Annotated in this window: 50 protein-coding genes (2 of these 50 only partly in view); 9 read left to right on the top strand and 41 right to left on the bottom strand. The window is 65.8% G+C overall.

Annotated features, from left to right (window positions below; genetic code table 11):
* On the top strand, positions 1-1401 hold the 3' portion of the coding sequence (locus J2Y63_RS08720) for an acetyl/propionyl/methylcrotonyl-CoA carboxylase subunit alpha (protein WP_435265738.1). 321 nt of this gene lie to the left of the window's left edge; 1401 of the gene's 1722 nt are visible here — the last part of the coding sequence; its start codon lies off the left edge, out of view; it ends in the stop codon at positions 1399-1401.
* Positions 1402-1425: 24 nt separating this feature from the next.
* Here J2Y63_RS08720 and J2Y63_RS08715 read toward each other — a convergent pair whose 3' ends face one another.
* From J2Y63_RS08715 to J2Y63_RS08625, 19 genes are all read right to left on the bottom strand, one after another.
* Positions 1426-2271, bottom strand: coding sequence for a cupin domain-containing protein (locus tag J2Y63_RS08715; RefSeq protein WP_435265737.1), 846 nt, complete (start codon positions 2269-2271; stop codon positions 1426-1428).
* 16 nt (positions 2272-2287) lie between these two features.
* A complete protein-coding gene (locus J2Y63_RS08710) occupies positions 2288-2851 on the bottom strand; it encodes a TetR family transcriptional regulator (RefSeq protein WP_435265736.1) in 564 nt (187 codons plus the stop codon).
* Positions 2852-2881: 30 nt separating this feature from the next.
* Complete coding sequence (locus tag J2Y63_RS08705) at positions 2882-3967, bottom strand: Gfo/Idh/MocA family protein (RefSeq protein ID WP_435265735.1); 1086 nt, start codon at positions 3965-3967, stop codon at positions 2882-2884.
* A gap of 14 nt (positions 3968-3981) precedes the next feature.
* Entirely contained in the window at positions 3982-4821 is an 840-nt protein-coding gene (locus tag J2Y63_RS08700) for a carbohydrate ABC transporter permease (protein WP_435265734.1), read from the bottom strand.
* 1 nt (position 4822) lies between these two features.
* A complete protein-coding gene (locus J2Y63_RS08695) occupies positions 4823-5725 on the bottom strand; it encodes a carbohydrate ABC transporter permease (protein ID WP_319314358.1) in 903 nt (300 codons plus the stop codon).
* A 1-nt stretch (position 5726) separates the two neighbouring features.
* Positions 5727-6803 (bottom strand): ABC transporter ATP-binding protein, encoded by a 1077-nt coding sequence (locus J2Y63_RS08690; RefSeq protein WP_435266069.1) that lies wholly within the window; start codon positions 6801-6803, stop codon positions 5727-5729.
* Positions 6797-7720 carry an ROK family protein gene (locus tag J2Y63_RS08685; protein ID WP_435265733.1) on the bottom strand — a complete coding sequence of 308 codons (924 nt, stop codon included), beginning with the start codon at positions 7718-7720 and terminating at the stop codon, positions 6797-6799. Before J2Y63_RS08685 ends, J2Y63_RS08690 begins: the two co-directional genes overlap by 7 nt.
* On the bottom strand, positions 7717-8502 hold the full coding sequence (locus J2Y63_RS08680; RefSeq protein ID WP_435265732.1) for a 6-phosphogluconolactonase: 786 nt from the start codon (positions 8500-8502) through the stop codon (positions 7717-7719). The genes J2Y63_RS08685 and J2Y63_RS08680 overlap by 4 nt, the downstream gene beginning before the upstream one ends.
* Positions 8499-9374 (bottom strand): sugar phosphate isomerase/epimerase family protein, encoded by an 876-nt coding sequence (locus J2Y63_RS08675; protein WP_435265731.1) that lies wholly within the window; start codon positions 9372-9374, stop codon positions 8499-8501. Before J2Y63_RS08675 ends, J2Y63_RS08680 begins: the two co-directional genes overlap by 4 nt.
* Positions 9375-9402: 28 nt before the next feature.
* On the bottom strand, positions 9403-10671 hold the full coding sequence (locus J2Y63_RS08670) for an ABC transporter substrate-binding protein (protein ID WP_435265730.1): 1269 nt from the start codon (positions 10669-10671) through the stop codon (positions 9403-9405).
* Positions 10672-10785: 114 nt separating this feature from the next.
* Positions 10786-11961, bottom strand: a complete 1176-nt coding sequence (locus J2Y63_RS08665) for a glycerate kinase family protein (protein WP_435265729.1) — start codon at positions 11959-11961, stop codon at positions 10786-10788.
* Between the two features lie 145 nt (positions 11962-12106).
* Positions 12107-13507: an SLC13 family permease gene (locus tag J2Y63_RS08660; RefSeq protein ID WP_435265728.1), complete on the bottom strand. Its 1401-nt coding sequence runs from the start codon at positions 13505-13507 to the stop codon at positions 12107-12109.
* 111 nt (positions 13508-13618) lie between these two features.
* The gene (locus J2Y63_RS08655; protein ID WP_435265727.1) at positions 13619-13978 is read right to left on the bottom strand and encodes a hypothetical protein; all 360 of its coding nucleotides are present in this window, start codon (positions 13976-13978) and stop codon (positions 13619-13621) included.
* A gap of 178 nt (positions 13979-14156) precedes the next feature.
* The gene (locus J2Y63_RS08650) at positions 14157-14873 is read right to left on the bottom strand and encodes a DUF6065 family protein (RefSeq protein WP_435265726.1); all 717 of its coding nucleotides are present in this window, start codon (positions 14871-14873) and stop codon (positions 14157-14159) included.
* 85 nt (positions 14874-14958) lie between these two features.
* Positions 14959-15252, bottom strand: a complete 294-nt coding sequence (locus tag J2Y63_RS08645) for a DUF6958 family protein (protein WP_064329371.1) — start codon at positions 15250-15252, stop codon at positions 14959-14961.
* Entirely contained in the window at positions 15245-15781 is a 537-nt protein-coding gene (locus J2Y63_RS08640) for a GFA family protein (RefSeq protein WP_435265725.1), read from the bottom strand. Before J2Y63_RS08640 ends, J2Y63_RS08645 begins: the two co-directional genes overlap by 8 nt.
* Position 15782: 1 nt before the next feature.
* Positions 15783-16415 (bottom strand): TetR/AcrR family transcriptional regulator, encoded by a 633-nt coding sequence (locus J2Y63_RS08635; RefSeq protein ID WP_435265724.1) that lies wholly within the window; start codon positions 16413-16415, stop codon positions 15783-15785.
* Positions 16416-16556: 141 nt separating this feature from the next.
* The gene (locus tag J2Y63_RS08630) at positions 16557-17276 is read right to left on the bottom strand and encodes an anti-sigma factor family protein (RefSeq protein WP_435265723.1); all 720 of its coding nucleotides are present in this window, start codon (positions 17274-17276) and stop codon (positions 16557-16559) included.
* The gene (locus J2Y63_RS08625) at positions 17273-17815 is read right to left on the bottom strand and encodes an RNA polymerase sigma factor (protein ID WP_435265722.1); all 543 of its coding nucleotides are present in this window, start codon (positions 17813-17815) and stop codon (positions 17273-17275) included. Before J2Y63_RS08625 ends, J2Y63_RS08630 begins: the two co-directional genes overlap by 4 nt.
* Positions 17816-17914: 99 nt before the next feature.
* On the opposite strand from J2Y63_RS08625, the gene J2Y63_RS08620 reads away from it, so the two are divergent.
* A complete protein-coding gene (locus J2Y63_RS08620) occupies positions 17915-19303 on the top strand; it encodes a S8 family serine peptidase (RefSeq protein ID WP_435265721.1) in 1389 nt (462 codons plus the stop codon).
* 3 nt (positions 19304-19306) lie between these two features.
* Here the strand turns inward: J2Y63_RS08620 and J2Y63_RS08615 are convergent, their stop codons facing one another.
* The 6 genes from J2Y63_RS08615 to J2Y63_RS08590 form a co-directional block, all read right to left on the bottom strand.
* Positions 19307-20173: an ABC transporter permease gene (locus J2Y63_RS08615; protein ID WP_435265720.1), complete on the bottom strand. Its 867-nt coding sequence runs from the start codon at positions 20171-20173 to the stop codon at positions 19307-19309.
* A 2-nt stretch (positions 20174-20175) separates the two neighbouring features.
* Entirely contained in the window at positions 20176-21045 is an 870-nt protein-coding gene (locus J2Y63_RS08610) for an ABC transporter permease (protein ID WP_256116460.1), read from the bottom strand.
* Positions 21046-21050: 5 nt separating this feature from the next.
* Complete coding sequence (locus J2Y63_RS08605; protein ID WP_435265719.1) at positions 21051-22124, bottom strand: ABC transporter ATP-binding protein; 1074 nt, start codon at positions 22122-22124, stop codon at positions 21051-21053.
* Positions 22125-22220: 96 nt separating this feature from the next.
* Complete coding sequence (locus J2Y63_RS08600; RefSeq protein ID WP_256116462.1) at positions 22221-23297, bottom strand: extracellular solute-binding protein; 1077 nt, start codon at positions 23295-23297, stop codon at positions 22221-22223.
* Positions 23298-23479: 182 nt separating this feature from the next.
* Positions 23480-24967 (bottom strand): aldehyde dehydrogenase family protein, encoded by a 1488-nt coding sequence (locus J2Y63_RS08595; RefSeq protein ID WP_435265718.1) that lies wholly within the window; start codon positions 24965-24967, stop codon positions 23480-23482.
* A gap of 1 nt (position 24968) precedes the next feature.
* The gene (locus J2Y63_RS08590; RefSeq protein WP_435265717.1) at positions 24969-26072 is read right to left on the bottom strand and encodes a mandelate racemase/muconate lactonizing enzyme family protein; all 1104 of its coding nucleotides are present in this window, start codon (positions 26070-26072) and stop codon (positions 24969-24971) included.
* 172 nt (positions 26073-26244) lie between these two features.
* On the opposite strand from J2Y63_RS08590, the gene J2Y63_RS08585 reads away from it, so the two are divergent.
* Positions 26245-27762, top strand: coding sequence for a PLP-dependent aminotransferase family protein (locus tag J2Y63_RS08585; RefSeq protein WP_435265716.1), 1518 nt, complete (start codon positions 26245-26247; stop codon positions 27760-27762).
* Here J2Y63_RS08585 and J2Y63_RS08580 read toward each other — a convergent pair.
* Entirely contained in the window at positions 27759-29375 is a 1617-nt protein-coding gene (locus J2Y63_RS08580; RefSeq protein WP_435265715.1) for a GMC family oxidoreductase, read from the bottom strand. The genes J2Y63_RS08585 and J2Y63_RS08580 overlap by 4 nt on opposite strands.
* Positions 29376-29576: 201 nt before the next feature.
* Between J2Y63_RS08580 and J2Y63_RS08575 the strand changes: the two genes are divergently transcribed.
* On the top strand, positions 29577-32159 hold the full coding sequence (locus J2Y63_RS08575) for an AMP-binding protein (protein WP_435265714.1): 2583 nt from the start codon (positions 29577-29579) through the stop codon (positions 32157-32159).
* On the opposite strand, the gene nadE is transcribed toward J2Y63_RS08575, so the two are convergent.
* Genes nadE through J2Y63_RS08550 form a run of 5 tightly spaced genes read right to left on the bottom strand, consistent with a single transcriptional unit; the run spans position 32140 to position 37964 of the window.
* Entirely contained in the window at positions 32140-33114 is a 975-nt protein-coding gene (gene nadE, locus J2Y63_RS08570; protein WP_435265713.1) for an NAD(+) synthase, read from the bottom strand. The two genes, J2Y63_RS08575 and nadE, sit on opposite strands and share 20 nt — an antisense overlap.
* Positions 33111-34622, bottom strand: coding sequence for a class I adenylate-forming enzyme family protein (locus J2Y63_RS08565; RefSeq protein ID WP_435265712.1), 1512 nt, complete (start codon positions 34620-34622; stop codon positions 33111-33113). The genes nadE and J2Y63_RS08565 overlap by 4 nt, the downstream gene beginning before the upstream one ends.
* Before the next feature lie 14 nt (positions 34623-34636).
* The gene (locus J2Y63_RS08560) at positions 34637-34891 is read right to left on the bottom strand and encodes an acyl carrier protein (RefSeq protein ID WP_435265711.1); all 255 of its coding nucleotides are present in this window, start codon (positions 34889-34891) and stop codon (positions 34637-34639) included.
* 2 nt (positions 34892-34893) lie between these two features.
* Positions 34894-36849, bottom strand: coding sequence for an asparagine synthase (glutamine-hydrolyzing) (gene asnB / locus J2Y63_RS08555; RefSeq protein WP_435265710.1), 1956 nt, complete (start codon positions 36847-36849; stop codon positions 34894-34896).
* A gap of 5 nt (positions 36850-36854) precedes the next feature.
* On the bottom strand, positions 36855-37964 hold the full coding sequence (locus J2Y63_RS08550; protein ID WP_435265709.1) for a hypothetical protein: 1110 nt from the start codon (positions 37962-37964) through the stop codon (positions 36855-36857).
* Between the two features lie 284 nt (positions 37965-38248).
* Between J2Y63_RS08550 and J2Y63_RS08545 the strand changes: the two genes are divergently transcribed.
* The 4 genes from J2Y63_RS08545 to J2Y63_RS08530 are packed head-to-tail and all read left to right on the top strand — an operon-like array spanning position 38249 to position 43273.
* Entirely contained in the window at positions 38249-39784 is a 1536-nt protein-coding gene (locus J2Y63_RS08545; RefSeq protein WP_435265708.1) for an FGGY-family carbohydrate kinase, read from the top strand.
* On the top strand, positions 39781-40557 hold the full coding sequence (locus J2Y63_RS08540) for a DeoR/GlpR family DNA-binding transcription regulator (protein WP_435265707.1): 777 nt from the start codon (positions 39781-39783) through the stop codon (positions 40555-40557). Before J2Y63_RS08545 ends, J2Y63_RS08540 begins: the two co-directional genes overlap by 4 nt.
* Before the next feature lie 32 nt (positions 40558-40589).
* Entirely contained in the window at positions 40590-42278 is a 1689-nt protein-coding gene (locus J2Y63_RS08535) for an FAD-dependent oxidoreductase (protein ID WP_435266068.1), read from the top strand.
* Entirely contained in the window at positions 42275-43273 is a 999-nt protein-coding gene (locus tag J2Y63_RS08530) for a hypothetical protein (RefSeq protein WP_435265706.1), read from the top strand. The genes J2Y63_RS08535 and J2Y63_RS08530 overlap by 4 nt, the downstream gene beginning before the upstream one ends.
* On the opposite strand, the gene J2Y63_RS08525 is transcribed toward J2Y63_RS08530, so the two are convergent.
* The 9 genes from J2Y63_RS08525 to J2Y63_RS08485 all read right to left on the bottom strand — a co-directional run bounded on the left by J2Y63_RS08525 (position 43270) and on the right by J2Y63_RS08485 (position 51210).
* Positions 43270-43476: a hypothetical protein gene (locus tag J2Y63_RS08525; protein WP_435265705.1), complete on the bottom strand. Its 207-nt coding sequence runs from the start codon at positions 43474-43476 to the stop codon at positions 43270-43272. The genes J2Y63_RS08530 and J2Y63_RS08525 overlap by 4 nt on opposite strands.
* Before the next feature lie 92 nt (positions 43477-43568).
* Positions 43569-43832 (bottom strand): cell division topological specificity factor MinE, encoded by a 264-nt coding sequence (gene minE, locus J2Y63_RS08520; protein WP_256116479.1) that lies wholly within the window; start codon positions 43830-43832, stop codon positions 43569-43571.
* Positions 43829-44644, bottom strand: a complete 816-nt coding sequence (minD, locus tag J2Y63_RS08515; protein ID WP_256116480.1) for a septum site-determining protein MinD — start codon at positions 44642-44644, stop codon at positions 43829-43831. Before minD ends, minE begins: the two co-directional genes overlap by 4 nt.
* A gap of 33 nt (positions 44645-44677) precedes the next feature.
* A complete protein-coding gene (gene minC / locus J2Y63_RS08510; RefSeq protein WP_435265704.1) occupies positions 44678-45451 on the bottom strand; it encodes a septum site-determining protein MinC in 774 nt (257 codons plus the stop codon).
* A 316-nt stretch (positions 45452-45767) separates the two neighbouring features.
* On the bottom strand, positions 45768-46616 hold the full coding sequence (locus tag J2Y63_RS08505) for a sugar phosphate isomerase/epimerase family protein (protein ID WP_435265703.1): 849 nt from the start codon (positions 46614-46616) through the stop codon (positions 45768-45770).
* An 11-nt stretch (positions 46617-46627) separates the two neighbouring features.
* Positions 46628-47614 carry an ABC transporter permease gene (locus J2Y63_RS08500; protein WP_256116483.1) on the bottom strand — a complete coding sequence of 329 codons (987 nt, stop codon included), beginning with the start codon at positions 47612-47614 and terminating at the stop codon, positions 46628-46630.
* Positions 47611-48612, bottom strand: coding sequence for an ABC transporter permease (locus J2Y63_RS08495; protein WP_435265702.1), 1002 nt, complete (start codon positions 48610-48612; stop codon positions 47611-47613). Before J2Y63_RS08495 ends, J2Y63_RS08500 begins: the two co-directional genes overlap by 4 nt.
* Positions 48605-50119, bottom strand: a complete 1515-nt coding sequence (locus J2Y63_RS08490) for a sugar ABC transporter ATP-binding protein (RefSeq protein ID WP_435265701.1) — start codon at positions 50117-50119, stop codon at positions 48605-48607. The genes J2Y63_RS08495 and J2Y63_RS08490 overlap by 8 nt, the downstream gene beginning before the upstream one ends.
* A gap of 107 nt (positions 50120-50226) precedes the next feature.
* A complete protein-coding gene (locus J2Y63_RS08485) occupies positions 50227-51210 on the bottom strand; it encodes an autoinducer 2 ABC transporter substrate-binding protein (protein ID WP_435265700.1) in 984 nt (327 codons plus the stop codon).
* A gap of 244 nt (positions 51211-51454) precedes the next feature.
* Here J2Y63_RS08485 and J2Y63_RS08480 point away from each other — a divergent pair, with 244 nt between their 5' ends.
* Positions 51455-52513 (top strand): LacI family DNA-binding transcriptional regulator, encoded by a 1059-nt coding sequence (locus J2Y63_RS08480; RefSeq protein WP_256116488.1) that lies wholly within the window; start codon positions 51455-51457, stop codon positions 52511-52513.
* 40 nt (positions 52514-52553) lie between these two features.
* Here J2Y63_RS08480 and J2Y63_RS08475 read toward each other — a convergent pair whose 3' ends face one another.
* Positions 52554-56425: the 3' portion of a beta strand repeat-containing protein gene (locus J2Y63_RS08475; RefSeq protein WP_435265699.1), read on the bottom strand. The gene runs 2785 nt beyond the window's last position; only the last 3872 of its 6657 coding nucleotides appear in the window; the start codon falls outside the window, past its right edge — the gene reads right to left on this strand; its stop codon occupies positions 52554-52556.

Raw genomic sequence — 56425 nt, 5'->3', positions numbered from 1 at the left:
GTGATCGAGGCACTCGGCGACAAGGTCGAGGCGCGGCGCATCGCGCAAAATGTGGGTGCCCCGCTCGTTGCAGGCAGCGATGGTCCGGTTTCTTCCGCGGCGGAAGTCATCGCCTTTGCGGAAGAACACGGCCTGCCGGTCGCCATCAAGGCCGCCTATGGCGGCGGCGGGCGCGGCATCAAGGTCGCCTGGAAGATGGAGGAGGTCGCGGACCTCTACGAATCCGCCGTGCGAGAGGCGACCGCCGCCTTCGGCCGCGGCGAATGTTTCCTCGAGCGCTTCCTCGACCGGCCGCGCCATATCGAGGCGCAGGTCATCGCCGACAAACACGGCAATGTGCTGGTGCTCGGCACCCGCGACTGCTCGGCGCAGCGGCGCAACCAGAAACTCATCGAAGAGGCGCCCGCGCCCTTCCTGACACCGGAACAGCGCCAGAAGATCCACGATGCCGCCAAGGCGATCTGCGCCGCGGCCGGCTATTCCGGTGCCGGCACGGTCGAATTCCTGCTTGGCGTCGACGGCACGATCTCCTTCCTGGAGGTCAATACCCGCCTGCAGGTCGAGCACCCGGTGACGGAAGAAACCACCGGCATCGACCTCGTCATCGAGCAGTTCCGCATTGCCGAAGGGGAGCCGCTGCGCGTGCTGGAAACGCCGACCCCGCGCGGCCATTCCATCGAGTTCCGCATCAATGCCGAGGATCCGGGCCGCGGCTTCCTGCCGACGCCGGGCACGATCACCACCTTCGATCCGCCGTCGGGTCCGGGCGTGCGCGTGGATAGCGGCGTCGTCAGCGGTTCCAGCATCCCGGGCGTCTTCGATTCGCTGATGGCCAAGCTGATCGTCACCGGTGCAACGCGCGAAGAAGCACTGCGCCGCGCCGGCCGGGCGCTGAAGGAATTCCGCATCGAGGGTGTGGCGACGGTGCTGCCGTTCCATCGCGCGGCGATCGACACCGCGGATTTCATCGGCACCGACGGCTTCAAGGTGCATACCCGCTGGATCGAGACCGATTTTGCTGCCATGCCGGACGCCATGGCGCGGCCGGAGCCGGCAAGCGATCCGTCGCTCATCCGCACCCATCTGGAAATCGACGGAAAACGCGTCGCGCTGGCGCTGCCGAGCCTGCTGCTCGCAGGCTTCGGCACGGCAGGCCAGGGCGCGGCTCCCGCCGGCAGCAAGCCGGCCGAGGATGGCATCGCCGCCCCGGTCTCCGGCACGCTCCAGAGCTTCAAGATCGCCGATGGTGCGACTGTTGCCGAAGGCGAGCTGGTGGCGGTCATGGAGGCGATGAAGATGGAGACGCAGGTTCTCGCCCCGAAGGCCGGAAAACTGTGCCTCCGCGTCAAGGAAGGCGATTATCTGCAAGCCGGCGACACGCTGATGGTGTTCGAAGGCTGATGCCCCTGGACCTCCCGTCCCGGATCAATAATCTGGGGCGGTGCCGAAGACGAATTCGCAGGGCGTGTGCGCCATGTTGAAATACTGGTGGTCGAAACCGGCGGGAATGTAGAAGCCGTCGCGCGGGTTGAGCTCGAACCAGGCCTGGCCTTCGGCATCCGGAATGTGGATGTTGAGCACGCCGGAGACGACATAGAGGCATTCGTCGCCCTTGTGACGCTCGACGCGCGTGCGCTTGCCGCCGAGCACCGTCGTCTTGCCGACGGTCAGCTGGTCCGTCGCGCAGTAAAAGCCGGTATAGGCGCCCTGCGTTTCCGCATCGAGGCTCCAGAGCATGTCGGCATCGCGCTTCGGATGGATCGTGCGGGCCTCGCGCTGCGCCTCCGCCGCCATCGGCCAGCGGCCCAGAAACTCCTGCTGGATGTAGCGGTTTTCAGAAAGCAGCGGCTTGGTGCGGGCATAGGGGCCGGAGGTGCCCTTGGCCGGCGGCGGGGCGAAGAATTCCAGCACGCGCACCTGTTCCTCGCCAAGGTTGAAGCCGTGGTGCCAGGTGTCCTTGCGGAAGAACAGCGCCTCGCCCTGCTTGGCGATGCAGACTTCGCCCGTTTCCGGATTGGCAAGGCCGAGCGTGCCGCTGATCACGTAAAGCAGTTCGTCTGCGCCAAAAATCGTGCGGAAGGCGTCGGTGTGCTTGAAGCAGCCGCCGGGCTGCATGCCGAAGACGATCTGGTGGATGTTTTCCGTGGACGCATAGATCCAGTCGTCGACGAGGCCGGCATTCTCCTCGCCCCACAGATGGCGCGTCACGCCGGCATAGGGAATGTGGCTCGGCCGGTCGAAGACGGGACGGGGGGAAGGCTTGTAGCCCATGGAAAACTCCTTTGTTTCAAGGCGATGAAGCAGGACGGGTGCGGGCGATCAGCCGCTCGATGACGGCCTGCTTCATGGCGGGGTCGAGATGCATGACGTTAAAAACCTCCGCCATCCACATGCCTTCGATGGCAAGGCGGATGATGGTGGCTTCCACCGGGTCGAGGCCGTCCTTTTCGACGGCCGCCTGGCAGCGGATGTTCTGCTGGTGGACGATTTCGAGAAGATCGGGAAAGTTCGACAGTGCCGCGGTGATGCTGGCGCCGAGGCGGTCGTACTGGTCGCCGGTGCTGGCGGCGTCGCCCATCGTGGCGGCAACATAGGCGCGCGTATAGCGGCCATGCGGCTCGGCGTCCGTTCCCTCAAGGCCGGCAAGGCCGGTCTCGAAGCGGTAGACGAAGCGTTCGACCATGGCGCGCACCAGCGCATCCTTGCTGGCGAAGTGGTAGAGGATGCCGCCCTTGGAAAGCCCGGTCACCTCCGCCACCTTGTCGAAGGTCAGCGTCGAGACGCCGTCCTTGACGACGATTTCCTCGGCCGCAGTGAGGATGCGTTCGCGTGCGGTGCCACGTCTTGCCATGTCGATACCCATGCTGTTGCGATCTTCCCGCTATAGCTGCGAACTCTCGCGCAGGCGACCGACGATATCCGCCATCAGGGCGAGGTCCTGGCGGGAATCGTCGAGCGTCGTCTTCGGCGTCGTACCGTTCACCAGGTGATCGTGGAAGGCGCGCAGCTCGATGGCGAAGGGGTCGGTGTAGTTCGGCCCGAAGACCCGCGTTTCAGTCTCGCTGTCTGTTGAATCCGTCACTTCCAGCGAGGTCGGCAGGTTGCGGATGTAAGGCGTGTCGTAGCCGAAGCTGAGGCGGCGGCGGTCGGAGTACACCTCGATTCGGGCGTCGAAGCGCGCGACATTGTCGATCAGCGCCTCGTAGATCGCGGTGAAATGGCCGTAGTCGAAGAGCGCCACGATCTGCTCGCCATTCTGCTTGTGATGGGCGGCGATGACGCGCTGCGGCAGGCCGATCAGCTCGCGCATGGCCGAAAGGCTATGTGAGGAGAGGCCCGTCAGCACCTGGTATGCGCGCATCAGGCTGGGGGAGGCGTCCTTGCCGGCGACGTCGCGCAGCAATGCCTCGGTTTCCGATCGCGACTGGGCGAGGAAGCCGGCATCGAGATCGCGCGGGTAAAAAATGTTGCGGGTCTGGCGGATGAAGAAGGGGCCTTCGCAGATGAGGTCGCGCACGCGCACGTAACGCAGTTCCTCACGTTCCGGCATCATCTCCTTCGCCTTCAGGAAGCTCGGTGAATAGCGCCGCATGTAGGCGACGAAGACGAGGCGGCCGGACGTTTTCGCCAGCGGCGCCACGTCGTCGATCTCGCCGAGCGTCAGGCAGGCGGGCTTTTCGAGGAAGACATGTTTGCCGGCCTTCAGCGCCAGGTCGAGATAGTGACGGTGCGTCTGGTCGGGCGTCAGGATGAAGACGGCGTCGATATCCGGCGAAGCGACCAACGCCTCGGCGCTCTTATAGGCTCGGGCGGTCGAATAGCGCTCGGCGCAATGGGCCGTCAGGCTCGGCGAAACGTCGAAGACGCCTGCCACTTCGAACAGATGGCGGTGATCGGCGAGGATCGGCAGGTGCATCAACTGGCTCACCTCGCCAAGACCGATGAGACCGACACGGACGATACGCATGAAAAGAACCTTTCCTAACCCTTGACCGCCCCGGCCGTGAGGCCGGAGACGATGTATTTCTGGAAGATGAGCGCCAGCACGATCAGCGGCACCGTGACGATGGTCGACGCGGCCATGATCGCGCCATAGGGGAACTCGTAGCGGCTGGAGCCGGAGATGAGCGCGATTGCCACCGGAACCGTGCGGTTCTCGTCCGTCAGGATGAAGGTCAGCGCGAACATGAACTCGTTCCACGAGGCGATGAAGGCGAGCAGGCCCGTCGACATCAGCGCCGGCCCCATCATCGGCAGGAAGATGCAGCGCACGATCCTGAGCGGCGAGCAGCCGTCCATGATGGCGGCCTCCTCGATCTGGCGCGGCAGGCTGCGCATGAAGGTAGTCAGCACCCAGATGTTGAAGGGCAGCGTAAAGATCATGTAGGCGAAGATCAGCGAGCCCAGCGTGTTGTAGAGCCCGAGCCAGCGGATCATCTCGAAGAGGCCGGAGAGCAGTGCGATCTGCGGGAACATCGAAACCGCGAGGAACAGGAACATGATCGGCGAGCGGCCGCGGAAATCGATGCGGCCGAGCGCATAGGCGGCCGCGATCGCGAGCCCCAGCGACAGTGCCACGACGGAGGCGGCAACGATCAGCGAGTTCATCAGGCTGCGCAGGAACACGCCATCCGACAGGATCGCCTCGTAATTGTTGAACTTCAGGTCCGGCAGGAAGGTGACGTCGAAGATCGCCTGGCCGGATTTCAGCGAGGAGGCGATCATCCAGTAGAAGGGAAACAGCGTGTAGAGCGCGACCACCGTGAAGAGCGAGTAGATCGCGATGCGATGGAGGCGTCTGTTGGCTCTGCTGCGCACCATGTCACACCCCCAGGAGCCGGCGGTTGAGCCGGAAGACGGTCACGTAGATCGCGGTGACGATGGCGATCATCAGGAAGATCGCGGCACTTGCCGCGGAGCCGACGCCCATGTCCTGGAAATTGACCAGCACCTCGCGGGCATAGATCGACACGGTTTTCGTGTCGTCGCTGTTCGAGGAGAGCACGAAGCTCAGATCGAACATGCGCAGCGCATCGAGCAGGCGGAAGAGCACGGCGACGGCAATGCTGGGTGCCAGCAGCGGCAGGGTCAGCGCGGTGAACTGCCGCCATTCGGAGACGCCGTCGATCGAGGCGGCCTCGTAGATGCTTTTGGGCAGCATCTGCAGCCCGGCGAGGATGAGCAGCACCATGAAGGGCGTGGTGATCCAGACGTCGACGGCGATGATGACCGGCATGACGAGGTCCGGATTCGCCGTCCAGGCGATGCCGTTGTCGATGAGGCCCATCAGCTTCAGCACATGGTTGAGAATGCCGAACTGGTCATGCAGCATCCATTGCCACATGCGCGCGCTGACGACGACGGGAATGGACCACGGAATGAGGATGACGGCGCGCATCAGGCCACGGCCACCGATATGGGCGTTCAGCAGGAGCGCAATGGCAAGCCCCAGCACCGTCTCGATCGACACCGAGATGACGGTGAAAAACAGCGTGTTGCGAACGGACTGCCACCAGAGCGGATCCTCGAACAGGGTGAAATAGTTCTCGAATCCGATGTAGTCGTAGATGTCCGGCTCGGTGAGGTAGGCATCGGTGAAGGAGAACAGGAAGGTCCGCCCGAGCGGCCAGAGCGCCACCGCGAAGAGCACGACGAGGCTCGGTGCGAGAAACAGCCAGGCCGTTCGCGCCCGCATCGCATTGAGGCCGATGCGCATCGTCGCCATGTCAGGTCCTCCCCGGAAGAAGCGCGCGGTCGTCCTTGCCGAAGAGATGCGCGCGCTCGTGTTTCCAGCCGACAAGGGTCGTGGTGCCCGGCCGGATATCCGGCTTGCCCTGCGCCTTGACGACGATGGACCTGCCATCTCCCACATTGAGGTGGACGAGGGATTCCCCGCCGAGCGGCTCGACGAGCAGCACTTCGGCCTCCAGCGTCGCTTCGCCGCCGCCGAGCATCAGGTCTTCCGGTCGGATGCCGAGCGTGACGTCGCCGGCATAGTCATGGGGTGCAAGCCGGTGACGTCCGCCGGAAAGCGACAGCACGCTCTCCTCGCCTTCGCGCGCCAGCAGGCCCGGCAGAAAATTCATGCGCGGGGAGCCGATGAAGCTTGCGACGAAGCGGTTGGCCGGGCGCTCGTAGAGCTCCATCGGCGTGCCGATCTGGGCGATGAAACCATCCTTCAGCACGACGATGCGGTCGGCGAGCGTCATCGCCTCCATCTGGTCGTGCGTGACATAGACGGTGGTGGCCTTCACCTCGCGGTGGATGCGGGCGATCTCGACGCGCATCTCCATGCGCAGGTCGGCGTCGAGATTGGACAGCGGTTCGTCGAAGAGGAAGAGCTTTTGCTGGCGCACGAGGGCGCGGCCGATCGCGACGCGCTGCTGCTGGCCGCCGGAAAGCTGCGCCGGCCGGCGTTCCAGCAGATGATCGATCTTCAGGAATTTTGCGGCCTTCGTGACGCGCTCGCGGATTTCGGCGGCCGGCAGCCGGGCGGTCTCCAGCGCGAAGCCGAGATTGCGCTCGACATTCATGTGCGGATAGAGCGCGTAGGACTGGAAGACCATTGCGATGTTGCGCTTGGCCGGCGGCGTCTCGTTCATGCGGTTGCCGGCAATGCGCAGCTCGCCATCGGAGATTTCCTCCAGCCCGGCGATCATGCGCAAAAGCGTGGACTTGCCGCAGCCGGAAGGCCCGACGAAGACGACGAACTCGCCCTCGGCGATCGCGAGGTTCAGCTTGTCGATGATGGTCAGCGCGCCGAAACGTTTGACGACATTGATGAGATCTATACCGCTCATGATCGTTCCATCTTGAATGTCCTGTGGGCCAGCGCCGCCACGCCGATGGCGCAGGCGGTGTCGCCGATGAGGCTCGCCACGATCGGCATGTCCCGCGCGCCCTCCGCCCAGATGAAGTCGCGCGTCAGCGCCGCGAGCCGCGGCGTCACCTTCGGATCGCTGCCGATGCCGCCGCCGAGCACGAGCACGGCGGGGTCCAGCGTGTTGATGAGCTGGCCGAGATAGGAGGCGAGCGAGAGCAGCGCGTTCTCCACCATCTCCGCCGCCCGGGGATCGCGCGCCTCCGCCTCGAACAGCGAGAGTGCCGTCGCATCCGGCCGGCCGCTCAGCGCGCCGTAGCGCTCGCCAAGCGCCTTGCCGCCGGCGAAAAGTTCCAGATTGTGCCGCACCGCGCGGTCGCGCGCCGGGCCGTCGAAGGCGACGAGATCGCTGCCGGAAAAGTGGATGGCAAAGCCGCGAGCCCCCTCATAGGGCGCGCCGCCGATCACCAGCGAATGGGAAAGGCCGGTCGAAATGGTGACGTAGACGAAGGGATCGATGCCCCTGCCGGCTCCCATCCAGCCTTCCGCGAAGGCGGCGGCGCGCACGTCGCTGCCGATGTGCAAGGCGCCGAAACGGCCGAGGCGGGCGCGATAATCGAGGCCGCGCCAGTCGAAATTCCACGCCGAAGCCGGCTCGCCGTCGCGCGTCACGAGTTCCGGCAGGCAGATGCCGAGTGCTGCGGCTTCCAGCGCCTCGCCGTCCGCGCGCTCCCGCATGGCGGCCGCGAGGTCGCAGACGAGATCGAGCACCGCGCCGCCGCCACTCTGGCAGGGCGTTGCCTCCGTGCGCTCGGCAACGACGGCGCCGTCCGAGAGGCGCACGATGCAGGCCTTCGTCTTGGTGCCGCCGACGTCGATGCCGATCGCGTGCCGTGTCATGGTGCCGCCCCGGCCGCCGCGTCGGCGTGCAGTTCAGCGTTGCGACACTCTACGGCGATGGTCGCCGGCCAGTCAGGATCGTAGGCGGATGCCGTCGAGAGCCGTCGGAAAGCTTCACGTTTTCCCGCGCCCCAGACGATCATCGCGACTGCCTTGGAGAGGTTCGCAATCGAGCCGGTGCCGATGGTGAGGCCGTGCGTCGGCACCTCGTCCAGTCCACGAAAATCCGGAAAGGTCGCGAGATTGTCGCGCCGCGTCTGTTCGGCGAGCGTCACGATGCGGGAGCGGTTGTCGCGGGCCGAGCCCGGCGGGTTGAAGGCGATATGGCCATCGCCTGCACCGGAGGCGAGGAGAAAGAGATCGATGCCGCCAAGGCTTTCGAGCGCGGCGTCATAGGCTTCCGGCTCCGCGAGGGAGGGCATACGAAAGTTCGCTTCCGGCATGCGCAGCTCTACCGGCAGCGCCCGGTTGATCCGGCCAACGATCTCCCGCTCGCCAAACCCGTGGCAGGAATAGTGGGCGGAAGCGGGCGGCGGGGAGAGGCCTTCGGGGCCGGACAGCAGGTATTCGTCCATCATCGCGACGATTAGCCCGGAGCAATCGACCGGGTCGGCGGCAAGCTGGCATTCCAGCGCCTGATAGACCGGCATGGGGCTGCGACCGCCCGGGCAGCCGAGCACATAGGGCCGGCCGGCCGCATTGGCGGCGCGCAGTTCCGTGAGGATGCGGGTGGCGAGATGTTCGCCGATCGCCTCGGGATTGTTGTGGATCATAACCTTCATCGGCCGGCCTGCCCCTGAAGCAGAGAAGAGACGAAGCGGTAGTTCCGCGCGGCGATCGCCTCCGGCGTTTCGGGATGTTTCGGTGCAAGGTCCTGCTCGATGACCAGCGGGCCATCGTAGCCGTGCGCCAGCAGGGTCGCCATGAAATCGGCGATGTCGACCACGCCGCGGTCGAGATCGGTCATGATGCCGTCCTCGAAAGCGCGGTCGCAGTGGATGTTTTCCGCCAGGACCTTTTCGCGGAACGCCCCGTCGACATTCTTCAGATGGATGGAATTGATGCGCGCCTGGTGACGCAGGAAGAAGGCTTTCGGATCGGCCTTCCAATAGGCATGGTGGCCGGTGTCGAGGCAGAGGCCGACCAGCGCCGGGTCCGTCTCGGCAAGCAGCCGTTCGATCTGGCTTTCATGCTCCACGCAGGTGCCGACATGGGGGTGGAAGCTGAATTGCAGGCCGTGTTCGCGGGCGATGCCGGCGGAGAGCATGGTGAGCTCTATGACGGAGCGCCACCCGGCTTCGCCGACGACGCCCATCCGGTCCTTCGGATAGAACTCGGACTCGTCCATCAGGATGAAATGCGTGCCGCCGATGGCGGAAAGCAACGCGCAGATCTGGTGCGTCTTGTCCGCCAGCGCCGAGGCCGTGTCGGCGTCCGCCAGTGTGTGGACATGGGCCGCCGCGACCACGGAGAGGCCGCGGCGGTCGAGTTCGTGCGAAAGCACTTTCGTGTCTGTCGAGAAATAGCCGTAGGGGCCGAGCTCGGTGTGGCGGTATCCGGCCGCGACGATGCGGTCGAGATAATCGGTCCAGCCGAGGTCGTTGCCGGTGGGCCAATAGACGCCCCAGCAGCACGGTGCGATCGCGATATTCACTGTCATGTCCTCGATGGGTGGGCGCGGCTTACCAGCCGCGCTTCTTCAGCCGTTCCAGATCGCTGCTGACCTTGGTCAGCGCCTCTTCCGCGCCTTCCTTGCCGCTCAGCACGTTGTGCACGCCGTTGAAGATGCGCTGCGACACGCGGTTGTAGGAGGCGCCCGTCACCTGCGAGGGGCGGGAGGCGCTTTCGGCATAGGCCTTTTCGGCAAAACGCAGCGCCGGGTTGGCCTTCAGGATTTCCTCGTCCTGATAAAGCGCCTTCAGCGTCGGGCTATAGGCTTGCAGCGCGCGACGCTTCTGCTCCTTGGCGCCCGTGAGGTAACGCACGAGGCTCACCGCCGCGTCGGTATCCTCGGCATATTTCGAGACGCCGAGCAGGCCCGCACCGTAGCAGCCGCTCGACTTCTCGCCCTCGGCGCCGACCGGCAGCGCCATCACGCCGACCTTGCCGGCAAGCGCCGACCCTGCAGCCTGGCTGGTGCCCCAGACGTAACCCCAGTTGCGGTGGAAGACGGAATTGCCGGCCTCGAAGACGCCGCGCGAGCCTTCCTCGTCATAGTTGAGCACGCCCTCCGGGCTGATGCCGCCGATCCACGAGCGGGCAAGGTCGAGGGCCGCGACAGCCTTCGGATTGTTCGCGGTGATCGTGCCATCCGGCGCGATGAAGGTGCCGCCGCCATAGGAGGCGACCCATTCCAGCGCGTCGCAGGTCAGGCCCTCATAGGCGCGGCCCTGCCAGACATAACCCCACATGTCCTTGGTGCCGGCGGCGCGTTCCTGTTCCTGGATGGACTTGGCCGTCTCGGTTAGTTCCGCCCAGGTCTTCGGCTCGGCCTTGCCGTATTTTTCGAGCAGGTCCTTGCGGTAGAACATCAGGCCCGCATCGACGAACCAGGGCATGGCGAGCAGCTTGCCCTCGATGGTGCTGTCGGCGAGCGCGGAGTCGAAATGCGCCGCAAGCTCTTCCGCCGGCACCTTTTCTTTGAGGTCGATGAGATGCGCGGCGAGCGCGCCGACCCAGATATTGTCGAGCGTCAGCACATCGATGTCGCCGGACTTGCCGGCGAGAAGCTGCTGGTAAAGCGGCAGCGCCTCACCCCAGTTCGCCGGCATCTTGTTGATCTTGACCGTGTTGCCGGTCTCCTTCGCCCAGGCCTCGGAGGCCGATTGGCAAAGTTCCAGTTCGGCGCCGGCCGAGCTGCAGAAGATCGATACTTCCGCCGCGCCAGCAGAGCCGCCCCACAGGACGGCGCCAGCCAGCGCCGTCGTTCTCAGAAATTCATCCCAATGCACTGTGTTCTCCTCCCACACCGCGTTAAGTTCGCAAAATTACTATACCGTCTGGTCGGTAAAGTAAAGTGGACGAAATTGACCTGTGGAAGGTCGTTTCAGTGGGGGGCGGGGTGTCTATGCGGCGTTGTCCAGCCGGTTCTTCAAACTCATGCCGACCATCACCATGCGCGCGGCATCTTCGGCTGCCCGGGCGAGCAGTTTTGGCGCCGAGGAAATCGCGTCCTCCAGCGAGCAGGGCCGGCTGAGAATGGAGGCGAAGGCATCGATGCCGTGTTCGAAATTGAGGCGCACGCCCTTGCCGATGGTTCCGGCGAGCGCGATGACGGGCACGCCGGCGCGTTTGGCGCGCTGCGCCACTTCGGCCGGCACCTTGCCGAAGGGCGTTTGGCCATCGAGGCTGCCTTCCGCGGTGATGACGAGATCGGCCTTAGCGATGAACCGGTCGAGCTCCAGATATTGCATGACGATGTCGTAGCGCGGATGCAGCCTGCCGCCGACGAGGCCGAGCACCGCGGCACCAAGCCCGCCGGAGGCGCCGGAGCCGGGTGCGGCGCCGACATCGATGCCCGTCGTGCGCCGGATGGCGGCGGCATAGGTCTCCATGGCGGCGGCGAGGACCTCCACCTGTGCCGGCGTGGCGCCCTTCTGCGGCCCGAAGATGCGCGCGACACCGCGTTCGCCGAGCAGGACATTGTGCCAGTTGACGGCGGCATCGATGCGCACGCGGTTAAGGCGCGGATCGCGGCCGCTGATATCGATGGCGGCGAGGCGGGCGAGCGCGGCACCGCCACGGGGCAGGAGGTCGCCTTCCTCATCAAGTAGCCGGATGCCGAGCGCTTCCGCCATGCCGGCGCCGCCATCGTTGATGCCGCTGTCGCCGCAGCCGAGCAGGATGCGGCGTGCACCCTTGTCGAGTGCTGCGCGCACCAGTTCGCCGACGCCGTAGCTCGTCGTCAGGCAGGGATTGCGCCGGTCGCGCGGGACGAGGCTGAGGCCTGCCGCGGCCGCCATCTCGATGACGGCGGTCGGTTCGCTGCAACCGCCGAGGAAGCCGAAATGCGCCTCGACCGGGTCATTGACGGGGCCGGTGACCGTCAGGTGATGCAGCACGCCGCCGGTCGCCTTGACGAGCGCCTTGGTGAAACCCTCTCCGCCATCGACCATCGGCGCCTTCAAGACGGTGGCGCCGGGAAAGGCGCGCTTGACGCCGCTTTCGATGCAATCCGCTGCCTGATCGGCCGAGAGGCTCTCCTTGAAACCGGAGGGCGCGACGAGAACCGTGAAAGACATGGGGATGTTCCTTTTACTATGACAATCATGTGACAGGTGAGGAACGGGACGGTGCGGCATCTATTCCGGCAGAATGAAAATAAATTAGTCGGCTAAATAAAAAAGGCCGCACATGGCGGCCTTTTTTCTTTTCCGTGTGCGTGGTTCAGCGCAGGGGCAGGCCTTGCAGTGGCCAGACGAGCGTGGCGAAGACGATGAGCAGCACCACGAAGGGCACGACCAGCACCATGGCGAGCCGCAACAGATCGGCCTGACCGAAGGGTGGCGGGTCCATGGCGCCGAACAGCGCCACCGGCTTGGCGGAGACCATCAGCGTCTGGCAGAAGCCGCTCGCGAGCGTCACGACCATCACCAGATTGAGCGGATCGACGCCGAGGGCGGCGAGCGGCAGGGCGAGGGCCGGAATGAGCACGGTCGCCCGCGCCGTGCGCGAGGTGATGACCAGGTGGGAGAGGGTAGCGACGATGGCGGCGAAGCCGATGACGAGTGCGGGCCAGGCAGCGACGCTGCTGCCGGCGAGACCGACCACCCGCTCGGCCAGCACCTGCGCCGTGCCGGTCGCCAGCAGCGCCTCGCCGATGACGAGCGTGCCGGCGAGGAACAGCAGCAGGTTCCATTCGACGCCCTTGAGGGCGGCCTTCAGCGGCAGGCCGGAGACCCGTTCGGTCGCCAGCAGCAGGGCGGCGGCGATGCCGATGAGCGGCATGCCGATGCCGTGCAGGGGCTGGGCGGCGAAGAGCAGGATCATCGCGCCGGTGATGGCGAGCACGGTCCATTGCTGGCGTGTCAGCGGGTTTGGCGTCTCGTCGGGGCTGCGCGCTGCGATCGCCATCGTACGTTCCTCATGGGTGAGGAAAAGCCTTAGCAGCACGGCGCAGGCGAAGAGCGAGCACAGCAGCGAGAAGGGGCCGGCAAGCGCGATCCAGCCGAGGAAATCGGGGCTTTGGCCGCGCAGGCGCTCCATCATGCCGGCCGCGACGAGATGGGCGCCGGCGCCGATCAGCGATGCGCCGGCCGAAAGCAGGATGACCGAGGGGAAGAGCAGCGCCAGCGCCCGGTTGACCCGCGCATTGCCGATGGCCGCGGCAAGCCCGAGATAGACCGGCGCGAGCATGGCGGCGCGTGCCGAGGTCGAGGGGATGATGAAGGCGGTGGCGAAGATCAGCAGCGTCAGCGCCCAGAACAGGCCCTGCACGGTGGCGAGCCGGGCGAGCAGCCGGCGAATGATCTGCTCGATCACGCCGACCTGCCGCAGCACGCCGGCCACGACGAAGGCCGCCAGCATCAGCCAGACAATATCATTGCCGAGCGAGCGGTAGAGCACGTCCTCGTCGATTGCGCGGACGACCGGCAGGAGGGCGGCACCCGCCAGCGCCACGGGCGTATCCGGCAGGTCGAGGATGGTCCAGGCGGTGATCGTCGCCACGAAGACGGCGAGCGTCAGCCGCATGTTCAGGGTGAGGCCGTCGATCGCCAGGAAGATCAGCATGGCGCTGAAGGCGAGCACGATCGCCGCGACGATCTGCTTGACGCGGGCGAGCGGCATACTCGGCTCCAGCGTCGGAGACGGTTCCCCACGCCGATCGGCGTGGGGTCCGGGAGGGGCGATTGCATAAAGGGCCACGATCGCCCTCCTTTCGGTCTTTCAGGCTGCGGCTCAATCGTCGTCGGACGACGAATTCGAGGAACCGTTCGAATTCGAGTTGCTGTTCGAGTTGGAATTGCTGTTGGAATTCGAGTTCGAGTTCGAGTTCGAGTTCGAATTGGAGTTGGAGTTGGAATTCGAATTCGAGTTGCGGTTCGAGTTGGAATTCGACGAGCTGTTGGAGTTGCGGTTCGAGCTCCAGCTGCCGCGACGGTCGTCGTCGCGGTCGCGGCCGTAGCGCGCCTGGCTCGCCTTGCTGGTGCGCGTCATCTTCTGCAGGAAGCGGTAAACCGGGTCGTCGGCGACGGCGGGCGCGGGCGCTGCGGCGCCGACCACCAGGAATGCGCTCAGGATTGCGATGACCTTCTTCATGGTGTTTCTCCTTTGAGTGACAGCCTAGTTGGCTGCGAGGGAGAAACGGCGGCGGGCAAATCTTATTCCCGATAAAACAGAAATAATTTCAATGTGATAGCCAATTTCTGCGGCGCATGCGGCATCACCGCCGCTGCGGGGCGCAGCGACGGCCAAGGCGATTTATCCGGCTTAGAACCTATCGCTGGGCGCGAGCGAGCTTGCGATACCAGCCGTCGGCGGCGAGCGTCTTGCGCAGGATCGTCTTGCGCATGACGCCCTCCGGTGGGCTTTCTGCACGAATGTCCGCGTCGAGATCGGAGGCATCGCGGCGGAAGGGGATGACCTGCACGATCGGCGTGCCGCGTTCCAGCATATGCAGGCCGTCCTCACCAATGGCGAAGAAGGGGAAGTGGATTTCCGACTGGTAGGTATCGGTATCGACCACGCCGGCGACGATCTCGAAGACGCCGTTCGGCCGGTTGAGCGGCGGCACGAACAGGCAGCTCCAGCCGGGCGGCGTGCGGATGGTCCAGTAATTGTGGAACTTGCAGGGCGGCAGCGGCTCGCGCGGATTGCCGGCAACCTGGTGGCTGGCATGGTTGCTGACGAGCGTGCGATCGAAATCCCAGCCGCAATCGACCGTCTTGCCGCCGTCGGAGATTTCCATGCGCACGCTCGCCGCAAGGCCGATGACCCAGCCGGCGGCCATGGCGTCGAGAAAGGGCATGCAGCGCTTCACGGTGATGCCGCTGTTCGTGGGCGAGACCTGCGTCTCGTCGATCGCGGGCAATTTGCGGAACCAGTCGGGCAGCGCCGTCTTGGCGCGCACGGGGGCGGGGATCACGCCCTCGTCCTCCTTGCGGCAGAGAAAGGTCAACCGGGGCTGCGGTTTCTTCAGAAGGGCCAGGGCCATCGCTGTTCTCCTCATCAATCGATGGGAGAAGAACGGCGATGGACGAAGCCTATTCCCGGCGGTGCGAAAAATTTTCGGCCGGGCGTCAGGTGACCCGGTAGAGCTGGACCGGCCGCTTCGGCGCACGCTTGATGATGCCCTTGGCCTCAAGGTCGAGCTGCACGGCCTTCATCCACCAGCCCGCCTTCTGCCGCTCCGGAAAATCCGTCTCCGAGAGATGCGGCAGCAGCGCCTCCTGCGCCTGCGCGACCGTCATGCCCGGTGCCGTGTCCGGCAGGGCGGCAAGCAGTGCCGCGCGCATCGCCATATATTTCGTGCGGTCGAGCCGTTCGGTGCGGCCCGGTGTGTTGATGTTTTCGACTTCGATCTTGTCAGACATCGATCGTCCCCCCGACAGCGATTTTCGGATTGCGGAAGCCCATGGCGATCCAGGCCGCCAGGAGCTTTCCGTAGAAGGCGACCGTGTGGGTCTTGAGGTTGGGAATGTCGGCCGGCAGGCCGGACCGGTCGGCGAGGTCGCCCGTCATGGTGCGCAGCTCCGCCTTCGGTCTCTGGGCTTCCGGCCAGAGATGCAGGTAGAGGCTCAGCCAGTGTGCGCCCTTCATCTCCAGAAACATGGGCGTGTTGCAGCAGGTGGCGACGACGCGGCGCGAGCCGGCGGTGGGTGAGAGGCGGAATTCCCGGAGGTTTTCCGTGCCCGACAGGATGTGCACCCGGTCCTTGCGGTATTCCGCGGCCGGTGTCGCATGGTAGCTGGTCAGCGTGTTCTTCGCGCCGGGAAGGGTCGCGAGCCTGCCGGCGGCGGCCCGGCAGCTGTTGCACAGGCATTCGGAAACCAGGATCGGGCTTCCCTCCACTTCAAGGCGTGTCTGGCCGCAGGCGCAGCCGATATGGGTTGTTCTGCGCATCTCAGTCATCCTCCGTGACGTTGAACAGGTATCGAATGTATCGTTCCAGATGGTCGAGGCTTTCGCGCGCCAGCGCGGGGTCGTTGGCCGCCTTCGCCAGGATGAAGCCGCCCTGGAGAACCGCCTGCGTGTGGCGCGCCAGGCTCTCGGCCGTCCAGCCGGTCGCCGTGATGCCGCGCTCGCGCCGCGCCATCTCGATATCGGCCTCCAGCGTTGCCGTGTGCCCGAACATGCTGCGCCCGCAGGCATCGCGAATGTCGGGCGCGCTCACAAAAACCTCCTGCGCCATTGTGCCGACAAGGCAGGTGAACTCCTGCAATTCGCCCGCGATGATCGCCTTGCGGAAGGCGACATAGGCGAGCACCCGCGCCAGCGGCTCGCTCGGCCCGTGGTAGGGGGCGGCGGCGAAATAGGCCGACGTCGTCTCGCCCCAGAACTCCGCGGCCGCCACCCCGAGAGCCTCCTTGCTTCCGAAGTGATGGAAGAAGGCGCCCTTGGTGACGTCGGCGGCCTTGCACAGGTCCTCTATGGTGGTCGCTGCAAACCCCTTTTCGCGAATGATGTCGAGTGCCGCCTCCAGGAGGCGGATCCGTGCATTGCCGCGTTCGGGCGATTGTTTGGTTGGTCTAGGCATGAGAAAACATACCATACGGTCGGTATGTGCCAAGTATTAATTGATATCAACCTATTTATACCTTTGCACGGGACGCAAACGGCCCTGAACCGGCCTCCAAGGAAGCCGGTTCAGCACGTCATATTGGGGACTTGGAACAGCCTATGGAGCGAGCGCCTTGCGCTCCTCTTCGGCGGAAAGCGGGGCGCCAGCCTGGATCGAGGTCAGATAGGCGTCGATCGTCTCCTGCGAGGAGGCGGGCACGTAGCCTTCGGCCTGCAGGGTCGTCAGCGCCAGCCGCGTCGCCCAGGCGCCGTCCTGGCGGCAGGCGACGGTCAGCGTGCTGCTCGCCTGCTGTTTCAGCTCGTATTCGCGGCAGAGCTCGCCGCGCTCGTCGCGGAACGAGGCGACGACATGCAGCACCGCGCCCGAAAGCGTCACGTCCCGGCCGGAAGCCTCGCGGTCGAGGGCGGCGGCGATCTCGGCGCCGGCATCCGTAGCCGACGGCCCCATGCGGCCGAGCGTGAAACCGATGACACCTGTCACCACCGCCACGAGACTGGCCGCAACCGGCATGAGCCAAGGGCGCACCTTCGGCTGCGCCACCTGTTGCGGTTTCGGGCGGAAAGAAACGACATTGTCTCGGGGCGCCTCCTCCGCCATCTTGCGCACCGAGGCCAGCAGCGCCTCCGGCACCGGCTCGTCGATCAGCGGCTTCAGCGCCTCGCCCACCAGCCGGCGGCTGTCGAGGAAGACGGCGAGCCGTTCGGCCAGTGCCTCGTCGGTCGCAAGCGCCTCTTCCAGCGCGAGGCTTCGTGCCTCGTCCAGCTCGCCATCAGCGAAGGCCATCAATGTCTCGTCGTCGAAATCGTCTTTGTTCATGAAACGCCGCCTTTCGTATCGGGCGAACGTCTCTCGCCAAAACTTATTCCCGTCAGCTCCATCAGATTTTTTCGCGCGCGGGCGAGACGGCTCATCACGGTGCCGATCGGGATGGCGAGAACCTCGGCCGCATCGCGGTAGCTGAACTCCTCGACACAGACCAGCACCAGCACTTCGCGCTGCTCGTCCGGCAGCTTCTGGAGGGCGATGGCCACCTCGGCGAGATCCATGCGGGCATGGGCGGCCGCCTCGCCGGAGGGCACGGAGACGTCGCGCGCCTCGTCGATGTCGTCATGCGGGCCGGCGGTCTTCAGCCGGCGCAGGTGGTCGATCCACAGGTTGCGCAGGATGCGGAACATCCAGGCATCGAAGCGGCTCTCCGGCGCAAAACTGTCGGCGGCAACGATGGCGCGCTCGCAGGCCGCCTGCACCAGATCGTCGGCGAGCTCCCGCGACCGGCAGAGCGAGATCGCGAAGCGTCTGAGGTTCGGCAGGAAGGCCACCAGCCGTTCCGGCACCGTCGGCATGTCATTCGTCATGCGATTTCTTTGGCACGCCATGGAATAAGCTGTCGAGTCAAACGTATGTCAGGATACCAGTCACCGATCCGCGCCACCGATCGACCATGGAGACCGACCATGCCGAGCCGCCTTGCAGCCCTCTCCGGACGCCTCTCCCTCCTTGTGGCCATGACCCTGGCCGGCACCGGGGCACTGCCCACGCCGGAGCGCGGCTTTGTCCCCGGCGTCGCGGTGGCGCTCGCCGACGACGATGATGATGGCGGGGACGACGATGGTGGCAGCAGCAGCCGCGGCGGACGCGGCGGCGAATGGCAGCCCAAAGCGCGGGGCGACCTGCGCTCGCTGTTCCGCTGGCCATCGCGCGAGGTGCGGCGTGCGCCTGTGCGCCGTGCAGTGGTGGCAGTGCCGGACCGGGCGCCGAACGAGATCGTCGCGACCGGCCTCGACGACGACGCCATCGCCGGCCTTGCGCAGGACGGTTTCGTCGTGGACGACCGGGTTGAGATAGCGCTCATCGGCGGCGAAATGGTCCGCCTCATCGTCCCGCAGGGCATGACGCTCGATGCGGCGCGCGCCGCCGTCTCCGCCCGCAGCGCCTCGGCGACGGTGGATTTCAACCATTTCTACCAGCCGCAGGCCGGGGACAAGGCCGCCTGCGTGCGGGAAGGCTGCGCGCTGGTGCGCCACATGGTCGGCTGGCCGACCGGCGAGGCGGGAAGCGGCCTCGCCTGCCTGAAGCCGCAGCGCATCGGCCTCATCGACACGGCGATCAATGCCAAGCATACGGTTCTCGCCAATGCCCGGCTGGAGGTTCTCGACCTCGGCGGCGGGGAGGGAGCACCCTCGGGCGAACAGCACGGCACGGCCGTGGCGGCCCTGCTGGTCGGCGCGCCGGGCAGCCGCGTGCCGGGCCTGCTGCCGGGCGCGGAGTTGATCGCCGTCGATGCCTTCCAGCGTTTCCGCAAATCCACCGACATCGCCAATGTCTACGATCTCGTGCGCGCGCTCGACCTGTTGATCGGGCGCGACATCAAGGTCGTCAACCTGAGTCTGACGGGGCCGGAAAACCAGATCCTGACGCGTGCCGTCGAGGCCGCCGCCGACCGGGGGACGATCCTCGTCGCCGCCGCCGGCAATGACGGGCCGAATGCCAAGCCGGTCTATCCCGCCGCCTACGAGGACGTGATCGCGGTGACGGCGGTGGACAAGGCGCGCAACCCCTATCGCCGGGCCGTGCGTGGGGACCATATCGATATCGCTGCTCCCGGCGTCGGCGTGTGGACGGCGGCGTCGATTTCCGGCGCCCGGCAGAAGAGCGGCACGTCCTTCGCCGCCCCCTTCGTGACGGCCGCCGTCTCCATCCTGCTTGCGGAAAAGCCCGGCCTCTCGCCGCAAGAGGTCGAGGCCGAGCTGATGAAATCCGCCGAAGACATCGGCAAGCCCGGCAAGGACGCCATCTACGGCTGGGGTCTGCTCAATGCGCGCACACTTTGCGGCAGCGGCTGAAACTCAGGCTTCCTTGTTGCCGCCGCGCTGCACGACGACGCTGAGCAACGCGAGCAGGCCCGATCCCACCATCAGGAAGAACGACACTGCGTTCAGCACCGGCGTCGAGCCGACCTTCACCATGCGGTCGTACATGGTGATGGTGAGCGGCGCATCCGAGCCGACCAGCATCAGCGTCGTATTGAAATTCTCGAAGGAGACGAGGAAGGCGACGACGAAGGCGGAGAACAGCGCGGGCATGAGGTAGGGCAACGTCACCGTCATCAGCACGCGCAGCCGCGTGGCGCCGAGATTCAGCGCCGCCTCTTCCAGCGCGATGTCGAATTTCCGCAGCCGTGCACCGATCACCAGCGAGGTGATGGTGGTGAGGAATGAGAACTGGCCGAGGATGACGAGGAAGATGCCGGGGCGCAGGAAGTCCCATTCGATGCCGAAGGTTTCTTCGAGGCCGTTGGCGATCATGCTGGCGAAGACGAGGATCGAGATGCCGAGGATGACGCCGGGAATGACCAGCGGCACGATCATCATGATGTAGAAGATGTTCTTGCCGGGGAACTGTTTTCGCTCGAACAGGAAGGCATTGCAGGTGCCGGCGGCGACCGCGAGCGCGGAGACGGCGACGCCGATGATCAGCGAATTCTGCAGGCCGCGCAGCAGGCGGCGGTCATGGAACATGCCGATTTTCGGCTCGGTGCTGCTGAAGAACCAGTCGAGCGTGAAGCCGTTCCAGGGCAGGGCGGGGAACATCGAATCGTTGAAGGCGAACATGCCGGCGGCGAAGAGGGGGGCCGCCAGATAGATGAGGAACGCCAGCATATAGAAGCGATAGACCCACCGGAGGAAGGACGATTGGGGAGCCGCGACGTTCATGCTCAGTCCTTTGCGACGGTGGAGGCGAGGTTCTGGCCGGTCAGCCGCAGGCCGAGCCAGACGACGAACGAGGTGAAGACGAGCAGCAGCACGCCGAAGGTCGCGCCGGATTCCCAGTTGTAGCGCGTCACGAACTGCTCGTAGATCTGCTCGGTGAACCACATGCTGTTCTTGCCGCCGAGCAGGATCGGCGTGAGATAACTGCCGGCCGTCAGCATGAAGACGATGATGCAGCCGGCGACGATACCCGGCATTGCATAGGGCACGACGATGCGGCGGAAGACCGTGAGCCGGCTGCCGCCGAGATTGTAGCCGGCCTCGATCAGCGAATTGTCCATGCCGTCGAGCGTCGAGACGAGCGGCACGATCATGAACAGCACGACCGTGTAGACGAGGCCCATCACCACCGTGGCGTCGTTATAGAGAAATTCCACCGGGCCGCTGATCAGGCCGATCTTCTGCAGGAAGGACGAGACGAGGCCGGTTTCGCGCAGGATGACGATCCAGCCGAAGGCGCGCACGAGGTCGCTCACCCAGAGCGGGATGAGGCACATCAGGAAGAGCGCGGCGCGCGAGCGGCGCTGCGCGATCTTGGCGATGTAATAGGCGACGGGAAAGCCGATGATGAGCGCCATCACCGTGACGAGGATCGACATCCAGGCGGTGCGCAGCAGCGTGTTCCAGTAGATCGGCTCGCTGACGAAGGCGGCGTAGTTGGCGAGCCCGAAGGTGTATTCGCCCGGCCCTACTTTTTCCCGCAGCGAAATATAGCCGATGCCGAGCTGCGGCAGGATGATCAGCAGCACGATCCACAGCGCGAAGGGGGCGAAGAGCAGGATGAAGGAGAGTTTTCCGATGTCCGTGCGTGGCATCGCCGTTACCTCGACACGCTGAAGCAGCGGCCGTGGCCGTGGCTCCAGCCGATATCGACGGCCGCACCCGGCACGATGCGGCCGGTGCCGTCCATCACGGCCTGGCCGACCTCGACGAGGTTGCCGCCCTGGCTGCGCACGAGGATGCGGCTGCTGGCGCCATTGAAGAGCAGGCTTTCGACGGTGCCCGCCAGCCGGTTCTCGCTGCCCGCACCGACCGAAAGCACTTCGGGCCGCACGAACAGCTCGACCGCGCTGCCGGCCGCAATCCGGTCGTCGCCCGCCTGCGCGATCGCCTCGCCGCCGCCGTCGAGCGCCACGCGCACCTTGCCGTCCGAAACGGAAAGCGCGCGGCCCGGCCAGCGGTTGCTGTCGCCGACGAAGCCGGCGACGAACCCAGTCTTCGGATCGTTGTAGAGCTCCTGCGGCGAGCCGATCTGCTCGAACTGGCCGGCATTCATCACCGCAACATTGTCCGACATCAGCAGGGCTTCCGACTGGTCGTGGGTAATATAGAGGAAGGTCGTCTCGAACTGGTGCTGCAACTGCTTGAGCTCGATCTTCATGCGCTCGCGCAGCTTGAGGTCCAGCGCGCCGAGCGGTTCGTCGAGCAGCAGCACGTCCGGTTCGAGCACCATGCAGCGGGCAATCGCGATGCGCTGCTTCTGGCCGCCGGAAAGCTGGGCGACCTGCTTTTCCTGCGAGCCGGGCAGGCCAACGCGGTCGAGCACGGCGGCCACCTTGTGGCTGATATCGGCCTTGTTCTCGCCGCGGCAGCGCAGGCCATAGGCGATGTTCTCGCCGACATTCATCATCGGGAAGAGGGCGAGATGCTGGAACACCATCTTGACGGGGCGCTTGTTCGGCGGCGTCGAGAGCACGGATTTGCCCTTGATGCGAATGTCGCCGCTCGTCGGCTCCTCGAAGCCGGCGATCATGCGCATCAGCGTGGTCTTGCCGCAGCCCGATGGCCCGAGAATGGAGAAGAACGAACCGCGCGGAACGTTGAAGGACACGCTGTTGACGGCGGTATAGGCCCCGAAGCGCTTGCTCAGGCTTTCGCATTGAAGGTCGTGCATGGAGTGCTCGCAAATCAGAGCCGCATTGCGGCTTATTCTGAAGCCAGCCGGCCGAGGGAAGGCCCCCGACCGGCTGGCGTCAAGTCCTGGGACGGATCAGTTCGACGTGGCGGCCTTGATGCGCTCGAGCGCCTTGCCTTCCATGTCTTCAAGCCCTGCCGGGATGTTGGCGAAGAATTTCAGGTTCGCCAGATCCTTTTCGTCGAAGGCGGCCTGCACGGCGGCCTTCTTGTCGTCCGGCAGCAGGTCGATGCCGTTGCTGACGGCGGCGATCGCGCCGGTGGAGTCCGACATCAGCTTGACGATCTCGGGCTTCATGACGAAGTTGATCCACTTGTAGGCGGCGTCGTCAGCCTCGCCCTTGCGCGGGATGACGAAGGTGTCGATCCAGGCGAGCGCACCGGTTTCCGGCGGCACGTAGACCAGGTTCTTGTTCTGGCCGTAGAGCTTGAAGGCCGTCGAATCCCAGGCTTCCGAGACGACGACTTCGCCGGAGAGCAAGAGCGTCGACAGGTCGTCGCCGCCGTTCCAGTAGGTCTTGACGTTGTCCTTGCAGGAAATCAGCTTTTCCGTCACCTCGTCGAGCATCGTCTGGTAGGCCGCCTTGTCGCCATAGAGCGCAAAGGGGTCCTTGCCGAGCGCGAAGGCCGTGCCGAGCAGGATGGTACGGCGGAGCCGCATCGAGGTGCGGCCCTTGTATTCCGGATTGCAGAGGTCGCCCCAGCCCTTGACGTCCGGCGCCTTGGAAACGTCTGCGACGATGCCCGAGGTGCCCCACTGGTGCGGCACGGCATAGAGCGCGCCGTCGATCGTCGCATTGGCCTTCACGCCTTCGAGAAGGTTCGGCGCGAGCGAAGCCGTGTCGATCTTCGACAGGTCGAGCGGCTTGTAGATGTTGTATTCCTGCTGGGCCGCGAAGATGCGGTCATGGCTCGGTTGGGCAAGGTCGTAGCCGGCGCCGCCGGTGGCGCGGAGCTTGGCGACCATTTCCTCGTTGTTGGAGAGCGTCACTTCGACGGTGATGTCGGGGTTCGCTTCCTCGAAGAGCTTGATGACGTTGTCGGGCGCGTAACCGCCCCAGGTGAGCAGGCGCAGGGTTTCGGCCTGGGCTGCGGTGCTTGCGACGAGCAGGGCAAGCGCCGTCGTCGCGGCGAGCGCGAATTTGGTTTTCATGCTGTTCTCCTCTTCCATTTGGCTGTTGAAAGTCGCCGTTTTTCCGGCGTTCTTTTCTGCTGAGGACCATCTCACTCCCGACGATGGCGCTCGATTCCCGATTTTTTAGCCGTTGGCATCAAAGAGTGAGATTGGCTTCCCCGAAAGGTCCATATCTCCTTGCCGTAAGACCATTATGACGTTCAGCTTATCTTCGCCGCCAGACTCTTGGTTCGCGTGTAGCTCTTGAGCGCCGCAAAGCCCTTTTCGCGGCCGAAACCCGACAGCTTGTTGCCGCCGAAAGGCACCTCGATGCCGCCGGCAAAATATTCGTTGATGAAGACCTGCCCGGCGTCGATATCGCGCGCCATGCGGTGGGCGCGACCGAAATCGCGGGTATAGATGCCGGCGACGAGGCCGAAATCGGTGCCGTTGGCGATGGCGACCGCTTCCTCTTCGCCGTCCACGACCTGCACGGAAAGCACCGGCCCGAAAATCTCCTCTTGGATCACCGCATCGTCCGCCTTGACGGCATCGAGAATGGTCGGCTCGAAGAACCAGCCCGTGCCGCTCTCCTGATCCAACGCGCGACGGCCACCGGCGGCGACCGTTATGCCGCGCTCGCGTGCCCCGTCCACATAACCGGCGACCTTGTCGAGATGGGCGGCGGAACTCAGTGCTCCGACCTGTGGCCGGCGCAGGCCATGGCCGATTTTCAGGGCGCCGGCGCGCGCCGCGATGCGCTCGACCAGTTCCGCATGCACCCCGCGCTCGACGACGAGGCGGGAGCCGGCCGAGCAGATCTGCCCGGCATTCTCGTAGATCGCGCCGAGCACGCCTTCGACGGCGGCATCGAGGTCCGCATCCGCCATGACGATGACCGGCGACTTGCCGCCGAGTTCGAGCACGACGCTGGTGACGTTGACGGCCGCCGATTGCATGACCCGGATGCCCGTCGGCACGGAACCGGTGAAGGTCACGTGCCGGACATCCGGGTGCGACACCAGCGGTCCGCCAGCGTCAGCGCCGGTGCCGGTAACGACGTTGCACACGCCGGCGGGAAGGCCGGCACGGTGGAGGATGTCTGCGAGCATCAGCGCCGTCAGCGGCGTCTGTTCCGCCGGTTTGGCGACGACGGTGCAGCCTGCGGCCAGTGCGGGCGCGATGCTGCGGGCCGCCGTCGACAGCGGATAGTTCCACGGGATGATATGGCCGGTGACGCCGACCGGTTCCTCGATCGAATAGCCGATATAGTCGGTGCCGAGCGGGAAGGTGTCGCCCTGGATCTTGTCGGCCGCACCCGCATAATATTCGAAGCAGCGCGCCGCACCCGCGACGTCGCCTTCCGCCTCCTGCAAGGCCTTGCCGCTGTCGAGGCTTTCGACCACGGCAAGCCGTGCGGCTTCGGCCCGGATGATCTGCGCTGCACGGAACAGGATCGCGCCGCGGGCGCCCGCCTTGGTGCATCCCCAGTCGCGCTGCGCCTTGTGGGCGGCTGCGACGGCGCGGTCGACGTCGCTTCCGTCGCCGGCGGCGAAGGCATGGAAGGCGCGGGCGGAGCCGGGGTCGAAGGTCTCCATCGTGCGGTTGCCCGCGGCGGCCACGAAGGCGCCGTCGATGAAATGGCCGGTGGGCAGGCCGGTGAGCGTACCGGTCGAGAAATACTCGCTGACGAGGGTGTCGGTGCTCATGTCAGTTCGCCTCGCTTGCCTGATAGCTCGACTTGGCGAGCCATTCCGGATCGATTTCTACGCCCCAGCCGGGTTCGTCCGTCACGGTCGCCTTGCCGTCGACGATGTCATAGGGCGACTTGCGGAACAGGCCGTCCTGCCAGGGGTAATAATCCTCGCCCTCGATCGAGAATTCGAGATATTTGCCGGCGTTCGGAATGGCACGCAGCAGGTGCATGGTGAAAAGCGTCACCATGGAGAGGTTGGCGGCGTGCGGCGTGACCGGAATTCCGGCGGCTTCCGCCATGCGCACAACGCGCAACGTGCGGCTGATGCCGCCGAGATAGCAGATGTCTGGCTGCACGACATCGACGGCCCGCATCTCGATCATGCGGCGCCAGGTCGGCAGGTCGCAATCCTGCTCGCCGCCCGTCACGTCCATGTCGAGCGCCTCGGTGACTTCCTTGGTCTGTTCGAGCTCCCAATAGGGGCAGGGTTCTTCGTAATGCACGAGGCCGTTGTCCTGCATGATCTTCCCGACCTCGATGGCGCGGGCCGGCGAGTAGCAGGAATTGGCGTCGGCCAGCAGGCTGGCCCCTTCGCCGACGGCTTTGGCGATCGTCGGGATGATCTCTTCCGTGCGGCCCGGCCATTCGTCCTGGTTGCGCCCGCACTCCGCGCCGACGCGGAATTTGAAGGCATCAAACCCGTATTCGCCGCGTAGCCGCCTGAAGCGCTCGGCCTCGTCGGCCGGCGTGATGTCGCGCTTCATCGAGGAGGCATAGGCGCGCAGCGGCCCGGCGGAGCCGCCGAGCAGCGCCGCCACCGGCTTGCCGGCGTGCTTGCCGCGCAGGTCCCAGATCGCGGTGTCGAGGCCGCACATGGCGCGGTAGAGATAGGAGCCCGGAAACTTGTGCTCGCGTTCGAAGATGCGGTCGAGATGGTTGTCGAGGTCTGTAATCTCGGCGCCGATCGTATAGGGCGCGACCTGGCGGTGCAGCACTTCGGAGGTGATGTCGGAATTGTAGGTCGAAACCTGGCCCCAGCCGGTCGCGCCGGTCTCGTCGGTCACCCGGACGAAGCCGACATACCGGTTGCAGAAGGTCTCGATGCGCTTGATCTTCATGACGCTCTAACGTGTCCCTGGGCCAATCTGGCTGGCGGATGGCGTAATGTGGATGGCCACTTGACGCCGCGAATTGGTATGACAATCATCGCAAAGTCTTTGAGCGGTAAGGTCCACTTTGCTTTATGTAGCGGACCATTATTGCGGGCGGACGACAGGGCGGGAGTGGGGCATGGTGAAGTATCCGGGCGGGGCGCTGCTGCCGTCGTTGCATTTCGACCGCACGTCCCGCACGCCGATCAGCACGCAGCTCTGCTCGGCGCTCCGGGAAATGATCCTGTCTGGCGAGCTGCCGCCCGGCGAGCGCCTGCCCTCCAGCCGCACGCTTGCGAAGGACCACGCGGTCTCGCGCACCACGGCGATCAGCGTTTACGAGCAGCTCGCCGCCGAAGGGCTGATCCGCTCCAGCATCGGCGCCGGGGCCTATGTCGCCGATACGCTTCGCGACGGTCGGCCGGTCGCGCCGCCGAAGAGCAGCCCGGACGAAATCCGCAGCCCGCCGCGCCTCGCGCAACTCAGCGCCGATGCCTCGGAACACTACTTTCCCCGCCTGGCGCATCCGGAAAACCCGCGGCCCTTCATCACCGGCATCCCGGCCTTCGATGAATTCCCGATGGCGCTCTGGGCCAGCCTGGTGACACGCTACTGGCGCCAGCCGCGCAACCTGCTGCTCGGCTACCCGCCGCCGGAAGGGCTGATGGAGCTGCGCCGGGCCGTGGCGATGCACCTGCGCGCCAATCGCGGCATCACCTGCGAGCCCGAGCAGGTCTTCATCTTCAACGGCGCGCAGGACGCCTTCAACCGCATCGGCAACACGCTGCTCGACCCCGGCGATACGGTGTGGATCGAGAATCCCGGCGCGATCGGGGCTAGGAACAGCCTGATCTCGTCGGGCGCAAAACTCGTGCCGCTCAGCATCGACGAAGAGGGCATCAACGTCGCCGAGGGCCTGGAAGTCGCGCCGGATTTCCGTCTCGCCTTCGTCACGCCCGCCCACCAGCATCCGCTCGGCGTTACGATGAGCCTCCAGCGCCGCTTCGAGCTTTTGCGCGCGGCGGAGCGGGCAGGCGCCTGGATCATCGAGGACGACTATGTCGGCGAGTTCCATTATGCCGGCCATCCGCCGCCGACGCTGAAGAGCGTCGATACGTCCGGCCGCGTCATCTATGTCGGCAGTTTTTCGAAAACCCTGTTCGCCGCCCTTCGCCTCGGCTACGTCGTCGCGCCGCCTGAGCTGGTCGACATCTTCTACCGGATCGCCGGGGCAACGTTGCAGGGCTCGGCCGCCAGCCTGCAATCGGTCGTCGCGAATTTCATCGAATGCGGGCACTTTTCCAGCCACATCCGGCGCATGCGCCGCGTCTATGCGGAACGGCTCCAGGCACTGCTCGACGGTGCTGAAAAGCACCTTGGCGGCATGCTGGAGGTCGCACCAACGGAAACAGGTTTTCACACGGTCGGGCGCCTCGCGCCGGATTTCGACGAGCTCGCGGTCGCCCGCCGCGCCGCCGAGCGCAACGTGCTCGTCTCGCCGATCAGCCGCTTTGCCATCACCCCGGTCAGCCAGCGCGGCCTGATCCTCGGCTTCAGCTCCGCCCCACCGCGCATGATCGCAAGCGCTGCGGAAACCCTCGCGCTCACCCTCAAGGAGATGCGCAAGGAACAGGCCAAGGGCCACCAGACCGCCTAGCGGGCAGCTGCCAGGATGAGGTCAGCGCCCTTTTCGCCGACCATGATCGTGGGCGCGTTGATGTTGCCGGCGGTGATGCGCGGGAAGATCGAGGCGTCGACGACGCGCAGCCCATCGACACCATGCACCCGCAGACGCGGATCGACCACCGATGTCGCCGGCTCCGGCCCCATTGCACAGGTGCCGCAGGGATGGAACACCGAGCCGGAGCGCTGGCGGATGTCCGCGACAAGATCCTCGTCGCTGGTGATGTCGGCGCCGGGCTTGATCTCGTGCTTGATGATCTCGCGCATCGGCCCGGTCCCGGCCAGCCGCCGCAGGAAATGCGCGGCTTCCAGCAGTTCCTGCACGTCCTCGTCCGTCGAGAGATAGTTCGGCCGGATTTCCGGTGCTGCGAAGGGATCGGCGGAACGGATGCCGAGTTCTCCGCGGCTGGTCGGGTGGCAATTGGAGACGCCGACGAGGAAGCCGGAGAACGGGTCCGGGCTCATCAGCGCGCGCCGGCCGGGGATTGCCCGCGTGTAGCTGACGGGCGAGAAATAGAGCTGCATGTTCGGCCGCGTGCGCTCCGGGCTGGTGCGGAAGAAGCCGCCGCCCTGGTTGACGCTGAGCGACAGGGGGCCGCTCCTCGTCAGAACGTAACGAAGCCCCACCGCAAGCCGGCCCCACCAGGGCCGCAGCACGTCGTTCAGTGTCGGCCGCTGGCTCGCATAGAGATGGTCGAAGCCGATATGGTCCTGCAGGTTGCGCCCCACCTGGTCGGCCGCATGCACGACCTCGATGCCGTGGCGTTTGAGCATCGCCGGCGCGCCGATGCCGGAAAGCTGCAGGATCTGCGGCGTGTTGACGGCGCCGGCGGAGAGGATCACCTCGCGGCGCGCGCGGATCTGGCGGATTTCGTTGCCCCGCCGGTATTCGACGCCCTTCGCGCGGCGACCCTCGAACAGCACATGCGTGACATGCGCGGCCTTGATCACATGCAGGTTCTCCCGGTCGCGGGCAGGCGCCAGATAGGCCGTCGCGGTCGAGCAGCGAAAACCGTTGCGCGTGGTGATCTGGTAGATGCCGATACCTTCCTGCGTCGCGCCGTTGAAATCCGGATTGCGCGCCAGCCCAGCCTCGATGCCGCCGGCGAGGTAGTTTTCGCAAAGCGGATGCACGACCTTTTCGATGTTGCTGACCGTCACCGGCCCGCCCGCACCGCGCCATTGATCGGCGCCGGGGACATTGTCTTCCATGCGTTTGAAGACCGGCAGCACGTCGTCATAGCCCCAGCCCGGATTGCCGAGCGCGCGCCATCCATCAAAATCCTGTGCCTGGCCGCGGATGAAGACCATGGCATTGATCGAGCTCGATCCGCCGAGCACCTTTCCGCGCGGCCAGTAGCTCTGGCGGTCGGCGATGCCGGGGACCGGTTCGGTCAGGTACTTCCAGTTCAATGTGTTGTGGTAGAAGGCCTTGCCGTAGCCGATCGGCATGCGCACCCAGAAATTCAGATCGCTGCCGCCGGCCTCCAGCAGGGCCACGCGGTATGTGCCGTTTTCCGAAAGCCGGTTCGCCAGCACGCAGCCCGCCGATCCCGCGCCGACGATCACGTAGTCGAAGTCTTCCATGTCCCTGCCAGGTCTCCCGCCATGCGATGTCCAAGCCTATTGCTATATCGGAATTGGCCTGTGCGTCAGCGTCCATTGCGAAAGGTTCAGGATACCAGTCCGGCGTGTCCGGAAGCTTTTCTTGACATATAATGTCATGTTAAATTAAGCGCGTGCCGAGACGGTCGCGGATGGCCGTTCCATGTTCAAGGCGTTCTGGCGATGTCGCTGTCCTTCATTCCCGAATTTACGGCGCGGGGCGCCCGGCCGGCTCTCGTTTTTCCCGGTCATCGCATCGTTACCTATGCGGAGCTCGCCCAACGCATCACGCGCCGCGCCGCGCTGTTCGGCAATGGCCGCCGGCTCGTGGCGATCGAGGCGGGCACCTGCGAACACGCCATCGTCTCCTATCTCGCAGCCCTTGCCGCCGGCCATGCCGTGGCCCTGCTGCCGCCCGGCCAGCCGGCGCTCACCGAGCGCTTCTGCGAGGACTTCCGGCCCGAAACCGTTTGCCGCTTCGTCGGGGAGCGCTGGCGTACGGATGCGGACATCCACCTCGCGCCCGAACCGCTCCACCCGGACCTCGCTCTGCTGCTCTCGACCTCGGGCTCCACGGGCGTCAGCAAGAGCGTCCGGCTCTCCGCCACCGCTTTGGAAGCGAACGCCCGGTCGATCGCCAATTACCTGGAACTCTCTGAAGCTGACCGGGGCCTCCTGCTGCTGCCGCTGCATTATTCCTACGGGCTCTCGGTCCTGAACTCCCATCTCGCCGTCGGCGCCAGCCTTTTCGTGCCGCGCCATTCGGTCCTGGAGGAGGGTTTTGCCGAAGATCTCGTGGAGCACGGCGTTACCAATATTGCCGGCGTGCCCTTCAGCTATGACCTCTTCGAGCGCATAGGGCTGCGGGCGCACGCCCTGCCGGCGCTGCGTTTCATGACCGTCGCCGGCGGGCGGCTCTCGCCCGATCTCGTCACCCGCTATCGCCGGCACATGGAAGAGTGCGGCGGCCGGTTCTTCGTCATGTACGGCCAGACGGAAGCGACCGCCCGCATCGCCTATATGCCGCCTGAGCGTCTCGCCGGGCAGGAAGATTGCATCGGCGTCGCCATCCCGGGTGGACGCCTCTCGCTGATCGGCGAGGACGGCGCGGAGATTGCCGGGGCGGGCGTTTCCGGCGAACTGGTCTATTCCGGCCCGAACGTCATGATGGGCTACGCGACCGGCCGGGACGATCTTTCGCGCGGTGCGGAGATGGATGACCTCAGGACCGGTGACCTTGCCGAGCGCACCGGCGACGGCGTCTTTCGCATCGTCGGGCGCCTCAAGCGGCTGTCGAAGATCGCAAGCCTTCGCATCGCCCATGACGCCATCGAACAGGCACTCGCGCGCGATGGCCTGGACGTCGTCGTCACCGGCACGGACAGCCGGCTCACCGCCTTCTTCACCGGCGCAGCGCGGGAGGAGGAGGTCCGCGCGAAGCTCGCGGCCGCAAGCGGGCTGACGCTGCTGCATGTGGCGGCCCGGCGCATCCCCGCGTTGCCGCGCACGGCCAATGGCAAGCTCGATTATGCCGCGCTCTCCGCCCTGCCGCCGCACGAGGACGCCGCATCCGGCGGCGTGCGCGAAGCCTTCCGGCGCGCCTTCTTCCCGAAAGCCATCACCGGCACGGACAGTTTCACCACCCTCGGCGGCGATTCGCTGCGCTTCGTCGAACTCTCGCTCGGGCTGGAGCGCGCGCTGGGCGCCCTGCCCGAGGGCTGGGAGCGCATGACCGTCGAAGCGCTGGCCGCCCGCGAGCCGCAGAAGGCCGCCATGCCGCGCGTCGGCATCGACATTCCGCTCCGGGTCGCCGCCATCCTGCTGGTGGTGCTCCACCATGAGATGCTCTGGCCGATCCCCGGCGGGTCGGCGCTGATGCTGGTCCTGGTCGGCGTTTCCCTGGCGCGCTTCCAGCCTGGCAATTTTGCGAGCGGCGATTGGAAGGCGATGCTGCGGCCGCTGATGACGGTGCTGGTGCCCTATGCCGGCGTTCTGGCCGGCTATGCGGCGGCCTGGGGACAGGTGCCCTGGGCCTCGGTGTTCCTCGTCGGCAATTTCGGCTTTGCCGACCCGGAAAGCCACACGATGCTGCCCTATCTCTACTGGTTCGTGGAGCTGTTCACGCAGATCCTGCTCATCTTCACCGGGCTCGCCTTCCTGCCGCGGGCGCGCGCCGCCGTGGCGCAAAATCCTTTTGCGGCGGGGCTTTGCGCGCTGGCCATCGCGCTCGCCGCGCGGTTTATCGGGCCGTTCTTCGTCGATATCGGCAACCGGCAGATTTTTACGCTCTACTGGAACCTGTATCTCGTCGCACTCGGCTGGTGCGCGTTCCATGCGCCGGGGCCGCGCAGCAAGGCGTTGCTCGTCGGGCTGGCGGCAGTGCTGTTCTTCATTCTCGGTTTCGTCGATGGCGTGTGGATCGGCACGGCGATCAAATACCTCATCGTCTTCGCCGGCTTCGTCGCGCTCGTCTATGTGCCGGCGGTGCCCATGCCGCGCTGGCTGTTCCTCCAGCTCATGCCGGTGGCGGCGGCGAGCTACCACATCTACCTGTTCCACCGGCTGGTGCCCGACGTGATGATGGTGCCGCTGCACGGCACCGGCATCACGCCCGCCCTGTTCCACATCACGGCGATTGCCGGCGGGCTGGCGCTCGGCATGGCGGTCTGGTTCGTCCAGCGCACCACCATCCGCAGGCTCGCGGCATGGCGCTTCGAGGCGCCGTCGGCCTCCATCCTGACGGCGGTCAGGTCGCCGCGGCCATGACGAGCGGGGCGGCGTGCAGGTAGCGGGCAACCTTGCGCTTGGCGGCGATATCCGCCCAGACCAGCTCGACTTCGGTTTCCTTCAGGCCCGTCGCGACGGCGATCTCCGACCGCGGCAGGGCGTTTTCCAAGCCATATAGGCAGACGTCCATCTGGTCGTAGGGCAGCGCGAAGTAGAACTCCTCCTGCGTCTGCGGCAGCGAATAGGTGTCGGTCGTTGGCGGGCGGCAGAGGATTTCGCCCGGCACGCCGAGATGGGCGGCAAGCTGGTAGACCTGTGATTTGTAGAGATGGGCGATTGGCTTGATATCGGCCGCGCCGTCGCCGTTCTTGACGAAGAAACCCTGGTCGTATTCCAGCCGGTTCGGCGTGCCGAGCACGGCGAAGTTCAGCCGGTCGGCGTGGTAATATTCGAGCTGCTTGCGGGTGCGCTGCTTCATGTTGGTCGCGGCGACGATGCCGAGATAGGCGCTTGCCGAAAGCCGCACCTTGCGCATCTCGCCCTCCGGCGAGCGCACGACGAGCGAGGAGATATTATAGCCGCCCGTCGTTATCGTGCTGTCGAAGACGATCTTGGACGCCCAGCCGGCTCCGTATTCCGGCACGGCCTCGCGGATGAAGGCGTCGCGCCGCTCATAGCAGCCCATGGCGGCGAGCGACGGGCCGATATCCTCCAGAATGCTGTCGATGCCGAATGTTTCCGCCACGCTGCGCCCCAGCCGCAGGCTTTCCGGGTCGGAATCGTTTTCCGGCATGAAGAGGGCGAAGACGTTTTTCGCGCCGAGCGCGCGCACGGCAAGGGCCGCGCAGAGGCTGGAATCGATGCCGCCGGAAAGGCCGAGCACCAGCCCGCGTTTGCGCAGGTCGAGGCGCAGCCGCTCGCGCATCCAGCCGGTGATGCGCTCCACCTCGGCGGCGGGGTCGAGCACGAGCGGGGCGAAGGAGGGGACGGTCATGCGGTCGATCCTGTCGTGTTGGCGGCGAGCCGGCGGCTTGCCTTGCCGGTGTCGGTTTTGGGCAGGGTGTCGCGGAATTCGACGGTCTTCGGGACCATGTGGTCTTCGAGGTTCTGGGCGCAGAAGCGCAGGACTTCGCGCTCGGTGAGCGCCGCATCGGAGGCGACGATGATCGCCTTCACGGCCTGCCCGAGCACCTCGTGCGGGACGCCGACGACCAAGGCTTCCGCAATGCCGGGCATGCGGCACAGCACGTCCTCCACCGCCTGCGGCGCGACCTTCTCGCCGCGCGACTTGATGATGTCGTCCGTGCGCGCGACGAAGGTGAGATAGCCGTCGGCATCCGCGGTGAAAAGGTCGCCGGTGTGGAGGCGCAGCGCGCCGGTCCGCGGATCGGGCCTGAGCGCGCGGCGGGTTGCGGCCTCGTTCTGCCAGTAGCCGCGCATGACATGCGGCCCGCTGATCACCAGCTCGCCAACGGTCCCGGGCGCCACCGGCTCGCCCGCTGCGTCGACGACTTCGGCGCGTGTGCCCGGTATGGCGATGCCGACCGATCCGCGCCGGGCATCGATTTCCGCCGGCGGCAGGAAGGTGGCGCGGGTGCATTCGGTCTGGCCGTACATGCAATAGAACGAGACCCGCCGCAGCAAGGCGCGCAGCCCGTCGAGATAGGCGAGCGGCAGGGGAGCCGCGGCGCTCGTCACATAGCGCAGGCTGGCGAAGAGGGAGGGATCGAGGTCGCGGGCCTGCAGCATCATCGCGGCCATCGCCGGCACGAGCGGAAAGCCGGTGACGCGTTCGTCGCGGATGCGTTCGAAAATGGCCTGCGGGAAGGCGAAGGATTTTTCGATGACCAGCGTCGCGCCGGTGAGCATGGCGGTGACGAGCTGGTTGAGCCCGTAGCCGAACGACATCGGCAGCACGACGAGGATGGTGTCGGAGGCATCGTTTTCGAGATAGGCAGCGATCGAGCGGGCCGCAGCGTCGATGTTGTCGTGCGCGAGCATCACGCCCTTGGGTTCGCCGGTCGAGCCGGAGGTATAGATCAGCGCGGCGAGATCGGTATCCGGAAAATTTTCGGGGGCGAACGGGTGGGCGTCGAGCCCCGCATCGAAACTGCCGGCTTTACCCGTCACAAGGCGGGGCAGGGAGGCAAGTTCGGTGATGTCAGCGGCGCGTGTTTCGAGCCGACCTTCCACGATCGCCAGTGCGGGGCGGCAATCGCATGCGATCTGCGAAAGCCGCCGGCTCTTGGTCGCCGGGTTGACCGGGCAGATAACCGCGCCGGCAATCCAGGTCGCGAAAACGGTGACGGCGGCCTGCCAGCCGTTGTCGAGCAGGATGAGCACGCGGTCGCCCCGCCTTACGCCCCGGCTGCGCAGCGTCGTCGCCATGCGGCTTGCAAGATCGAGGAACCGGTCGTAGCTAAGGCGCACGTCGCCCGCGACGATCGCCGTCCTGGCGCCGTCCCGGCTGGCACTGTCCTCAATATACCGCTCGATCCGCATGGCCGTTTCCGCCGTCAGGCCGCCTGTTTGCGTGCGATGAAGCCGGCTATGCGCTCGATCGTGTCGAGATTGGCCGGCACGATATCGGCATCGGCGACCGTGATGGCGAACCGCTCCTCCAGGAAGCCGACGAGTTCGAGGATGCCGGTCGAATCGATCAGGTCGTTGTCGATCAGCGACAGGTCGGCGGGCAGCGGATGGCTGGTGTCGCCGAACAGGAAATTATCCACGATGAAGGTGCGGATGGCGGCTCTGGTCTCGTCGGACATTTTTAGTGTTTCCCGATCTCTGATAGAGGTTGGTGTGAGTGCGCCTTGCCGGCGACGCGCAGCAGTTCCGTCGACAGGATGCCGATGAAGGCCGCGTTGTCGCGGAACCCGCTCACCTGGCCTTTCACGACTTTTTCCTTGAGCTTGCCGACCGCCTGAACGTTGAACAGCCCGCTTTCCGCCAGCCGTTCCGGCGACAGGACGGCGTCGAGATAGGCGGGCGTCTCGGGGCTCGCGAAAACCTCGCTGTCCGGCGCCCGGTAGGGCTGTTTCGGGCGCTCGATGATGGCGGCCGGCACGAGGCCGCGCGCAGCCTGCTTGAGGATGTGCTTTTCCTTGAGGCCGTTGAGCTTGGCATCCGGCGAAAGTTTTGCGGCAAAATCGACGACCCGGTGGTCGAGGAAGGGAAAGCGGCCCTCCACCGCATTCGCCATCATCACCCGGTCACCCTGGCTGGAGAGGATATAGCCGGGCAGCAGGAAGGCCGCTTCGAGATATTGCGCCTGGTGCAGCGGATGCCAGCGGCGGAAATCGGTCGGCAGCTGCGCGGCAAGGTCGGCGGCGGCATCGTAGTCGCCGATTTCTTGCCGCAGGTCGGCGGAGAAGAACAGCTTCGCCGCGGCCGTGGAGCGGAAGCGCGGGCGGTGGGAATAGAGCGGCTCGTCGAGCGTCTCAGCGCCGAAGGCGAAAAAGCGCGCAAGATATTCGGGCGATTGCTGCTTGAGGCCCGGCAGATAGGGATAAAGCCGCTGGAAGAGGCGGGGCCGCCGGGCGGACTGTGGCTGCCGGCCGCAGAAACGCCGAACCCGGGCCTCGCGGAAAAGATCGTAGCCGGCAAAAATCTCGTCCGCGCCTTCGCCGGTGAGCACCACCTTCATGCCCTGTTCGTGCACCCGCGCCGAGAGCATCGAGAGCGGAACGGGCGCGGTGCGCAGGATCGGGCACTGGATGTGGCGCATGACATCCGGCAGATGCCGGGCGATCGCCGCCGTGGTGCATTCCACGCTGTCCGACGCCACGCCTAGTGCCGCCGCCATTGTCCGCTGCCAGCCGCTTTCGTCATGCTCCGCGCTGCGGAACGTCAGCGAGAACGTCTTGAGCCCGCGCGCCGCCTTCGGCGCGGCAAGAGCGGCGATCAGCGAGGAATCGAGGCCACCGGACAGATAGGCGCCCACCGGCACATCGGCACGCAAGCGGATGCGGGTCGCATCGTCGAGCAGCGCCCGCAACGTCTCCACCGCACCATCCATGCTGCCGGCCGGCGGCGCATCGTTGCAATCGGGATAGGAGAGCTGCCACCACGGCCGGATCGTGCGCCGGCCATCCTCAATGATCATCACATGGCCGGGCGGCAGTTCGCGGATGTTGCGGTAGGCAGTGCGCGGCGGGATCGGGCACCAGAGCGTGAAGATCTGGTCGAGCGCAATCGGATCGATATCGGCCCTTATACCGGGAAGCGCCAGCAGCGCGTGGAACTCGGAGGCGAAGAACAGGGTGCCGTCATGCTCCGTATAGAACAGCGGGCGCACGCCCATGCGGTCGCGGGCGAGCAGCAGCGTGCGGGTTCGCGCGTCATGCAGCGCGAAGGCGAAGTCGCCGTTGAAATCGGCAAGGCAAGCGACGCCCTTTTCGGCATAGGCGGCGAGCAGTACCTCCGTATCCGACGCCGTGCGGAAACGATGGCCGCGAACCTTCAGGTCGTCGCGCAGCTCAATATAGTTGAAAATCTCGCCGTTGAAGGAGACGGCGAGCGTGTCGTCCTCGTTCACCATAGGCTGGGCGCCATCGATGAGGCCGACGATGGAAAGCCGCGTATGGGCAAGGCCGGTGTCGCCGCGGATCAGGGTGCCTTCGGCGTCCGGCCCACGGTGCCGCAACGCCGCCACCATGCGGCCGAGGCAATCCGCTGCCCGCTCGGGCGCGATGTTTCCTCCATAATATCCGGCGATCCCGCACATGGCCGCTACCCGAAACGATCGCCGATGAGGCGCGTCCAGCCTTCGCCGGCAAGGCCGTTGAGAAAGGCCCGGCCGTTCGTCATGGCGGTGAGGAGATCGGGATTGCGGGAATGCACGATGGTCGAGGAGGCGTGCAGGAAGGCGCATTTCTTGCCCATCATTGCCTGCAGCAGCGCGGGCTGTGTACGGCCGCGAATGGCGCAAAGGCCGCGCGCGTGGGCATTTCGCATCAGGCAGTCGATGACGATCGCTTCCTGCCCCGGCTCCGCCATGACCTGCGCCGTGCGGCCGATCCCGCCGGTTTTGCCATAGTAGAGATAGAGGCCGATCGCCTTGCCGGTGCGGGTTTTCACGACATGCTGCACCCGTTCGCCGTGCAATGCCTTGCGCGCGGCATGCCGGAGCATGGTTTCCATCACCGGCTGGTCCCAGACGGGGTGCAGGGCATAGTGGCGCACGAACTGTCGGCACAGGCTCGAGAATTCCTCGTCCGTCGCCGGCGCATCGACAAGCGCGTCCGCCTTGCCGGCAAGCGGCGTGTAATGGGACCAGGCCTGCTTTTCCCCGCGCCGGCAGACAATGGCGTCGGCGCCCCTTGCCAAGGGGTCGAGCAGCCGCAGAGCCGACAGGCGACCGGCGGCGGCTTCCAACGCAAAGGAGGCGGGCCTCAGGATGCGCAACCATTCGAGGCTGTAGGGCGCGAGAATGGTCGCGCGCATGGAGCGCCACATGTCGGTGGAGACGTCGTTCGACGTTTCGGTGAAGGAAAGATCCTGCGGGCCGGAGAGCACGTCGCGCAACAGGCGCGCGCCGGCGAAGGGATCGCTGTCGCGGTCGTCGCAGGCGAAGGTGCCGCAATTGGCGGCCCGAACCCGGCGCCCCTCGAATTCCATCTCGACCGGCAGCACGCCGATAAAGCCGGAGATGCTGCCATCGGCGCGCACATGGACGCGCGAGCGGATATCCGGCTCGCCGGCGGTAAAATCGAGGAAGAGCGAACGGAGATAGGCCTTCAGGTCTTCGCTTGCCGGCTCGCCGGTCTTGCGCAGAAGGCGCTGGAACAGATCCGCGACCGCACCGACATCCCCGACCTCAAATGAACGTACGCTCGACATCGCGACCCACGCAGAACCTTTTCCCATTGCGGTGTCGGCGGACAAACGCCGCCTCGATCTGCTTACGCGAGTAGCGTGAACAAAGGGTCAAGACGCAACCTTGCGGCTGCGGCATAACGTCAGGGCGCCAGGGACCGGCGGCCTGTCCGGTCGTCGGGTCGGAACATTGCGCACTCGAAATTTGTAACTTGTATTTTCGATATAATAACGTATTTGTACGTTACATATGACGCTGGACGACGAAACCGTTTTCCTGTGCGCAATCCGTGGCTATGGAGACGAACATGGCGCTGCTTCTGGGCATCGATAACGGCCTGACGGTCACCAAGGCCGTCATCTTCGAAGAGGACGGCACGCCGATCGCGGTGGCGCGGTGGCGCGTTCCGCAATCCTTCCCCGCACCGCGCCATGTCGAGCGCTACATGGGCGGCCTGTGGACGGCAACTGCCGAGGCGATCCGCGAGGCGATCGACAAAAGCGGCCGTCCGGCGGGCGATATCAAGGCTGTTGCGGCAACGGCGCATGGCGATGGCCTGTATTTGCTCGATCGTGAAAAACGCCCGCTCGGCCCTGGCATCCTTTCGCTCGACAGCCGTGCCGGCGCGATCGTCGAAGCGTGGGAGAAGGACGGCGTCGCGAAGCGGGCGCTGGACCTGACCGGCCAGACCGCGCATGCCTCCGCACCCTCGGCGTTGCTGGCGCATATCAAGCAGTATGAGCCGGAGCGCTACCGCGCCATCGGCCATGTGTTCACCTGCAAGGACTGGCTGCGCTTCTGCCTGACGGGCATCGTCGGCACGGACCTGACCGAGGCGAGCACGAGTTTTACGGATGTGCGCACGCAGGCCTATGATCCGGCGGCGCTTGAGGTTTTTGGGCTCGGTGACCTCTGGCCGGCGCTGGCGCCCGTCTCCCGACCGGACGAGATCGTCGGCACGGTGACGCGGGCTGCGGCGGAGGCGACGGGCCTTGTCGAGGGCACGCCCGTCGCTGCCGGCCTGCATGATGTGACAGCTTCGGCGCTTGGCATCGGCGGCCATGCGCCGGGTGCGCTTGCGGTGGTTGCCGGCACCTATTCCATCAATGAGCTGGTCACCGAAACGCCGATAGTCGATCCGCGCTGGTTCTGCCGCAACGGCATTCGCAAGGGCTGGTGGAACTCCATGGCGATCTCGCCGGCCTCCACCGCCAACTACGACTGGTTCCTCGACAATTTCTGCCGCGACCTTTCGGAAAAGGCCGAGCGCGAAGGAACCGACATCCATAGTCTTCTGCGGCCGGAGCTTGAGCGCGCGCTGGAAAAGCCGTCGGACATCCTCTTCCATCCCTTCCTCTTCGGCTCGCCTTTCGGCAGCGGGGCGAGCGCCGGCTTCTTTGGCGTGCACGGCTGGCACGAGCGCGGCGACCTTCTGAAGGCCGTGCTGGAGGGCATCGTCTTCAACCACAAGCTCCATATCGACGATCTGCTCTCCGCCGTTCCTGTGAAGCGCATGCGCATCAGCGGTGGCGGTGCGCGTAGCACGGTTCTGGCGCAGATGTTTGCGGATGCGACCGGGCTCATCGTGGACGTGTCTTCCGCCGACGAGGCCGCCGCCTGGGGTGCGGCGCTCGTCGGGGGTGCCGCGGTCGGCCTCTATCCGAGCCCGGAGGAGGGGGCGGCCGCGACGACGCGCATCCTGCGCTCGCATGAGCCGGATCCGGTGCGGGGCGCGCAACTTGCCGAGCGCTACAATCTCTATAGACAGCTTGCGGATGCGATGGCGCCCCAGTGGCGGGCCATCGAGGATCTCGCAAAACGGTCAGGGGAGGCCCGGGGATGAAGGCGGACACACGGCGCGAAGAAATCGCCGATTATATCATGCGGGCCGGCCAGGCGCGCATGGAGGACCTCGTCGAACATTTCGGCGTCTCGCGCATGACCATCCACCGGCATATCGATGCGCTCGCCCAGCAGGGCGTGCTGCGCAAGCTGCACGGCATGGTCACCGTCCAGCCGTCCGGCCTCTACGAAAGCACCTTCCGCTACCGCGAGACGATCGGCAAGGCCGAGAAGGAAGCGCTTGCGCGCGCCGCCATGAGCTATGTCGAGGCGGGGCAGGCGGTGATGCTCGACGATTCCTCGACGGCCTGCGCGCTTGCCGACCTTTTGCCGGAGGCCCATCCGCTCACCGTCATCACCAACAGCTATGTGTCTGCGGGCAAGCTGATCGATGCGGACGAGGTGGAACTGATCAGCCTCGGCGGCAAATATCACCGCAACTACAATGCCTATATCGGCATCACCTGCGAAAAAGCCGTGGCAAGTCTAAGGGCGAATGTCCTTTTCTGTTCGGCGTCCGCCATCGACGGCGTCACGGCCTTCATCCAGGACGCGCAGGTCACCAAGGTCAAGCAGGCGATGATGGCGTCTTCCAGCCGCAAGATCCTGCTCGTCGATTCCTCGAAATTCGGCAAGGTCGCGCTCAATGTGTTGGGCGACCTCACCGCCTTCGACGTCGTGCTGACGACGGACCGTGTCGGCGAGGGGGACCGGGCACGGCTCAAGCAGGCCGGCGTCAATCTTGAAATCGTGAAAGTGGGCAAGAGTACATGAATGCGACGGCAGCAGGCGCCTTTCCCGGCGGCATGGGCGAACGAATGGCGGCGATGGCCGCACGCGGCGAGATCGATGTGCTGATCGTCGGCGCGGGCGTGAACGGGGCCGGTCTCTTCCGCGACCTGACGGCCCAGGGGCTCGATTGCCTGCTCGTCGAGAAGAACGACTATGCCGCCGGCACGAGCGCCGCCCCCTCCCGCCTCATCCATGGCGGGCTCAAATATCTCGAAACCGGCGAGTTCCGCCTCGTCGCGCAATCGACGCTGGAGCGCAACCTGCTGCTCGCCAATGCGCCGCATTACGTCAAGCCGCTGCCCACCCTCATCCCGATCTTTTCGTGGACGAAGGGCATCGGCGCCGCGTTGCGCACGCTCTTCGGCTCGAAGAGCGCGCCGCGCAGCCGTGGCGCCCTGCTGATCAAGATCGGCCTGATGCTCTACGATTTTTACGGTGCGCGCCACCGCGTCATGCCCAAGCATTCGACGGCCGGCCGCGCCGCGTCGCTGCGCGACCTGCCGGCGCTGACGCCGGATATTGTGGCGACCGGCACCTATTACGACGCGACCGTCACCCACCCGGAGCGCCTGATCCTCGAACTCGTGCGCGACGGCCTTGCCGATAGCCCGCGCTCCGTGGCGCTCAACCATGTCCGGCTGGGGCGAGCGGCGGATGGCGCGCTGACGGTGCACAGCCTCACCGGCGAAGTGGCCGCGACGGTGCGGCCAAAGATCGTCGTCAACGCGGCCGGTCCCTGGATCGACGAGGTCAATGCCATCCTCGGCGAACCGTCGCGCATGATCGGCGGCACCAAGGGCTCGCATATCCTGCTCGACCACCCCGATCTCCTGAAGGAGCTGAAGGGGCGGATGATCTATTTCGAGGCGGATGACGGGCGCATTTGCCTCGTGTTCGAATATCTCGGCCGCGCGCTCGCCGGTTCCACCGATATCAAGGCCGCCAATCCGGATACGGTGCGCTGCGAGGCCGACGAGGTGGACTACCTGCTCGAAAGCCTGCGCAAGCTTCTGCCAAAGCTGCGTTTTACCCGCGACCAGATCGTCTATGTCTACAGCGGCATCCGCCCGCTGCCGGCCTCCGACGCAAAAGACCCCGGCCTCATCACGCGCGACCACGCGACGCCGATCCTCCAGCCCGTCGAGGGCCGGCCCTATCCGGTCTATTCGCTGGTCGGCGGCAAGTGGACGACGTTCCGCGGTTATGCGGAAGAGGTTGCCGACATGCTGCTTACGCGCCTGTCCAAAACGCGCAAGGTTTCCACTCGCGATCTCGCTATCGGTGGCGGGCGGGCCTATCCGAAGAACGATGCCGATCGCCGCGCCTGGATCGCAAAACTTGCGCGTGAAAGCAGTCTGCCGGAAGCCCGCGTGGAAGAACTGCTCGCGCATTACGGCACGGGCGCCAGCGCGGTCGCAGCCCATATCTCAGGTTTCCCGAGCGACGCGCCACTTCCCGATGCAGCGGACTACAGCACCGGCGAGGTGGACTATGTGCTGCGCAACGAGCAGGTCGGCTCGCTCTCCGACGTCGTCTTCCGCCGCACGACGCTTGCCGTGACCGGCCGACTGACGATCCGGCTGGTTGAGGCCGTGGCCCAACAGACCGCCGAAACCTTCGGCTGGGAGGCCGCCCGTCAGAACGAAGAAATCGCGGCTGTTCGCGAACGGCTGAAGACGTTCCATGGAGTGGACCTGAAATGACCCCCAAGAGCTACGACGAGAAGATGGCGCGCATCCGCGCCGGCGCCTATCGGGCGGGTGATTTCATTCTCGTGGACGCCAAGGATGCTGACATTTCCGGCGGTATCCTGACGATGGGCCAGCGGCGTGGACCGGAGGGCGCGATTGCCGGCAACCGCACGCGGCAGGAATTTTTAGCGGAGATGGAGACGCTCGTCGCGGAGAAGGCTGTCGACGTCATGCTCGCCTCGGCGGGCAATATCGAGCGGCTCGTCGAGCGCGGCGTTTTCGAGGTTAGTTCCGTCACGCCGGCCTTCCGCGCCAACGAGACGACCGATGTCTGGCTCAACGTCCGCGGCGGCCGTTATCGCGAAACCCTGGCGCAGCCCTATCGCGGTGCCGATCTTTCACGCGCGCGGGCGGATCTCTGCCTGTTCTCCATGACCTTCAACAACGACGCCGCGTCGGACGTCGCCATGCTGGAGGCTTACCGCACCTTCCGGGCGGATGCGCGCGCTGCCGGCAAGCGGCATTTCCTCGAAGTGTTCAACCCAAATGCCGAGACCGGTTTTGGCGTGGCGGAGACCGGCGCTTTCGTCAACGACTGCATCGTGCGGGCGCTGGCCAGCCTGACGCGGGCGGAACGGCCGGAATTCTTGAAGATCGTCTATAATGGCCGGCGGGCTCTCGAAGAGCTTGTGACTCATGACGATACGGTTGTCGTCGGCGTGATGGGCGGGGCGAGCGGCACGCACCGCGATGCGCTGGAAATGGTTGCCCGCGCGGAAGCGATCGGTGCGCGCCTCGCCATTTTCGGCCGCAAGATCAACTTGGCCGAACACCAGCTGTCGCTCACCAAACGGATGCGGGCGGTCGCCAACGGCGATGCGAAGCCGGAAGAGGCGGTGCGGGGCTATCATGGCGACTTGCAGCGCCTGGGTCTCCGGCCGGACCGCGAACTCGGTGTCGACAATACGATCACCGATGCGGCCCTGCGGGAAGACGGAAACCTTTAAGCAGAGGCGGTCGGCGTTCCGGCCGCTTTGCCGGCGGTCGCTACCGGCGGCGGGACGATGCCGGCTGCCTGTTCGCAGACGTCGACATGCCGCGCGAGCGCCTGGTTCGACAGCACGGCGCTGATGGTGGTGATATCGCGCCCCTGATATTTGGGCATCTGCTGGACTGCCTTTAGTCTCTCCAGAAGTGCGAAACGGCTCATGATATCTCCTGCTCTGAATGATGTGTGGTGGTCGGTGGAAGCCCTTTGAAGTGCTGGATCGGTAAGAGGTGACCAGAAGGGTGGGGCGGCCGTCAGGCCGCCTTCTTGCCCGCGTCGAACGGGATTTCGATGTCGACGGCAAGGGTCGAGACCTGGGCGCCGCGTTCCATCTTGATGGTGACTTTCTCGTCGTCGACCTGCATGTGCTTCGAAATCGCCTTCAGGATTTCGTCGCGCAGTTTGTTGATCAGGTCCACGTCGCCGGTCGAGGCGCGCTCATGGGCGAGCAGCACCTGCAGCCGCTCGCGCGCGGCTGGCGCCGATTGGGGGCGGGAAAAGAAACGGAACAGATTCATGCCGCTTTCCTTCCGAAGATCTTGCCGAGGAAGCTACGCTTGTCGCCCGGAATGGTGACCGGCAGGTTTTCGCCTTTCAGCCGGCGCACCGCCTCGAAATAAGCAAGGGCCGGGGCACAACGGTTGTCGGCGAGGGTGACCGGGGCGCCGACATTGGAGGCGCGCAGCACGTCCGTGCTTTCCGGAATGATGCCGAGCAGCGGGATGGAGAGGATTTCCAGCACGTCGTCGACTTTCAGCATGTCGCCGCGCTCGGCGCGGGCGGCGTCGTAGCGGGTCAGGAGCAGGTGCTTTTCCATGCGCTCGCCGTTTTCGGCCTTCAGCGTCTTGGAATCGAGCAGGCCGATGATGCGGTCGGAATCGCGCACGGAAGAGACTTCGGGATTGGTCACGACGATTGCGACATCCGCATGGCGCATTGCGAGCGTGGCGCCGCGTTCGATGCCGGCGGGGCTGTCGCAGATCACCCAGTCGAAGGCGTTCTTCAGGGCGGCGATGACCTTCTCGACGCCTTCCGGCGTCAGGTTGTCCTTGTCGCGGGTCTGCGAGGCGGGCAGCAGGTAGAGCGTCTCGACGCGCTTGTCGCGGATCAGCGCCTGCGTCAGCTTGGCTTCGCCCTGGATGACGTTGACGAGGTCATAGACCACGCGGCGTTCGGCACCCATGACGAGATCGAGATTGCGCAGGCCGACGTCGAAATCCACGACCACGACCTTGTCGCCACCTTGCGCCAGCGCGGCGCCGAGGGCCGCGGTCGACGTCGTCTTGCCGACGCCGCCCTTGCCCGATGTAACCACGATTACCTTGCCCATTGACCTCTCCAGTTATGTGAACGCGTTTTCGGTTCAGCCGAGTGTTGCCGCCTTGATCGTCTCGCCTTCCAGCCAGATCTGCACCGCCTTGCCGCGCAGCTCCGGTTCCATGTCGTCGGCCGTCTTGTAGAAGCCGTCGATGGCGATCAGCTCCGCTTCGAGCTTGCGGCAGAAGATGCGCGCCGCGCCGTTGCCCGTCGTCCCGGCCATCACCCGGCCGCGCAGCGGGCCGTAGATGTGGACCGAGCCGCCGGCGACGACTTCCGCGCCGGACGCGACGGAGCCGATGATGGTGACGTCGCCTTCGGGGAAGAAGACGGACTGACCGGAGCGCACGGGCCGGGTCACGACGATCGACGGCGTCGCCATCGGCATGGCCTGGGCCGGCGCAACGCTGATCGGCACTGCCGCGGCAGCCTTTGCGACCGGTTCGGACGTCTCTGCCTTGTCTGTGGTCGAAGCGATGTCCGTTGCCGGCGCCTCGATATCCGCCGTCGGGCGCCCATCGGTCATCGCGGGCGGCATGTCGGCGCCGAGCATCGAGGAGCGCGCGCCCTCGATGCCCATGACCCGCACATTGCGGGCATTGAGCTGGCTGACGAGTTCGCGAAGCTCCGCGCGGTCGATCTCCAGCCCCTCGACATCGAGCACCACCGGGCGGCGCAGGAAGAAGCCGGCGGAACGGGCAGCCAGGTCGTCGAGCCGCACCAGCCAGTCCTCGAAGGGAAGCTCCGGGGTTAGGGCGAGTGCGAGGAAGGAGCGCCCCTTGAGGCGGATCGGCCGTGGTTGAGTTAACACGTCAGTCATCTTGGTTAATTTTCGGTTGCTTTGGTGTAGCCGTGAAATGGTTAACAAACCATTAATTCGCAGGTCTAACTGGCGCGAGGCATGACGATGCGACCGTCCGCGCGAGGTTGACGGCGCGGAACACGGCGACTTCAGCTAATCTTTTGAAAATAAGATATTTATTGCTTCGGATTTTTTGTCCGTAGCGCGCTCGAAATAGGCCATTCGGCAGGGCGCGATGTCGCGATTCGAGCGGCGGCAGGGATGGCGGGATCGCGTCCGCCATCCCTATGATTCTCTCGCGGCCGACAGGCCGTAACCCTTGGTGGCGGAGCGGTCAGATAAGGCCGTATTGCTGCGCCTTGTTGCGCAGGAACGGCAGGCCGTTGCCCATGACCTCCTCCATGTCGCGTGCGACGGGGCGCCAGACCGCGAGGCCGTAGGCCACTTCGGCCGGCATGTTGATGAAGCTTTCCATGGCGAGCCCGCCCTTGAAGCCGATGGCGGCGAGCGCAGCGTAAATCTCGTCCCACGGGATGTTGCCATAGCCCGGCGTGCCGCGGTCGCTTTCGGAAAGGTGGATGTATTTCAGGTGGTCGCGGGCGATGATGATGCCGTTGCCGGCACCCTTTTCCTCGATGTTCATGTGGTAGGTGTCGAGATGGACGAAGACATTGTCCGCGCCGACGCGCTCCACCATGTCGACGGCCTGCTGGGCCGAGTTGATCAGGTGGTTCTCGTAGCGGTTCACCGCCTCGACGCCGAGCTCGATGCCGTATTGCTTGGCGTGTTTCGCGGCCGCCTGGAGCACGCGGGCGATATTGTCGTATTCGCCCTGCGTCGGCGGCACGCCGGTGCGTTCGCCGATGCCGCCGAAGATGACGCCGGAGAGTGCCTCGGCGCTCATTTCCGCGGTCTTCTCGATGGCGACCTTGAGGTGCTCGATCGCCGCTTCCGGGCGGACGGAGGCCCAGGCGCGCTCCGGCAGGCCGAGCGAGCAGACGGCGCGCAGCTTGTTCTTCTGCAGGAGGTCGCGGGTGTGTTTGGTATCGACCGCGGGCGCGTTGAGGAGCGCGATCTCGATGAAATCCATCTTGTAGTGCACCGCGCCGGCAATCGCCTTTTCGGCGCCCGCGCGATCCCAGTTCATGGTCCACATGCTGGTATGAACGCCGAAACCTTCCATGGTCGTCTCTCCTATTTTGTAAGCTTGATGAACTTGGCCGAGGCCCAGCGCAGCACCATCACCACGATGAGCAGGATGCCCCAGACGGCGGTCGCCAGATGCTGGTTGGCGCCGAGCAGGTTAAGCCCCGAGGACAGGAGCTGCAGCACGACGAGCGCCACGAAGACGGGAAGCACGCGGCCGAAGCCACCGAACGGATTGATGCCGCCGAGGAAGCAGGCGAGCACGGTGATCAGCAGGTAGGATTCACCGTGGCCGATGCGCACCGAATTGAAGCGCGCCAGCATGATGATGCCGGCAACCGCCGCGATGGCTCCCGAGAGCATGTAGACCAGCACCAGCACCTTGCGCGTGTTGATGCCGGAATAGCGGGCGGATTCGATGTTGGAGCCGATCATGTAGGTGGAGAAGCCGAGCTTGCTGCGCGACAGCAGGACATGGCACGCCAGCACGCAGGCGATGAGGATGAGGAGCGGCACGGGAATGCCCAGCAGGCTGCCGTGGCCGATCGGCGCGATGAAGCCGGGAAAGCCGGAAATATCGCCGCCGCGCGTGAGAAACTCGCCGAGGCCGCGGAGAAAGATCATCATCGAGAGCGAGACGAGGATGGGGTGGGCGCGGGTGAAGGCGATGACGAGGCCCATGACGAGGCCACTTGCCGCCCCCACGCCGAGCGCCAGCAGCGAGCCGAGCAGGAAGGCGCCCGGACCGGCATCGGCGCCGCCATTGGCCTGCAACACCCAGGCGAGCGTCAGGCCGGCCATGTTGGCGGTAAACGTGATCGCGAGGTTGAGGCCGCCCGTCAGGATCGGCAGTAGCATGGCGAGCGTCAGGATGCCGAGTTCGGGAAGCTGGAAGGCGACCGAGCCGAAGGTCGCGGCGGTGAAGAACTGCGGCGAGGCGAGGCCGAAGACGATGAGCACGGCGGCAAGTGCGGCGAAGGGACCCGCCATGTCGGCGCCGAAGATCGCGTTGAAGCGGGTGGCAAGCGCGTTCATCGGTCGTCTCCCTTTCTGGTGCGCATCGGCAGCAGGTTTTCCAGGCGGGCGCTCGACAGCGTGATAGCAACGAGGATGATGGCGCCAACGATCATCTTGAAGGCGAAGGGCGAGACGCCCATCAGGTTGAGGCCGTTCTGGGTGATGGAGACCAGCAGCACGCCGAGCACGCAGCCGAGTACCGTGCCCTTGCCGCCGCCAAGCCGCGCGCCGCCGAGCACGACGGCGGCGAGAACGTCGAGTTCGCGGCCATAGAGCGCGTTGGGCACGACCTCCTGCGCGTAATGCGCCTGCATCAGCCCGGCAATGCCCGCCATCATGCCGAGCCAGCCGAAGGCGATGAACTGCTTGGCGCCGATATTGATGCCGAAGCGGCGCGCCCCTTCCGGATTGTCGCCGAAGGCGTAGAGCTGGCGGCCGGTCGTCGTGCGGGTGATGAAGAGCCAGGTGATGGCGACGCAGACGGCCATGACGACGACCGGCAGCGTGATTTCCGCCCAGCTGCCGTCCGCCATCTCGCGCTCGTAGACGATGACGCGCGTCGTCAGCCAGTCCGGCAGGTTGTAGATCGACACGCCGCGCGTGAAGAACATCAGCAGGCCGAAATAGACGTTGAAGGTGGCGATCGTCGCGACGATCGAGATGATGCGGAAGCGGTGGATGAGGAAGGCGTTGATGAGACCGAGGCAGATGCCGGCGCTTCCCGCGATGAGCAGGCCGGAGACCCAGCCGCCTCCGCCGATACGCTCCAGCAGAAGCGCCGTCACATATTGCACGACGGATGCGGCGACGGCGAAGGAGATGTCTATGCCGCCGGCGATCAGCACCACGAGCAGGCCTACGGCGAAGATGATGTTGACGGCGCTGATATTGAGCAGGTCGAAGGCATTGCCGAGGGTGAAGAAGCGTTCCGTCGTGAAGGACAGCACGATGCTGATCGCGATGATGACGGCGAAGAGCACGGCTTCGGTGGTGTGGGCGGCGACGAGCTTACGCATAGACGGCCGCCTCGATGTCCTTGAGCGTCGTCGCGCGCGGATCATGCCAGCCGGCGATGCGGCCCTTTTCCATGTGAAGGACCCGGTCGGCGTTGAAATAGACCTCCGGCACCTCGTCCGAGATCAGGATGATCGCGAGCCCGGCTTCTGCGAGCCGCGCGACGATCTCGAAAATGCCGGCGCGCGCGCCGACATCGACGCCGACCGTCGGCGAATCGAGGATCAGCACCTTGGGATCGGTGGCGAGCCATTTGGCGATCGCCACGCGCTGCTGGTTGCCGCCCGATAGCGTCGAGATCGCATCTTCCTGCTGGCCGATCTTGACGCCGAGATCGGCGATCCAGCGCGAAACGAGCGAGCGCTTTTTCGCCGGCGAAATCAGTCTGCCGCTGAGAATGCGGTTGAGCGAGGCCATGACGAGGTTGTCGGCGATCGACTGCGGCTGGTTGAGACCGAGGGCCAGGCGATCCTCCGAGAGATAGGCGACGCCCGCGGCGATCGCCTGCCGGTTGGAGGCAAAACGCACCGCCTTGCCCTCCAGCGTGATCGTGCCGGCGGCCGGCTGGCGCATGCCGAAGAGCGTCAGCGCAAGCTCGGTGCGGCCCGAGCCGAGCAGGCCGGTGATACCGAGCGTTTCGCCACGGCGCAGGTCGAAGGATATGTCGCGGAACTCACCCGGCCGGGAGAGGCCCTGCACGGAGAGCATGACGGGGTTTTTGGAAATGTCATGGGCGCGCACGGACTGGTCGAAGGTGCGGCCGGTCATCAGTTCGGTGATCCGCGATTGCGTCATGCCCTCGACCGGATAGACGCCGACCAGAGCGCCATCCCGCAGCACGGTGAGGCGCGAGGAGATTTCGAGCACCTCCGCCAAGCGGTGGCTGACGAAAACGACAGCGACGCCGGAGGCCGAAAGCGTGTGCACGATCGCCAGCAGGTGATCGGTTTCCGACTGGGTCAGCGACGCTGTCGGCTCGTCCATGAAGACGATGCGCGCCTCGCCGACCAAAGCGCGGGCGATCGCCACGATCTGGCGCTGCGCGATGGCAAAATCCTTGAGCGGCCTGTCGACATCGAACGTCACGCCGAGCCGGGCGAGCGCATCCTCGGCTATCTTGCGGATCGCCGGATAACGGACGAAGCGCGGGCGCGCGCCGGACAATGTCTGGAAGGCGATGTTTTCCGCGACGGTCATTTCGGGAAACAGCGCGAGATCCTGCCAGATCACCTGGATGCCGAGCGATTGCGCCATGCCGGGCGTCATCGACGAGACGGCCGCGCCGTCGAAGACGATTTCGGCGCCGGCGGCGGGCCGGTAGACGCCGGTGATGACCTTGATCAGCGTGCTCTTGCCAGAGCCGTTTTCGCCTGCCAGGCAATGGACTTCGCCGGGCATGACCTCGAAAGAGACGTTCTTCAGCGCCCGAACCCCGCCGAAGGTCATGTTGATGTTGCGAAGCGAAAGGATCGGTCGGGCGTCTTCGCCTGGGGCCGTTGTCTTTTCCATGCCTGCTGCCTGTTCCGTCGAGCGCCATCAAGGGCGGAAGCCGCGCTTTTGCCGAGTGTCGGGCCGGCAGGAATAACCGGCCCGACGCCCCGGGAGGGAGCCTCTTGTCAGAGGCCCATGGCGGCCAGGTCGTCGACCGTGTCCTTGTTGATGGGCAGCAACTGGTCGACGATGATGTCGTTGCCTTCAGGCTTGATCACGCCGAGCCCCGGAATGTCGTCGCCTTCCTTGACGCTTTCGCCCTTGATGAGACGGTCGGCAAGCGTGACGAAGACCTCGCCGGCCTGTTTCGGGTTCCACATGAAGCCGCCGGAAATCGCGTCCGACTTGATGAGCTTCTGGCCCTGGCCGGGCGAGAACGGGCCGAGCACGAAGATCTCACCGGTCTTGCGGCGTTCTTCGACAGCGCGGCCGGCGCCGATCGGACCCTGGCTGCCGAAAGCGAGGAAGCCCTTGAGATTCGGGTGCGCCGCGATCAGGTCGAGCGCGGTGGAGCGGCTCTTGTCGACGTCTTCGGCAACACCGTAGCGCTCGCCGACCAGCGTCATCTCGGGATAGTTCGCCTTGATATAGGCGATGGCCGCATCCGCCCAGGCATTGTGCAGCGGCACGGTCAGCGAGCCGACGAAGACGGCATATTCGCCCTTGCCGCCCGTCTTTTCGGCGAGCAGCTTGCCGTGCGCCTCGCCGAAACCGGTGGACGAGGCGAGTTCGAAGTTCCAGTCCGCGCCCTTCTGCGAAGGCGATTCATGGGTGATGACCTTGATACCGGCGGCCTGCGCCTTGGTAAGCACGGGTTCCAGCACCTTGGCGTCGTTCGGCACCACGCCGATGACTTTGACGCCCTGGGCGATCAGGTCCTCGATGGCGCGCACCTGGAGCGCCGGGTCGGCGCTGGTCGGGCCGACCATGAAGGCGTCGACGCCGAGTTTCTGGCCCTGTTCCTTGATGCCGGCCTCCATCGCGTTGAACCACGGAATGCCGCCGATCTTGACGACGACGCCGATTTTCGGCGTGTCCTGCGCGAGCGCGGCCACCGCGCCGGCAAGCGAGAGCGATGCGGCAAAAGCCGCCACGATAAGCTTCCTCATGTCCACTCCTCCTCAATGGTCGCGTCTGCGAACGAATACGACCAGCCGGCTTTGCGGCAGGTTGTTTCTGGTTTCTCCACGGCGAGGGAACTCCCTTGCCTCCCGTCCCGCCTCCTCCGGCGAACCATCTTGCACAATCGATCTTTCTTTTTTGCACAATCGATGGTGCAATGAATATCCGTCAGGCTAGGACTTTCGTCAAGGGGGATTTCTTCCTAAGGGAATGAGGATAGAAGAGGCAGACATGACAGACACCGGAAAGAAGAAGGCGACGATCTACGATCTCTCGGTTCTCTCGGGCAGCTCACCTTCCACCGTCAGCGCGGTTCTCAACGGAAGCTGGCGAAAGCGGCGCATCAAGGAGGCGACCGCGACGCTCATCCAGGGGCTTGCCGTCGACCATGGCTATACCGCGAACCTCCAGGCGCGCGGCCTTCGCTCCTCCCGCTCCGGCCTCGTCGGCCTGCTTCTGCCGGTCTACGACAACCGCTATTTCTCCTCGATGGCGCAGTCCTTCGAGGCGGAGGTGAGGAGCCGCGGCCAGTGCCCGGTCGTGGTCAGCGCCTGCCGCGATCCGGAAGAAGAGCGTCAGGTGGTCGAGACGCTGATCTCCTATTCGATCGACGAATTGTTCATCGCGGGCGCGACCGATCCGGATGGCGTGCACGACGTCTGCGAGAAGGCGGGGCTGCGCCACGTCAATATCGACCTGCCCGGCACCAAGGCGCCGTCCGTCATCAGCGACAATTACGGTGGCGCGCGCATGCTGACGCAGGCGATCATCGAGCGGGCGCTTGCGGACGGCCCGGTGCCGCCGGAGGAGATCTACCTGTTCGGCGGCCGCGACGACCATGCCAGCCGCGAGCGTATCCGCGGTTTTCGCGACGTGAAGCGCGCGATGCTGGGCGGCGATCCCGACGCCTGCATCCGGCCGACCGGCTATTCACCGGGCATGACGGCGCGCGCCTTCGAGGCGTTCTACGCCGATCACGGCAAACTGCCGCGTGGCTTCTTCGTCAATTCCTCGATCAACCTGGAAGGCCTGATGCGCTTTCTCGCACAGCACCCACACGAGACATTCGCCGATATCGTCGTCGGTTGTTACGACTACGATCCGTTCGGCTCCTTCCTGCCATTTCCGGTTTTCATGATCCGGCAGGACAGCGAGGCGATGATCACCAAGGGGTTTGAAATCCTCGGCACCAGCCGCGCGCCGGCGGTCACCCATCTGGTGCCGCCGATGCTCGTGCCGCCGCGCACGGCGCTGACCGGCCCGCTCGATGCCCTCAAGGACATCGAGTAAGCGAGCCGGCCTCAGATTTCGAGATGATCCGGGCTTGCGGCTAGACCCCGCCACCCTGCGGCAGCGCGTTGAGCTGCGCTGAGGTCATCGCGGCGAGCTGGCCGGGCGTAAAGGCGCTCGCCTGTTCGGTGCCTAGTCCGGCGAGCGTTGCCGTGCTCAATCCCGAAATGGCGTTCGAGCTCAGTGCGAGGATGTGCTCGGGCGTGAAGGAGCCGAGGTCGTCCGCACCCAAGGCCGCCGCCTGCGTTGCCGTCAGCGCGCCGACCTGCGCGGTTGAGAGCGCGCCGATCTGCTGGGCGCTCAAGGCCGACATCTGCCCGTAGGTGAGAGCGGCGACCTGGCCGGTCGAAAGGGCGGTGATCGCATCGCTGGAAAGCGAGCCGATGGCCGCCGTGGACAGGCCCTTGATTGCGGCGGCGCTGATGGCGGACAGTTCGGCGGTCGAGATGGTCTGCATCTGCGCGGTGGTCAGGCCGCCGATGCCCGGCACGGCGAGCGCACCGATCTGAGCGAGCGAGAAGGCTTCGACCTGGTCCGTGCTGAGCGCTGCGACCTGGGCGCTGCTGAGACCGCCGACCTGGGCCGTCGTCAGCGCCGCGATCTCGGCTTCGGTGAGCGTCGCGAGATAGCTCGCCGGCACACCCTTGATGGCATCGGCGCCGATCGCCGCCAGCTTGGCCGGCGTGAAGGTGTCGAGCGCCTGTGTCGACAGGCCCGCAAGCGCGGCCGAGCCGAGCCATCCGATCTGGCCGGCGGACAGCGCCTCGACCTGTTCCAGGCTCATTCCGGCGGCCTGCGGCCCGGTGAGGCCGGCGATCCCGCCGGCGCTCAGTGCAGCAACCTGCCCGGGGGTCAGCGCCACGATGTCTTCCACGTCCAGGGCCGCCACCTGCTTGGAGCCGAGGGCCGCGAGCTGCTGGTTGGTGAGCGCGCTCACCTGGCTTGAGCTGAGAGCCGCGACCTGGGCCGTGGTGAGCCCGCCGATGCCGGTTGCACTCAGCGCCGCGATCTGGCTAGCCGAGAAGCCGGCGAGCACGGCCGGCGACAGGCCGGTGATGGCGGAGGCGCCGATCGCCGCCATGTCGGCGGTCGAAAACAGCGCGATATCGCCCGCATCCAGCGCTGCGATCTGCCGCGAGCTGAGAGCCGCGACCTGCGCGCTGGTCAGCGCCTCGACCTGATCGGAGGTCAGCGCCGCCATCTGGTCGCTCGACAGGCCCGATATGCCCGTGGGGCTGAAGGCGGCGATCTGGCCGGTGGTGAGCGAGGCGAGCATGGCCGTCGTCAGGCCGGCAATGGCGCGCGAATTGATCGCGGCAAGGTCGCCCGGCGAGAACAGTTCCAGGTCGTCCGCGCCGAAGGCGGCGATCTGCGTCGAGCTCAGCGCGGCGATCTGCGTGCTGGTCAGTGCCTCGGCCTGAAGGGTCGAGAGGGCCGCGATCTGGGTGGTGCTGAGCGCGGCGATGCCGGCGGTGCTCAGCGCGGCGATCTGCGCCGGTGACAGGACGGAAAGGTCGTTCGTTCCGAGCGCGCCGACCTGCGTGAAGCCGAAGGCGGCGAGCTGCGCCGTCGTCAACGCCTCAAGCTGGAAGGTGTTGAGCGCGTCGATCTGCACGCTGGTGAGGCCGGCGGCATTCAGCGCGGCGATCTGGCCGGTGGCGAGGGCGGCGATCGTCGCCGTCGACAGGCCGGCGACAGCGCTGGAAGAGATGGCGGCGATCTCGCCCGCCGTGAAGGTCTCCATCCGGTCGGGCGCGAAGGCGGCGATCTGCGTGGAGCTCAACGCGGCGACCTGGGCGCTGGTCAGCGCCTCGGCCTGGAGGGTCGAAAGCGTGGCGATCTGGGTCGAGGTCAGGCCGGCGATGCCGGCAGGGCTGAGTGCCGCGATCTGCGTCGGCGACAGGGCGGCGATGTCTTCCGTGTCGAGCGCCGCGATCTGCTTGGAGCCGAGTGCGGCGAGCTGCGCCGTGGTGAGGGCGCCGATCTGCTCGCTGGTGAGTGCCGTGATCTGGCTGCTCGTCATGCCGGAAAGGCCGGCCGGGCCAAGCGCGGCGATCTGGCCGGTGGTGAGCGAGGCGAGCATGGCCGTCGACAGGCCTGCCATGGCGCCCGAGCTGATGGCGGCCATGTCCGCAACGGAGAACGTGTCGAGGTCGTCCATGCCAAGCGCCGCGATCTGGCGCGAGGTGAGGGCTGCAACCTGCGTGCTGGTCAGGGCTTCGGCCTGGGCAGTGCTGAGTGCCGCGATCTGCTCGGTCGACATGCCGGCGATGGCGGCGGTGCTGAGTGCCGCAAGCTGGGCGGTGGAAAGGGCCGCGATATATTCCGTGCCGAGCGACGCGATCTGGCGGGCGTCGAGCGCCTTGACCTGCGCGGGTGTCAGCGCATCGAGCTGCTGGCTGGTGAAGGCTGCGATCTGGCGCGGTGCCATGCCGCCGATGGCCGCCGTGCTGAGCGCTGCGACCTGCGCCGTGGAGAGGCCGGCGATCGTTTCGCTCGAAAGCCCGGTGATGGCGCCCGCGCCGATCGCGGCGATCTCGCGGGTGGAGAAGGTGGCGATTTCGTCCGTCGCGAAGGCCGCAAGCTGCACGGCGCTCATCGCGCCGATCTGCGTGCTGGTCAGCGCCTCGGCCTGGGCGACGTTAAGAGCTGCGACCTGCCTCGCGGCCATGCCGCTGATGCCCGCCGCACTCAGCGCGGCCACCTGGGCTGCCGAAAGCGATGCGATCGTGTCGGTGGAGAGGCCCGAAATCGCCGACGAACCGATCGCGGCGATGTCCTGCGTCGAGAAGGTGGCGATGTCATCCGGCCCGAAGGCGGCGAGCTGCGTGGCGCTCAGCGCGGCGATCTGGGCGCTGCCCAGCGCCTGTGCCTGCGCCGTGTTCAGCGCTTCGAGCTGCTGCACGCTCATCGCGCCGATGGCGGCGGTGCTGAGCGCCGCGATCTGCGCCGTCGTCAGCGAGGCGATCATCGCCGCCGACAGGCCCTTGATGGCGTTGGAGCTGATTGCCGCGATCTCCTTCGTCGTGAAGGTCGCGATGTCGTCGGTGCCGAGTTCCTTGATCTGCTCGGAGGTCAGCGTGCCGATCTGCGCGCTGTTGAGCGCCTCGGCCTGGGCGGTGGTGAGCACGGCAAGCTGCTGGGAGTTGAAGCCCGCAATGCTGCCGGCATTGAGCGCGCCGATCTGCGCCGTCGAAAGCACCGCCACCTTGTCCGTTCCCAGCGCCGCGATCTGCGACGAGTTGAGGGCCGCCATCTGCTTGGTGGTGAGGTTGGCGATCTGTGCCGTGTTGAGCGCGGCGATCTGGCTGGAGGTCAGGCCGGAAACGCCGAGCGCGCTCAGCGCCCCGAGCTGTGCCGAGGAAAGGGCGGCAAGGTCGGTGCTGCTCAGTGCGGCGACCTGGCCCGAATTGAGGGCGGCGATATGCGCGGTCGTCAGCGCGGCGATCTGGCCGGAAGACAGCGCGGCCACCTGGTCCGAGGCGAGACCGCTGATAGCGCCGGCGTTGAGGAACTCGATCTGCGCGGGCGAAAGCGCCGTGATGTCCTCCGCAAGCGCCTTCACCTGGGCTGCCGTCAAAGCTTTCACTTGCCCGCTGGAAAGCTGGCTGACCTGCTGCGAGGTGAGAGCCTCGACCTGGCCGGTCGTCATGCCGGCGACCGCGTTGGTGCTCAAGGCGGCGAGCTGGCTTGCCGAAAGGGCTGCGACGGTCAGCGTGCTGAGGCCGGCGATGGCGCGGTAGCTGAGCGCCGCGATCTGGGCGGTGGACAGCGCCTGTATGTCCTCCGCTTCGAGGGCTGCGACCTGCGCGGAACCGAGGCCGGCGATCTGCGCGGTCGAGAACGCCGCGATCTGCGACGACGACAGGGCTTCGATCTGCGACGCCGTCATGCCGGACAACGCGTTGCGGT

Source organism: Shinella sp. BE166 (assembly GCF_051201095.1).
Lineage (GTDB): Bacteria > Pseudomonadota > Alphaproteobacteria > Rhizobiales > Rhizobiaceae > Shinella > Shinella lacus.
This window is presented reverse-complemented; position numbering and strand designations above follow the sequence as displayed.

What these genes read in the sequence shown, in the direction of transcription:
- J2Y63_RS08715 (WP_435265737.1), bottom strand. Translation starts at nt 2,271, where the DNA reads ATGGGCTACAAGCCTTCCCCCCGTCCCGTCTTCGACCGGCCGAGCCAC.
- J2Y63_RS08710 (WP_435265736.1), bottom strand. Translation starts at nt 2,851, where the DNA reads ATGGCAAGACGTGGCACCGCACGCGAACGCATCCTCACTGCGGCCGAG.
- J2Y63_RS08705 (WP_435265735.1), bottom strand. Translation starts at nt 3,967, where the DNA reads ATGCGTATCGTCCGTGTCGGTCTCATCGGTCTTGGCGAGGTGAGCCAG.
- J2Y63_RS08700 (WP_435265734.1), bottom strand. Translation starts at nt 4,821, where the DNA reads ATGGTGCGCAGCAGAGCCAACAGACGCCTCCATCGCATCGCGATCTAC.
- J2Y63_RS08695 (WP_319314358.1), bottom strand. Translation starts at nt 5,725, where the DNA reads ATGGCGACGATGCGCATCGGCCTCAATGCGATGCGGGCGCGAACGGCC.
- J2Y63_RS08685 (WP_435265733.1), bottom strand. Translation starts at nt 7,720, where the DNA reads ATGACACGGCACGCGATCGGCATCGACGTCGGCGGCACCAAGACGAAG.
- J2Y63_RS08680 (WP_435265732.1), bottom strand. Translation starts at nt 8,502, where the DNA reads ATGAAGGTTATGATCCACAACAATCCCGAGGCGATCGGCGAACATCTC.
- J2Y63_RS08665 (WP_435265729.1), bottom strand. Translation starts at nt 11,961, where the DNA reads ATGTCTTTCACGGTTCTCGTCGCGCCCTCCGGTTTCAAGGAGAGCCTC.
- J2Y63_RS08660 (WP_435265728.1), bottom strand. Translation starts at nt 13,507, where the DNA reads ATGCCGCTCGCCCGCGTCAAGCAGATCGTCGCGGCGATCGTGCTCGCC.
- J2Y63_RS08655 (WP_435265727.1), bottom strand. Translation starts at nt 13,978, where the DNA reads ATGAAGAAGGTCATCGCAATCCTGAGCGCATTCCTGGTGGTCGGCGCC.
- J2Y63_RS08650 (WP_435265726.1), bottom strand. Translation starts at nt 14,873, where the DNA reads ATGGCCCTGGCCCTTCTGAAGAAACCGCAGCCCCGGTTGACCTTTCTC.
- J2Y63_RS08645 (WP_064329371.1), bottom strand. Translation starts at nt 15,252, where the DNA reads ATGTCTGACAAGATCGAAGTCGAAAACATCAACACACCGGGCCGCACC.
- J2Y63_RS08640 (WP_435265725.1), bottom strand. Translation starts at nt 15,781, where the DNA reads ATGCGCAGAACAACCCATATCGGCTGCGCCTGCGGCCAGACACGCCTT.
- J2Y63_RS08635 (WP_435265724.1), bottom strand. Translation starts at nt 16,415, where the DNA reads ATGCCTAGACCAACCAAACAATCGCCCGAACGCGGCAATGCACGGATC.
- J2Y63_RS08630 (WP_435265723.1), bottom strand. Translation starts at nt 17,276, where the DNA reads ATGAACAAAGACGATTTCGACGACGAGACATTGATGGCCTTCGCTGAT.
- J2Y63_RS08625 (WP_435265722.1), bottom strand. Translation starts at nt 17,815, where the DNA reads ATGACGAATGACATGCCGACGGTGCCGGAACGGCTGGTGGCCTTCCTG.
- J2Y63_RS08620 (WP_435265721.1), top strand. Translation starts at nt 17,915, where the DNA reads ATGCCGAGCCGCCTTGCAGCCCTCTCCGGACGCCTCTCCCTCCTTGTG.
- J2Y63_RS08615 (WP_435265720.1), bottom strand. Translation starts at nt 20,173, where the DNA reads ATGAACGTCGCGGCTCCCCAATCGTCCTTCCTCCGGTGGGTCTATCGC.
- J2Y63_RS08610 (WP_256116460.1), bottom strand. Translation starts at nt 21,045, where the DNA reads ATGCCACGCACGGACATCGGAAAACTCTCCTTCATCCTGCTCTTCGCC.
- J2Y63_RS08605 (WP_435265719.1), bottom strand. Translation starts at nt 22,124, where the DNA reads ATGCACGACCTTCAATGCGAAAGCCTGAGCAAGCGCTTCGGGGCCTAT.
- J2Y63_RS08600 (WP_256116462.1), bottom strand. Translation starts at nt 23,297, where the DNA reads ATGAAAACCAAATTCGCGCTCGCCGCGACGACGGCGCTTGCCCTGCTC.
- J2Y63_RS08595 (WP_435265718.1), bottom strand. Translation starts at nt 24,967, where the DNA reads ATGAGCACCGACACCCTCGTCAGCGAGTATTTCTCGACCGGTACGCTC.
- J2Y63_RS08590 (WP_435265717.1), bottom strand. Translation starts at nt 26,072, where the DNA reads ATGAAGATCAAGCGCATCGAGACCTTCTGCAACCGGTATGTCGGCTTC.
- J2Y63_RS08585 (WP_435265716.1), top strand. Translation starts at nt 26,245, where the DNA reads ATGGTGAAGTATCCGGGCGGGGCGCTGCTGCCGTCGTTGCATTTCGAC.
- J2Y63_RS08580 (WP_435265715.1), bottom strand. Translation starts at nt 29,375, where the DNA reads ATGGAAGACTTCGACTACGTGATCGTCGGCGCGGGATCGGCGGGCTGC.
- J2Y63_RS08575 (WP_435265714.1), top strand. Translation starts at nt 29,577, where the DNA reads ATGTCGCTGTCCTTCATTCCCGAATTTACGGCGCGGGGCGCCCGGCCG.
- nadE (WP_435265713.1), bottom strand. Translation starts at nt 33,114, where the DNA reads ATGACCGTCCCCTCCTTCGCCCCGCTCGTGCTCGACCCCGCCGCCGAG.
- J2Y63_RS08565 (WP_435265712.1), bottom strand. Translation starts at nt 34,622, where the DNA reads ATGCGGATCGAGCGGTATATTGAGGACAGTGCCAGCCGGGACGGCGCC.
- J2Y63_RS08560 (WP_435265711.1), bottom strand. Translation starts at nt 34,891, where the DNA reads ATGTCCGACGAGACCAGAGCCGCCATCCGCACCTTCATCGTGGATAAT.
- asnB (WP_435265710.1), bottom strand. Translation starts at nt 36,849, where the DNA reads ATGTGCGGGATCGCCGGATATTATGGAGGAAACATCGCGCCCGAGCGG.
- J2Y63_RS08550 (WP_435265709.1), bottom strand. Translation starts at nt 37,964, where the DNA reads ATGTCGAGCGTACGTTCATTTGAGGTCGGGGATGTCGGTGCGGTCGCG.
- J2Y63_RS08545 (WP_435265708.1), top strand. Translation starts at nt 38,249, where the DNA reads ATGGCGCTGCTTCTGGGCATCGATAACGGCCTGACGGTCACCAAGGCC.
- J2Y63_RS08540 (WP_435265707.1), top strand. Translation starts at nt 39,781, where the DNA reads ATGAAGGCGGACACACGGCGCGAAGAAATCGCCGATTATATCATGCGG.
- J2Y63_RS08535 (WP_435266068.1), top strand. Translation starts at nt 40,590, where the DNA reads ATGGGCGAACGAATGGCGGCGATGGCCGCACGCGGCGAGATCGATGTG.
- J2Y63_RS08530 (WP_435265706.1), top strand. Translation starts at nt 42,275, where the DNA reads ATGACCCCCAAGAGCTACGACGAGAAGATGGCGCGCATCCGCGCCGGC.
- J2Y63_RS08525 (WP_435265705.1), bottom strand. Translation starts at nt 43,476, where the DNA reads ATGAGCCGTTTCGCACTTCTGGAGAGACTAAAGGCAGTCCAGCAGATG.
- minE (WP_256116479.1), bottom strand. Translation starts at nt 43,832, where the DNA reads ATGAATCTGTTCCGTTTCTTTTCCCGCCCCCAATCGGCGCCAGCCGCG.
- minD (WP_256116480.1), bottom strand. Translation starts at nt 44,644, where the DNA reads ATGGGCAAGGTAATCGTGGTTACATCGGGCAAGGGCGGCGTCGGCAAG.
- minC (WP_435265704.1), bottom strand. Translation starts at nt 45,451, where the DNA reads ATGACTGACGTGTTAACTCAACCACGGCCGATCCGCCTCAAGGGGCGC.
- J2Y63_RS08505 (WP_435265703.1), bottom strand. Translation starts at nt 46,616, where the DNA reads ATGGAAGGTTTCGGCGTTCATACCAGCATGTGGACCATGAACTGGGAT.
- J2Y63_RS08500 (WP_256116483.1), bottom strand. Translation starts at nt 47,614, where the DNA reads ATGAACGCGCTTGCCACCCGCTTCAACGCGATCTTCGGCGCCGACATG.
- J2Y63_RS08495 (WP_435265702.1), bottom strand. Translation starts at nt 48,612, where the DNA reads ATGCGTAAGCTCGTCGCCGCCCACACCACCGAAGCCGTGCTCTTCGCC.
- J2Y63_RS08490 (WP_435265701.1), bottom strand. Translation starts at nt 50,119, where the DNA reads ATGGAAAAGACAACGGCCCCAGGCGAAGACGCCCGACCGATCCTTTCG.
- J2Y63_RS08485 (WP_435265700.1), bottom strand. Translation starts at nt 51,210, where the DNA reads ATGAGGAAGCTTATCGTGGCGGCTTTTGCCGCATCGCTCTCGCTTGCC.
- J2Y63_RS08480 (WP_256116488.1), top strand. Translation starts at nt 51,455, where the DNA reads ATGACAGACACCGGAAAGAAGAAGGCGACGATCTACGATCTCTCGGTT.